The sequence below is a fragment of the uncultured Acetatifactor sp. genome, assembly GCF_948601915.1.
Classification (GTDB): domain Bacteria; phylum Bacillota; class Clostridia; order Lachnospirales; family Lachnospiraceae; genus Acetatifactor.
Genome location: NZ_CAPDXS010000017.1, coordinates 1 through 46,006, shown reverse-complemented (window position 1 = coordinate 46,006; position 46,006 = coordinate 1). Strand labels below are relative to the sequence as shown.

Annotated in this window: 37 protein-coding genes and 2 pseudogenes (1 of these 39 cut by a window edge); 3 read left to right on the top strand and 36 right to left on the bottom strand. The window is 58.4% G+C overall.

Annotation, left to right across the window (positions count from 1 at the left end; translation table 11 throughout):
• From recA to Q2B33_RS04615, 8 genes and pseudogenes are all read right to left on the bottom strand, one after another.
• Nucleotides 1-198, bottom strand: a pseudogene (recA, locus tag Q2B33_RS04650) (recombinase RecA); its annotated part reaches 860 nt to the left of the window's first position; the annotation flags it as partial.
• Between the two features lie 308 nt (nt 199-506).
• The gene (locus Q2B33_RS04645) at nt 507-1,778 is read right to left on the bottom strand and encodes a competence/damage-inducible protein A (RefSeq protein ID WP_300564810.1); all 1,272 of its coding nucleotides are present in this window, start codon (nt 1,776-1,778) and stop codon (nt 507-509) included.
• Nucleotides 1,779-1,814: 36 nt separating this feature from the next.
• A complete protein-coding gene (gene pgsA, locus Q2B33_RS04640; protein WP_300564808.1) occupies nt 1,815-2,387 on the bottom strand; it encodes a CDP-diacylglycerol--glycerol-3-phosphate 3-phosphatidyltransferase in 573 nt (190 codons plus the stop codon).
• Nucleotides 2,388-2,392: 5 nt separating this feature from the next.
• Nucleotides 2,393-3,736: a 30S ribosomal protein S12 methylthiotransferase RimO gene (gene rimO, locus Q2B33_RS04635; RefSeq protein WP_300564666.1), complete on the bottom strand. Its 1,344-nt coding sequence runs from the start codon at nt 3,734-3,736 to the stop codon at nt 2,393-2,395.
• Nucleotides 3,737-3,804: 68 nt separating this feature from the next.
• The gene (rpoZ, locus tag Q2B33_RS04630) at nt 3,805-4,035 is read right to left on the bottom strand and encodes a DNA-directed RNA polymerase subunit omega (RefSeq protein WP_296473971.1); all 231 of its coding nucleotides are present in this window, start codon (nt 4,033-4,035) and stop codon (nt 3,805-3,807) included.
• On the bottom strand, nt 4,035-4,676 hold the full coding sequence (gmk, locus tag Q2B33_RS04625) for a guanylate kinase (protein ID WP_300564806.1): 642 nt from the start codon (nt 4,674-4,676) through the stop codon (nt 4,035-4,037). The genes rpoZ and gmk overlap by 1 nt, the downstream gene beginning before the upstream one ends.
• Nucleotides 4,677-4,698: 22 nt before the next feature.
• Nucleotides 4,699-4,980, bottom strand: a complete 282-nt coding sequence (locus Q2B33_RS04620) for a DUF370 domain-containing protein (RefSeq protein ID WP_296459056.1) — start codon at nt 4,978-4,980, stop codon at nt 4,699-4,701.
• A gap of 9 nt (nt 4,981-4,989) precedes the next feature.
• Nucleotides 4,990-5,868, bottom strand: a complete 879-nt coding sequence (locus Q2B33_RS04615; protein ID WP_300564662.1) for a YicC/YloC family endoribonuclease — start codon at nt 5,866-5,868, stop codon at nt 4,990-4,992.
• A 191-nt stretch (nt 5,869-6,059) separates the two neighbouring features.
• Between Q2B33_RS04615 and Q2B33_RS04610 the strand changes: the two genes are divergently transcribed.
• Complete coding sequence (locus Q2B33_RS04610) at nt 6,060-7,865, top strand: NFACT family protein (protein WP_300564660.1); 1,806 nt, start codon at nt 6,060-6,062, stop codon at nt 7,863-7,865.
• Between the two features lie 4 nt (nt 7,866-7,869).
• Here the strand turns inward: Q2B33_RS04610 and Q2B33_RS04605 are convergent, their stop codons facing one another.
• The 3 genes and pseudogenes from Q2B33_RS04605 to Q2B33_RS04595 form a co-directional block, all read right to left on the bottom strand.
• Nucleotides 7,870-9,531, bottom strand: coding sequence for a polysaccharide biosynthesis protein (locus Q2B33_RS04605; RefSeq protein ID WP_300564658.1), 1,662 nt, complete (start codon nt 9,529-9,531; stop codon nt 7,870-7,872).
• Between the two features lie 4 nt (nt 9,532-9,535).
• The gene (glgA, locus tag Q2B33_RS04600) at nt 9,536-10,981 is read right to left on the bottom strand and encodes a glycogen synthase GlgA (RefSeq protein WP_296459041.1); all 1,446 of its coding nucleotides are present in this window, start codon (nt 10,979-10,981) and stop codon (nt 9,536-9,538) included.
• Nucleotides 10,982-11,093: 112 nt separating this feature from the next.
• Nucleotides 11,094-11,447, bottom strand: a pseudogene (locus tag Q2B33_RS04595) (sporulation initiation factor Spo0A C-terminal domain-containing protein); the annotation flags it as partial.
• Nucleotides 11,448-11,946: 499 nt separating this feature from the next.
• On the opposite strand from Q2B33_RS04595, the gene holA reads away from it, so the two are divergent.
• Nucleotides 11,947-12,921, top strand: coding sequence for a DNA polymerase III subunit delta (holA, locus tag Q2B33_RS04590; protein ID WP_300564655.1), 975 nt, complete (start codon nt 11,947-11,949; stop codon nt 12,919-12,921).
• Nucleotides 12,922-13,258: 337 nt separating this feature from the next.
• Here holA and Q2B33_RS04585 read toward each other — a convergent pair whose 3' ends face one another.
• From Q2B33_RS04585 to Q2B33_RS04490, 20 genes are all read right to left on the bottom strand, one after another.
• Nucleotides 13,259-14,041, bottom strand: coding sequence for a sugar phosphate isomerase/epimerase (locus Q2B33_RS04585; RefSeq protein ID WP_296459033.1), 783 nt, complete (start codon nt 14,039-14,041; stop codon nt 13,259-13,261).
• Between the two features lie 174 nt (nt 14,042-14,215).
• Nucleotides 14,216-15,295: a Gfo/Idh/MocA family protein gene (locus Q2B33_RS04580; protein ID WP_296459029.1), complete on the bottom strand. Its 1,080-nt coding sequence runs from the start codon at nt 15,293-15,295 to the stop codon at nt 14,216-14,218.
• 171 nt (nt 15,296-15,466) lie between these two features.
• Nucleotides 15,467-16,234: a sugar phosphate isomerase/epimerase gene (locus Q2B33_RS04575; RefSeq protein WP_300564173.1), complete on the bottom strand. Its 768-nt coding sequence runs from the start codon at nt 16,232-16,234 to the stop codon at nt 15,467-15,469.
• Nucleotides 16,235-16,274: 40 nt separating this feature from the next.
• A complete protein-coding gene (locus tag Q2B33_RS04570) occupies nt 16,275-17,327 on the bottom strand; it encodes a Gfo/Idh/MocA family protein (protein ID WP_300564171.1) in 1,053 nt (350 codons plus the stop codon).
• A gap of 83 nt (nt 17,328-17,410) precedes the next feature.
• Nucleotides 17,411-18,382 (bottom strand): sugar phosphate isomerase/epimerase, encoded by a 972-nt coding sequence (locus Q2B33_RS04565; RefSeq protein ID WP_300564169.1) that lies wholly within the window; start codon nt 18,380-18,382, stop codon nt 17,411-17,413.
• Between the two features lie 126 nt (nt 18,383-18,508).
• On the bottom strand, nt 18,509-19,333 hold the full coding sequence (locus tag Q2B33_RS04560; protein WP_300564167.1) for an AraC family transcriptional regulator: 825 nt from the start codon (nt 19,331-19,333) through the stop codon (nt 18,509-18,511).
• A 344-nt stretch (nt 19,334-19,677) separates the two neighbouring features.
• Complete coding sequence (locus tag Q2B33_RS04555) at nt 19,678-20,136, bottom strand: hypothetical protein (RefSeq protein WP_300564165.1); 459 nt, start codon at nt 20,134-20,136, stop codon at nt 19,678-19,680.
• Between the two features lie 3 nt (nt 20,137-20,139).
• A complete protein-coding gene (locus tag Q2B33_RS04550; RefSeq protein ID WP_300564163.1) occupies nt 20,140-21,390 on the bottom strand; it encodes a BTAD domain-containing putative transcriptional regulator in 1,251 nt (416 codons plus the stop codon).
• A gap of 31 nt (nt 21,391-21,421) precedes the next feature.
• On the bottom strand, nt 21,422-22,273 hold the full coding sequence (locus Q2B33_RS04545; RefSeq protein WP_300782663.1) for a class B sortase: 852 nt from the start codon (nt 22,271-22,273) through the stop codon (nt 21,422-21,424).
• Nucleotides 22,257-23,012: an AP2 domain-containing protein gene (locus Q2B33_RS04540; RefSeq protein WP_300913881.1), complete on the bottom strand. Its 756-nt coding sequence runs from the start codon at nt 23,010-23,012 to the stop codon at nt 22,257-22,259. The genes Q2B33_RS04545 and Q2B33_RS04540 overlap by 17 nt, the downstream gene beginning before the upstream one ends.
• A 78-nt stretch (nt 23,013-23,090) precedes the next feature.
• Nucleotides 23,091-23,615: a signal peptidase I gene (locus Q2B33_RS04535; RefSeq protein WP_300782668.1), complete on the bottom strand. Its 525-nt coding sequence runs from the start codon at nt 23,613-23,615 to the stop codon at nt 23,091-23,093.
• A complete protein-coding gene (locus Q2B33_RS04530) occupies nt 23,599-25,440 on the bottom strand; it encodes a hypothetical protein (protein ID WP_300782671.1) in 1,842 nt (613 codons plus the stop codon). Before Q2B33_RS04530 ends, Q2B33_RS04535 begins: the two co-directional genes overlap by 17 nt.
• A 13-nt stretch (nt 25,441-25,453) precedes the next feature.
• A complete protein-coding gene (locus Q2B33_RS04525) occupies nt 25,454-26,173 on the bottom strand; it encodes a hypothetical protein (protein ID WP_300564155.1) in 720 nt (239 codons plus the stop codon).
• 3 nt (nt 26,174-26,176) lie between these two features.
• Complete coding sequence (locus Q2B33_RS04520) at nt 26,177-26,743, bottom strand: hypothetical protein (RefSeq protein WP_300564153.1); 567 nt, start codon at nt 26,741-26,743, stop codon at nt 26,177-26,179.
• Nucleotides 26,744-26,757: 14 nt separating this feature from the next.
• Nucleotides 26,758-27,939, bottom strand: a complete 1,182-nt coding sequence (locus Q2B33_RS04515) for a hypothetical protein (RefSeq protein WP_300791358.1) — start codon at nt 27,937-27,939, stop codon at nt 26,758-26,760.
• Between the two features lie 38 nt (nt 27,940-27,977).
• Entirely contained in the window at nt 27,978-28,877 is a 900-nt protein-coding gene (locus Q2B33_RS04510; protein ID WP_300564149.1) for a class C sortase, read from the bottom strand.
• 213 nt (nt 28,878-29,090) lie between these two features.
• A complete protein-coding gene (locus tag Q2B33_RS04505) occupies nt 29,091-30,566 on the bottom strand; it encodes a SpaH/EbpB family LPXTG-anchored major pilin (RefSeq protein WP_300771471.1) in 1,476 nt (491 codons plus the stop codon).
• Between the two features lie 98 nt (nt 30,567-30,664).
• A complete protein-coding gene (locus Q2B33_RS04500; protein ID WP_300797346.1) occupies nt 30,665-35,374 on the bottom strand; it encodes a collagen binding domain-containing protein in 4,710 nt (1,569 codons plus the stop codon).
• A 35-nt stretch (nt 35,375-35,409) separates the two neighbouring features.
• Complete coding sequence (lepB, locus tag Q2B33_RS04495) at nt 35,410-36,105, bottom strand: signal peptidase I (RefSeq protein ID WP_300783784.1); 696 nt, start codon at nt 36,103-36,105, stop codon at nt 35,410-35,412.
• 471 nt (nt 36,106-36,576) lie between these two features.
• Nucleotides 36,577-37,287, bottom strand: coding sequence for a tyrosine-type recombinase/integrase (locus Q2B33_RS04490; protein ID WP_330687805.1), 711 nt, complete (start codon nt 37,285-37,287; stop codon nt 36,577-36,579).
• A gap of 590 nt (nt 37,288-37,877) precedes the next feature.
• Between Q2B33_RS04490 and Q2B33_RS24485 the strand changes: the two genes are divergently transcribed.
• Nucleotides 37,878-38,471 carry an ECF transporter S component gene (locus Q2B33_RS24485; RefSeq protein WP_300564186.1) on the top strand — a complete coding sequence of 198 codons (594 nt, stop codon included), beginning with the start codon at nt 37,878-37,880 and terminating at the stop codon, nt 38,469-38,471.
• Between the two features lie 76 nt (nt 38,472-38,547).
• On the opposite strand, the gene Q2B33_RS04480 is transcribed toward Q2B33_RS24485, so the two are convergent.
• The 5 genes from Q2B33_RS04480 to Q2B33_RS04460 all read right to left on the bottom strand — a co-directional run bounded on the left by Q2B33_RS04480 (nt 38,548) and on the right by Q2B33_RS04460 (nt 45,691).
• Nucleotides 38,548-39,603 carry a DUF4097 family beta strand repeat-containing protein gene (locus Q2B33_RS04480; protein WP_300783786.1) on the bottom strand — a complete coding sequence of 352 codons (1,056 nt, stop codon included), beginning with the start codon at nt 39,601-39,603 and terminating at the stop codon, nt 38,548-38,550.
• Nucleotides 39,604-39,662: 59 nt separating this feature from the next.
• Complete coding sequence (locus tag Q2B33_RS04475) at nt 39,663-40,595, bottom strand: hypothetical protein (RefSeq protein ID WP_300783788.1); 933 nt, start codon at nt 40,593-40,595, stop codon at nt 39,663-39,665.
• A gap of 14 nt (nt 40,596-40,609) precedes the next feature.
• The gene (locus tag Q2B33_RS04470; protein WP_296459007.1) at nt 40,610-40,933 is read right to left on the bottom strand and encodes a PadR family transcriptional regulator; all 324 of its coding nucleotides are present in this window, start codon (nt 40,931-40,933) and stop codon (nt 40,610-40,612) included.
• 382 nt (nt 40,934-41,315) lie between these two features.
• A complete protein-coding gene (locus tag Q2B33_RS04465) occupies nt 41,316-44,387 on the bottom strand; it encodes an ATP-dependent DNA helicase (RefSeq protein WP_300564133.1) in 3,072 nt (1,023 codons plus the stop codon).
• 545 nt (nt 44,388-44,932) lie between these two features.
• Complete coding sequence (locus tag Q2B33_RS04460; protein ID WP_300804623.1) at nt 44,933-45,691, bottom strand: TIGR03915 family putative DNA repair protein; 759 nt, start codon at nt 45,689-45,691, stop codon at nt 44,933-44,935.
• Nucleotides 45,692-46,006 lie beyond the last annotated feature (315 nt).

Genomic DNA, 46,006 nt, shown 5'->3' with positions numbered 1-46,006 from the left:
GTATATCTCTACGATCCTCCCCTTGGGGATCCCCCCCAGCCCAAGGGCTATGTCAAGGCTTAAGGAGCCTGTGGGGACGGTCTCCACGTTCATCCGGGAGGAGGGGTCGCCCAGCTTCATCACCGCGCCCTTGCCGAACTGCTTCTCAATCTGGCCGATGGCCGCATCCAATGCTTTTAATTTCTCTTCTCTTTCCATCTGGAATCTCCTTTTTCTACAAGAACAAATGTTCTATATCCTTAGGATAAAGCATTCGTCCGCATTTGTCAACTATATTCTACCTTATTTTAAGTACCTTAAAACTCCCTCAAAGGCATCCCACCCTCCTGTCCGGAAATTCTCTCTGAAATATATGGCGAAGCCGCCGGAATCCAAGAATGATACTGACATACGAAACATCAGAGGTATTGATTCAGACAGATATATCTTACCACAGACAGCCCCGGGTGGCAACCGGAAAATGCCCCAAATCCAAAAAAGACGGAAAAACAGAAAGAAAAAAGGAGTCAGGACTCCTTTTTTCCGAATGTCACCTTGCTGAAATATTCCAGCACACAGCTGCGGGTCAGGGTCAGCGCCGCGGACACCGCGGATTCCCTTATCTTGTCCCGGTTGCCGGAGAACTGGCATTTCTTTACGGTAATCTTTCCCTTCACGTAGCAGGCGATGTACACCAGGCCCACGGGCTTCTCCGGCGTGCCGCCATCCGGCCCCGCTATCCCAGTGACGGCTACCGCCACATCCGCCTTGCTCTCCAGGGCCGCGCCTTTTGCCATCTCCTCCGCGGTCTTCTCGCTGACCGCGCCTGCTTTCCGCAGGGTGCTCTTCTTCACCCCCAGGAAGCGTCTCTTGGCCTTGTTGGAATAGGTGACCATGCCGAATTTGTATACCCCCGAGATGCCCGGGACGTTCACCAGCCTGGCGGAGAGCAGCCCGCCCGTGCAGGACTCGGCGCAGGTGATGGTCAGGGCGTTGGCCAGCAGGAGATCCGCCACGGACTTCTCCAGGGTCACCGCCTCCTCGGTGGTGTACACATGGTTGCCGAACCTGGCCTTCAGTTCCTTCACCACGGGCTTGATCAGCTTCGCCGCGCTTTTCTTGTCCTCGCCGCTGGCGGTGACGCGGATATGCACCTCCCCGGTCTTGGCGTAGGTGGCGATGGTGGGATTGGTCTGGCCGTCGATCAGGTCCTTCACCATGGTCTCCGCCTTGCTCTCCCCCACGCCGCAGATCTTCACCGTGGTGGAGCTGAGGGCCTGGGAGTTCAGGGAGGCCAGGTAAGGGGCCGCGCTCTCCTCGAACATGGGGTACAGCTCGTTCGGCGGGCCGGGGAGCAGAATCACCCTGGCGCTCTCCGTCTCTATGATCGCGCCCGGCGCGGTGCCGTTGTGGTTCTCCATGACGATGGCCCCCTGGGGCAGCATGGCCTGCTTCCAGTTGTTCTCCGTGGGCTCCGTCCCCCTGTCCGCGAAGAACTTCTCTATGGCCTTCTTGCTGGGCTCGTGCAGGTACAGGGGCCTGCCGCAGACCTTCGCCGCCGTCTCCTTGGTCAGGTCATCCTCCGTAGGCCCCAGGCCTCCGGACAGGATGACGATGTCGGAGCGCCCTATAGCCGTCTCCAGGGCCTGGGAGAGCCTCTCCTCATTGTCCCCCACCACTGTCTGGAAATAGCAGGAAAGCCCTAAACCGGCGCATTTCTCCGCCAGATAAGCCGCATTGGTGTTCACGATGTTTCCCAGCAGAATCTCCGTCCCCACGCATATCAGTTCAACCTTCATCATAATCCTCTCCTCCGCGCCGCACTCCGGGCCGCGCTACTTCGTCTCCCGCATCACTTCCCTGTTCTTCATCAGATAATCCGCCAAAGACACCACGGTCAGTATCAGCGCCGCCCACATGACGATGTCCGTCACCAGCCGCAGCTCCTCCAGATCCGCGATCATCAGGCACACCATCACCATCTGGAAGGTGGTCTTGAACTTCCCCCAATAGCTGGCCGCTATGACTATGCCCTTGTCTGCCGCCACCAGGCGGAAGCCGCTGATGATGAACTCCCTGCTGATGATGACGATCACGATCCAGGCGGGGATACGCCCCAGCTCCACCAACGCGATCATGGCGGCGCTGACCAGCAGCTTGTCCGCCAGGGGATCCATGAACTTGCCGAAATTGGTCACCAGCCCGTACTTGCGGGCAATCTTGCCGTCGATCAAATCCGTCAGGCTGGCGATGATGAAGATTGCCAGCGCGATATAGTCCACATATTCCGGAATACCGCCGAACAGCGCCCGATACCAGCCCCAGCCGCCGCTCTCTCCCAGCAGGAGCAATACAAAGGGCAGAATCAGAAATACACGGAATATCGTCAACTTGTTCGGTAAATTCATCTTATTCATGGCTCGTCCTCCCTGTGATCCACCATCTCGCCGATCAGATCATACTCGTTGAAGTCCGTGACCCGCGCCCTGACGAAATCGCCGCTCATCAGCTCCCTGTCCGTGTGCAGGAACAGGTATCCGTCCACATCCGGCGCATCCCGGTATGTCCGCGTCACGTACACGTCCTCCTCCGTCATCCTGCCCTCTACCACTACCTCCAGCTCCTGCCCGATCATCCCTTCGGCCTTCTCGAAGGCAATGGCCTGCTGCAGCTCCATCAGCTCGTCCCGCCTGGCCTCCTTCACCTGGTCCTCTATCTGGTCCGGCATGGCCGCGGCGGCAGTCCCCTCCTCCTGGGAATAGGCGAACACACCAAGCCTGTCGAACTCCATCTCATTGACGAAGCGGTAGAGCTCCTCGAAGTCCTCCTGGCTCTCTCCGGGAAAGCCGCTGATCAGTGTGGTCCGCAGACAGATATCCGGAATCCGCTCCCGCAGCATCCCGATCTGGCGGCGCAGATGCTCCTGATCCGTCCTCCTGCCCATGCGCCGCAGGACTTCATCCGAGGCGTGCTGGATGGGAATGTCCAGATAGCGGCATATCTTCGGCTCCTCCGCGATCGTCTCTATCAGCTCCTCCGTAATCTCCTCGGGATAGCAGTACAGAATCCGGATCCAGTGGATCTCCGGGATGGCCGCAAGCCGCACAAGCAGCCCAGGCAGGCTCTTTCTTCCATATAAATCCACCCCGTAGAGGGTGGTCTCCTGGGCCACCAGTATCAGCTCCCTGACACCTCCCTCCGCCAGCCTGCGGGCCTGCTCCTCCAGCGTCTCCATGGGAATGCTGCGGTACTTCCCCCGTACCTTGGGGATGACGCAGTAGGTGCAGCGCTTGTCGCAGCCCTCCGCGATCTTCAGATAGGCGTAATGGCCCCCTGTGGTCACGATTCTGTCCACACAGACGGCGGGAGGCCCGTCAAGGGGCCGGTAATGGTCCTGCCCCCTGCCTGAGAGGGCCTCCTCCACCGCGTCCCCGATTTCCTCTATGGCCGAGGTGCCCACCAGCGCGTCCACCTCCGGAATCTCCCTGCGGATCTCTTCCCGGTAGCGCTGGGCCAGGCAGCCGGTGGCAATCAGCGCCTTAATCCTTCCTTCTTTGCGAAGCTGCGCCATCTCCAGCAGCGTTCCGATGCTCTCCTCCTTGGCGTCCCCGATGAAGCAGCAGGTATTGACTATACATATGTCCGCCTTCTCTTCATCGTCCGTGAAGCCGAAGCCTCTTTTCTGCAGGATGCCAAGCATCATCTCCGTGTCGGCCAGATTCTTGTCGCAGCCCAGCGAAACGAACAAAATATCCATGGAATGCTCCTCTCCACGGCTCAGCAGCCAGTGCGAAAATAGCTGGCAAACCACCAGCTACCCTTGTCTCATTCGCCGCCCAATATCTTTATCTTGCCCTGGTTGAGCTCCTCCACGGCCACGGACAGCGGCTTCTTGTCCTTGCTGTCCACCATGGCCTCCTCGCCGCCGATCAGCTGCCTGGCCCTCTTGGAGGTGGCCATGACGATGGAGTACCGGCTGCTCACCACAGGGGCCTCGCCCTGCTCTACCTCTTTGTTCACTACCTTCATCAAATCTGAATAGGATGGATGTAACATTATTCCTGCGCTCCTTTCGCGAAACTGTGCAGTTCTTCCCTGATTCCTTTTACAAATGCTTCCCTTCTCACCGGAGCCCTGCGGGCTGCGGCCACCAGATGGTGAATCTCCTCCGCGCTTTCCTCCAGCTTGTCGTTGACCACCAGGTAATCGTAGAGCTCCACGCCCTCCGATTCCTCCGCGGCCCTGGCCAGACGGCTGGCGATGACCTCCTGGCTCTCCGTGCCCCTGCCCTCCAGCCTGCGCTTCAGCTCCTCCGCATTGGGAGGCGTGACGAAAATCAGCAGGCTCTCCGGAAACTTCTCCTTTATCTTCAGGGCTCCCTGTATCTCTATCTCCAGTATGACATTCTTGCCCTCCGCCAGCTTCTCCTCCACATAGGCCCTGGGAGTGCCGTAGTAGTTGCCGCAGTAGGAGGCGTATTCCACCAGCCCGTCCTGCTCAATGGCCTCCTCGAAGCGCTCCCTGTCCGTGAAGAAATACTCCACCCCGTCCCGCTCCCCGGGCCTGGGCGCACGGGTGGTCATAGAGACGGACAGCACGTAGTCCTGGCCGTGCCTGCGCAGCAGCTCCCTTACCAGTGTGCCCTTCCCCGCCCCGGAAAAACCGGATATGACGATCAAAATCCCCTTTTTTTCCATATGTTCCATAAGATATTGCCACCTACTCCCTTTCATCGGTTCCCTCCACGCCGCTGTCCTCCCGCGTCTGCGCGCTGCCCTGCACACGGCCCGCGATGGTCTCCGGCAGAAGCGCCGACAGCACCACCTGGCTGTTCTCCATGACCAGAACGGATTTGGTCTTTCGCCCCTGGGTGGCGTCGATGACAGTCCCTTTTTCCCTGGCGCTCTGCACCATCCGCTTCACAGGCGCGGAGTCGGGGCTGACGATGGCGATGATCTTCGAAGAGTTCACGATATTTCCGAATCCAATGTGAATCAGCATGCCGTACCCCTACTCTATGTTCTGGATCTGCTCCCGGACCTTCTCGATCTCCGTCTTGAGCTCGATGGCGCAGTTGGAAATCTCCAGGTCGGTGGACTTGGACAGGATGGTATTGGCCTCTCTGTTCATCTCCTGGGCGATGAAGTCCAGCTTGCGGCCTATGGCACCACCCTCCAGCAGGGTCTTCTTCGTGGTCTCGATATGGCTGTAGAGCCGCACGATCTCCTCGTCCACGCAGACCTTGTCCGCGAAGATCGTCACCTCCGTCAGCAGCCTCCCCTCGTCCACGGCGGTGTCCGCCAGAAGCTCCCTGACCCGCTCCTCCAGCTTGCGGCGGTACTGCGCCACGATCTGGGGGGAGCGCTCGGAGATGAAGTCCACCCGCTGCCGCATTCCGTCCAGCTTCTCTATCAGGTCGCACTTCAGATGCTCCCCCTCCGCCACCCGGGTGTCCACGAACATGCGGGCGGCTCCGGTGAGGGCGCCCAGTAGCTCCTTCCACAGCTCTTCCTGATCCACCCCGGCCTCTTCCATGGTGAAGATCTCCGGGAACCTGGACAGCGTGGACACGCGGACATCGTTCTCCAGCCCGAATTCCTCCCCCATCCGGCGCAGATACCGCAGGTATTCCTCCGCCAGCTCCCTGTGGTAGCACACCACCGATGTCTTCTCCGAGAAGTCCTCATAGGAGACATAGACGTCCACCTTGCCGCGGGAGATATAGCTCTTCAGTTCGCTGCGTATGGATGATTCAAAGAAATTGAGCGCTTTCGGCAGCTTGATACTGACATCCAGATAGCGGTGGTTCACCGATTTTATCTCCACCGTGAATTTCCTGTCGTTCTCGGCCATCTCACATCTGCCGAAACCGGTCATGCTTTTTATCATATGACGCTCCTGTCCGGGAAAGAATCCCTCTTGCTGCATACTTCCATTTATTATAGAATAAGATTGGGAAAGCGTCAAGCTTTTTCCGGCATCTGTCTTGCAAACCGCAGGGGATCGTGCCATAATGAAATCATCTCATTCCTGAAGCGAAAGAGCCTCAGGACCCAGATTTAAGGACGGAGGATACAAAGATGGCCTTTGACGGCGTGACCATAGCAAATGTGGTATCGGAACTGAAAAGAGAGCTCACCGGCGGGCGGCTCTATAAAATCGCCCAGCCCGAGGCGGACGAGCTGCTGCTCACCATCAAGCAGCCGGACGGCACGAAGAAGCTGCTGATTTCCGCCCAGGCTTCCCTGCCCCTGCTCTATCTCACCGGCGAATCCAAGCCCAGCCCCATGACGGCCCCGGGCTTCTGCATGCTCCTGCGCAAGCATCTCCAGAACGGGCGCATCACGGGCATCTCCCAGCCGGGGCTGGAGCGCATCGTCCACATCGACGTGGAGCACCTGGACGAGATGGGCGACCTGCGCAGGAAGACTTTGGTGGTGGAGATCATGGGGAAGCACAGCAACATCATCTTCTGTGATTCGGAGGGGACTATCATCGACAGCATCAAGCACGTCTCCGCCGCCGTCAGCTCCCTGCGGGAGGTGCTGCCGGGCAAAGCCTACTTCATAGCCGCCACCCAGGACAAGCTGGACGCCCTGTCCACCGACGGGGAGGCTTTCCGGAACGCCCTTTCCGCCAGGCCCCAGCCTGTCTTTAAGGCGCTCTACGGCAGCTTTACGGGCATCTCCCCTGTCCTGGCCCAGGAGCTGTGCTATGAGGCCGGGATCGACGCAGACCTGCCCACCGCGGCTCTGGGCGATTCGGACTATGAAGGGCTGTACGGGGCATTTTCCCGGATGGCGGAGGCCATACGGCAGGAACGCTTCTCCCCCAACATCGCCTACACGGACGGCAGTCCCGTGGAATTCTGCGCCCTGCCCCTGACCATGTACGGCTACGGCAGACAGGACGCTCCATCGACCGATTCGGTCAATCCGGGTGAAAAGCCTGCCGGGGACTATACCGTCCCCTACGGCTCCATGTCCGCCCTGCTGGAGCATTACTACGCGGAGAAGAATGTCCTCACCCACATCCGCCAGAAATCCGCCGACCTGCGCCGGATCGTGCAGACCGCCCTGGAGCGGAACGTGAAGAAGTACGACCTGCAGCTCCGCCAGATGAAGGATACGGAAAAGCGCGACACCTACCGGGTCTACGGAGAGCTGCTGAACACCTACGGCTACAGCGCAGAGCCCGGGGCCAAGTCCCTCCAGGCCCTGAACTACTATACCGACGAGACGGTGACCATCCCCCTGGATCCCACGCTCTCCGCCAAGGAGAACGCCCAGAAATATTTCGACAGATACGGCAAGATGAAGCGCACCTACGAGGCCCTGTCCCAGTTGACCGTGGAGGTCAGGGCGGAGATCCAGCATCTGGAATCCGTCTCCACCGCGCTGGACATCGCCCTGTATGAGGAGGACCTGGCCCAGATCAAGGAGGAGCTCACCGAAAGCGGCTACATCCGCCGCAAGGCCGGGAACCGCGGGAAGAAGCAGAAGATCACCAGCAGGCCCTTCCACTATCTGAGCAGCGACGGCTTCCATATGTATGTGGGGAAGAATAATTTCCAGAATGACGAGCTGACCTTCAAGCTCGCCACGGGAAACGACTGGTGGTTCCACGCCAAGCAGATCCCCGGCTCCCATGTGGTGGTGAAGACGGGCAACGCGCAGGAGCTGCCCGACCGCACCTTTGAGGAGGCCGCGCGCCTGGCGGCCTACTATTCCAAGGGAAGAGGACAGGAAAAGGTGGAGATCGACTACGTCCAGAAAAAGCATGTGAAGAAGCCGAACGGCGCGAAGCCCGGCTTCGTAGTCTATTATACCAACTACTCCATGGCCATAGACAGCGACATCTCCGGCATACAGCCGGTAAACGAATAGGGGCCTATCTCATCAGCCCGCACTTCTTCGCCAGCTTCACCAGGAGATACCCCTTCGGGAATCCCCGCAGCTCCTCCTCCGACAGCCCCCTGAACAGGAGCAGCATGACGAAGTACACGCAGGCCGCGATGCAGATCGCGATCACCACGGAAATCCTGGGGGAGGCGGTCAGCATCAGCAGGCCCTCGTAGACCGCCCAGGCTATCCCGCCCATGCAGACCGAGGCGAGCCCGGGAATCAGGAATGTCTTTACGATCTCCTGCCTGTACCCCACGGCCCTGTGCACCGCGATCTGGTTCAGCACACAGAGGCAGACCGCGTACAGGGTATTCGCGATCACGATGGCATACAGATCCAGATCCGTGTAGAGCAGCAGCAGGATGGCGGACACTGTCTGCACCGCCAGGGCCACGCCCGCGTTGACGATTGGTATGCTCACCCTGCCCAGCCCCTGCAGGATCTGTCCCGTCAGGGTGGACAGGGCATAGAACACGATGGACAGGGACAATGCCATCAGCAGCCCCGTGGCCAGGTTCTCTTCCTCTATGCTATTGCGGAAGAGCAGCCCCGTCACAGGCCGGGCCAGCACGCACAGGCCTACGGCGCAGGGGATGGAGATGACCATGGTGCTCTTGATGGACAGGCCTATCTTCTCCCTGGCCCCCTCATGGTCCGCGGAGGCGATCAGCTGCGCCACCACGGGGATCATGGCCGCGGCCATGGCCATAGCAAAGGCGGTGGGGATATTGGATATGGTGATGGGCTGCGTCTGGAACACGCCCCAGCGGGCGCTGAGGGCCAGTTCATCCACTTCCTTCCAGGCGGGCAGGAGCTTTAGGTAGATGCTGTTGTTCACGGCGCTGCCCATATTGTACACCGCGCTGCTGAGGATAAAGGGGGTCACCACCATGGTGATCCGTTTGAAGACAGCGCCGTAGGATTCCACATTGTCATGCCTGTCGTTCTCTATCCGCCGTCTGATGATGCTCCGGTTCAGCCCGTAGACGCCTGCCATGAACAGCAGCGCCACCAGCACGCCGGCCCCGGTTCCCGTGGCGCTGCCGATGGCCCCGTACACCGCCCGCCTCACCTGCCCCTCCTGGTCCGCCGGCATCTCCAGGCTGCCCATCTGAGTCTTTATCAGCAGATAGGCCACGCCGATGGTCACCGCGGCATTGGAGATCTGCTCCAGAATCTGGGACACGGAGGTCTGCACCATGCTCTCATGGGCCTGGAAATAGCCCCGCAGCACCCCCAGGATTCCGTAGATGAACACTGTGGGGGCAAACGTCCGCAGCACCGGGACCGCGTTCTCCGACACGAAAAGCCCGGCGCCGAAGTACAGCGCCAGGCTGGCCACGCCTCCCACCGCCAGCACATAGCCGATAGCCCCCAGGAAGATCCTGTGGGCATTGCGGTACTCCTTTACGGCCAGCTTCTGTGCGATGACCTTGGACATGGCGGAGGGGATGCTGTAGGAGGATACCATCAGAATGATGGTATAATAATTGTATGCCGAGTTATAGTAGCCCATCCCCAGCGCCCCCACGATATTGTACAAAGGGCTCCTGTAAAGGAGCCCGATGATTCTGCTGACGATCCCGGCCACAGCCAGGATTCCTGCCTGCACGATGAAATCGTTGGATCTTTCTTTCTTACCCGCCATACCTTTAACCTATCAGCCAGTCGTACATTTCCTGATATTTCCTGGCGGATACATGCCAGGAGAAGTCCGCCGCCATGGCTCTGTCAACCAGCTTGTTCCATTCACGCTTCTTATCATAATAGATACGCTCGGCATACCGTATCGTATTCAGCATTTCCTGGGCATTGTAATTGGTAAAGCTAAAGCCCGTGCCGGAGCTCTCGAATTCATTATAAGGCTGCACCGTGTCCTTCAGGCCCCCCGTCTCCCGGACGATGGGGATGGTGCCGTACCGCAGGGACATGAGCTGGCTCAGGCCGCAGGGCTCGAACAGGGACGGCATCAGGAACGCGTCGCAGGATGCGTAGATTTTGTGGGACAGGGGGTCGGAGTAGTAGATATTGGCCGACACCTTGTCGCCGTACTTCCAGTCGAAATGACGGAACATGTTCTCATAGCGAGCCTCGCCGGTTCCCAGCACCACCAGCTGCACATCGTCCCGGCACAGCTCATCCATGATGTACGCGATCAGGTCGAAGCCCTTCTGATCCGTGAGCCTGGACACCACGCCGATCATCATCTTCTTGTCATTCTGGGCCAGCCCCAGCTCCTGCTGCAGGGCCCGTTTGTTCTTCACCTTCTCCTTGCGGAAATTCACCGCATTGTAAGGATTCACGATATGCTTATCCGTCTCCGGGTTGAAGTCCGTATAGTCGATGCCGTTGACGATGCCCCTAAGGTCGCCGCTCCTGGCCCGCAGCAGGCCGTCCAGGCCCTCTCCGTAGAAAGGAGTCTTGATCTCCTCCGCGTAGGTGTCGCTGACCGTGGTCACCGCGTCCGCATAGACGATGCCGCCCTTTAAGAGGTTCGCGTCCTTATAGGCCTCCAGCTTGTCCGCGGCGAAGAAATAGTCCGACAGGCCGGTGATGTTGCGCACGGTCTTGATGTCCCACTTGCCCTGGAACTTCAGGTTGTGGATCGTGATGACGGACTTCATGCTGCTGAAGAACTCCCCGCCCCGGAACCGCTCCTTCATATATACAGGGATCAGGCCGGTCTGCCAGTCATGGCAGTGCACCACATCCGGCCTGAAGTCCACCACGGGCAGCGCGGAGAGCACCGCCTTGGAAAAGTATGCGTAGCGCTCGATCTCCCACCTGGGGTCGTCCGTGTAGACCTTATCTCCGCTGAAGTAGTATTCATTGTCGATGAAGTAGTAGTGCACGCCCTCTTCCTCTGCCTCGAAGATCCCCACGTACATGCTCTTCCAGTTGAAATCCATGTAGAAATGGGTCACGTATCTCATCTTATCCTTCATCTGCTGCTTCATGCAGGCGTACTTCGGAATCATGACCCTTACATCAAAATACTGCTTGTCGATACATTTCGGCAGGGATCCCACCACATCTGCCAGACCGCCGGTCTTGATGAAAGGGACTCCCTCTGATGCCGCAAAAAGAATTTTTTTCATCGGAAACCTCCACTGATTATGATTGCATTATTAACCCCGCTTTCATTATACAACAATATCCGTCCAGTGGAAAGCTTTTTCCATAAACATTCCCAAAAATCCCAAAAATATCCTATTTCGTCCGGTAGGAGAGCCTTATCCTGTCCGCTATCAGGGCGATGAACTCGGAATTGGTGGGCTTGCCCTTCCCCGTATCGATGGTGTAGCCGAAGAGCGCGTCCAGCGTCTCCATCTTCCCTCTGCTCCAGGCCACCTCTATGGCATGGCGGATGGCGCGCTCCACACGGCTGGGCGTGGTCTGGAACCGCTTCGCTATGGTGGGATAGAGGATCTTGGTGATGGAGCTGATCATGGCCGGGTCGTCCACGGACATCATGATGGCCTCCCTCAGGTACTGGTATCCTTTGATATGGGCAGGGACTCCTATCTCATGTATCATGTCGGTCACATCCTGTTCCAGGTTCCGCAGCACCTCCGGGGCCTTCGGCGGCTCCTGCGGCGCGTTCCTGTGCGCGGCGCCTTTTCCGGACGGCACCGTGATCATAATCTGGAACTCTTTGTCCCCATTCATCAAATCGCCCAGAATCCTGTAGATCTTCTCGTTATCCTTTGTAGCTGTGATGTTCAGCTGTTCCATTTCTTACCTCCTCGCGAAAATTCGTGGACTTTTTTTGCTCTCGCGTTACAAATTGTCTAAATTCGTCCTTTCCCATTATAAAAGAGAACCCTTTGTTACAGCAACCTGTATTCATCGCACAATTCATTAAAATGTGCAAAATAGATACAGAATAAAAAGGATATCAACGGCGTTTTGCAAAAAGAAGTATAAAATTCCATAATATTTATAATTTCTTGAACAGTTTTAAGATTTTGATAAAAAACGACTTTTTAATTTCCGCTTGACAGCACGGCCCGTCAAAGGGCACAATAAAAGGGTGGAAAGAAGCCCGGAAAGAGGTTCCTATATGAGACAGCTCAACGAAGACATCAGACAGCAGAATTTCAGGCAGGTCTATCTCCTGTACGGACAAGAGCGGTATCTGCGCAGGCAGTACCGGGACAAGCTTAAGAATGCCCTCTGCCAGGAGGGGGACACCATGAACACCCATTTCTTCGAGGGGAAGGACGTGGCGGTGGGGGAGATCGTAGACCTGGCGGAGACCCTGCCTTTTTTTGCCGACAGGCGTGTCATATTCATCACGGACAGCGGCCTGTTCAAGTCCGGCGGGGAAAAAATGGCGGAATATCTGTCGAATCCAAGCGAGTCCGCCTACTTCGTCTTCACGGAGAGCGAGGTCGACAAGCGCAGCAAGCTGTACAAGGCCGTCCAGGCGAAGGGCTATGCGGCGGAATTCGGCGAGCAGGACGAGAACACCTTAAAGCGCTGGGCCGCGGGAATCCTGGCCAGGGAGAACATGAAGATCACGGAGAGCACGGTGCAGCTCTTCCTGGGAAAGACCGGCACGGACATGGAGAACATCCAGATGGAGCTGGAGAAGCTGATCTGCTACTGCATGGGCCGGGAGGTGGTCACGGCGGAGGACGTGGAGGCGGTGTGCACCGTGCGCATCTCGAACCATATCTTCGACATGATCAATGCCATCGCCGCCGGACAGCAGCGCCGGGCCCTGGAGCTGTACTACGACCTGCTGGCCCTGAAGGAGCCGCCCATGCGCATCCTGTTCCTCATAGCCAGGCAGTGCAATATGCTGCTCCAGGTGAAGGAGCTCGGCGCAAGGGGGTTCGACAGCCGGGCGATCGCCCCCAAGATCGGCGTACCGCCCTTCGTGGCCGGGAAATACCTGGGACAGGCGGCGAAATTCAAGTCCGCCGCCCTGCGCGGCGCCGTGGAGAAGTGCGTGGAGGCCGAGGAGGCCGTGAAGACCGGGCGCATGAACGACAAGATGAGCGTGGAGATATTGATACTGTCCGTGCTGTGAACCGGCGCGGTCTTGGGCCTGTTCCCCGGCTGCCCCCGCACGGTTTTTGGCCTGCCCTCCGGCGGCCCCCCGCGCGGTCTTGGGCCTGTTTCCCGGCTGCCCTGGCGCGGTCTTGGGCCTGTTCCCCGGCTGCCCTCCGCATGGTCTTTGGCCTGCCCTCCGGCGGCCCTGACATGGTCTTTGGCTGCCCCCGGCGGTCTTGGGGCTGCCCCCGGCGGTTTTGGGGCTGCCCTCCCGGCGCGGTCCTTGGCCTGTGCCGGCAGAAAGAGAAAGGAGCCGCCACATCTACGTGGCAGCTCCTTTTCCGTGCATTCCAGGTATCTATGTAGGCCCCGGCTCAGTCCTTCAGCATCAGGTTCCGGAAGTATTGAATGGTAAAGTCGATTCCCTTCTCGCCCAGCTCTCCCCTCCAGTTGGCGGAGTGGGGCTCGATGCTCAGGCACTTGTCGTAGCCCTTGGCGTAGAGGATGGCCAGGAACGCGCCCCAGTTGGTCTGGTCCAGGCCCGCAGGGGGATCGTCGTAGCGCTCTCCCCCTACGATCAGGGAGCCCTTCAGGTGGACATGGAGGAAGCGGTCGCCCCAGTCCCTGGTCTCCTGCAGGTAGTCCCCGCCCGCGTAGATGCAGTGGGAGGGATCGTATTTGATATAGAGGTCCTTCAGATATCCCATGATGACAGTGTACGCCATGGGGTCGCAGACGAAATTGTTCCAGCGGCAGTTGTACACCGCTATCTTCACGCCCTTCTCGGCCCCATGGGCGATCAGCTTCTCAAAATAGGAGATGGCCAGCCCGCAGTTCTCATAGTAGGACAGCTCCTCCACCTTGTTGCAGCCGGTGATGTACACGCCGCACCCCAACTGCGCCGCGGCGTCGATCAGCCTGTATTCCAGCTCCAGCTCCTCCTGGCAGATGCCCTCCTTGCAGATGCGGTCGCTCCCCCATCTGCCCACGGCCCCCACGGGCACCTGGTACTTCGCGCTCCTCTCACGGATGGCTTCCACATTGTCCAGAAATTCCTGCGCCCTGTCGTTCACGTCCAGCTCGATGAAGGCCATGCCGCGCTCCCTGGCGCTCTGGAAGTCCTTCTCCTCGAACCATGCGATTCTTCCTAGCTTCATATCGTTTTCCATGCCTTTCCGCAATCCGCCGGTTCCCGGCATCCCAAGGCGGACGCCGGGGAAACCGCGGTGCATTATTCCATATCAGTGCCCTGACGCCCGGCTGCCCGGACAATGCCCCGGTCTGCCGGGATGCGCTGTCCGTCAGCCGCGGCTGCAAAGCTCAGGCTGAACTCAGTCAAAGAACACGGGCTTCCCTGTGTTGCCGGACTCATAGATGGCCTCCAGAATCTGGGTCACTACCATGGCCTGCCTGGGTTCCACGGTCAGCGGCTCACCGTTCACGATGGCATTGTAGAATACCCTCTGCTCCACATCCTCGGGCGCTTCCGAAATCCCGTCATAGAACGCCGCGCCGCCGGCTGCCAGGGCGGGCTTCTCCACGCACTGTTTGCCGTAGTTGACGCGGTTGATGCGGAGGCCGTCCAGCATGTCCGCCCCTGCCTTGGTGCCGCACAGGGACGTCTTGGCCTCGTTGGTGTCCAGGCTGTTCAGCGCCCAGGAGGACTCCAGCACGATGGTGGCGCCGTTCTTCATCTTGATGAAGCCGAAGGCGGAATCCTCTACGGTGTAGACCTCCGGATCCCAGTCGCCCCAAGCGTTGCCGGTGTCCCCCTTCTGGTCGGCAAGCTTGCGGTACACGGAGCCCACCACCATCTCAGGCTCGTAATTGTCCATCATCCACAGGGTCAGGTCCAGCGCATGGGTCCCGATGTCGATCAGCGGCCCGCCGCCCTGCTTCTCCGCATCCAGGAACACGCCCCAGGTGGGAACGGCCCTCCTGCGGATGGCATGGGCCTTGGCATAGTAGATCTCACCCAAATCCCCGTTCACGCAGGCCTTCTTCAGATAGGCGGAATCCCCGCGGTAGCGGCTCTGATAGCCGATGGTGAGGACTTTGCCTGTGCGCTCCGCGGTCTCCACCATCTTCTTGGCCTCGTCATAGGTCTTCGCCATGGGCTTCTCGCACATGACGTTCTTCCCCGCCTCCATGGCGGCGATACTCACAGGGGCGTGGACGCTGTTGGGGGTCAGCACATATACGGCCTCGATGTCCTCCTTCAACAGGTCATTGTAATCAGTATACACCTTGGAGTCCTCTGTGCCGTACTCCTCCTTGGCCTTTTGGGCCCTCTCCTCAATCAGGTCGCAGAACGCCACGAACTCGAAGTTCCCGTTCCTCTTCATTGCGGGGAGATGCTTTCCGTTGGCGATTCCCCCGCAGCCTACGATTCCTACTCTCAATTTCCTCATTGTAAGGTCCTCCTTGTTTTATGCTCCACACCCGCCCGCGCCGCGCTGCAGCCCCACGGGCAGGCGCTGGTTCTTGCTGTCTGCCATGTCTCTCCCGGCCTTCCGGGATGCCGGGCCTCTGCCTGAAGCGGCAAGCCTGCCTCTCCCGGCAGGAATATGCGGTCCCGGTTCCTATGAATCCTGAAGCCCCCTCAGATATTTGGCGCTCTTTGCCATATTTTCCATGGGCTCCCCGTAAGGGTGGTCGTCCTGCTCCACCACCAGCCACTTCGTGCCGCATTCCGCCGCTTTCTTCACGATGGCGGCATTGTCCTGCTCCCCCTCTCCCAGGGGGTACTGCTCCACTTCCCCGCCATTCCTGCGAAAGTCCTTCATATGTACCACGGGACAGCGCCCTGCGTACTTCTCCAGATAGGCCACCGGGTCTACCCCGCCTACCTTCACCCAGCAGGTATCCTGCTCCGTCTGCAGGTGCTTCGCGTCCACTGCTCCGAACAGCTCGTCCAGGAAATACGTTCCCCTGTCCGTCTTCCCGAATTCGAAGTCGTGGTTGTGGTACATCAATATGATTCCATGCGCCTGGCAGCAGTCCGCCAGCTTCTCGATGAACCGGCAGGTCTCCTGGAATTTCTCCCCGCCATAGTGGCAGTCCATGGACATTCCGGGGATTCCGATGTACTTGCAGCCTATAGTCTCATAGGCCTTCACCGTTCCCTCCATGTCCTCCTGGAAGGGCTCCAGCCCCACATGGGCGCTGATGCCCACAAGCCCCGCTTCCTTCAGGCAGTCCCTCACTGCCTCGGGGCTCTGGCCGTACAGCCCTGCCAGCTCCACGCCCTCATAGCCGTATTCCTTCAGGGCCCTCATGGTTCCCGGGAAGTCCTTCTGCGCCTCGTCCCGCACGGAATACACCTGTGCGGCAATTCCCATCTTACCCATACGAATCCGTCCCCATGCCTTTCCCGCTGTCGCGTATCTTTTATATGGCCTCTTTTACCACTTCTCCCGTCTCGGCGGATCTGTGGATCGCCTCCATGAGCTTCATGACCCTCATCACCTCCGGCAGACGGATCAGGCTCTCCTCCCTGCCCTCCAGCACGGCCATCACATTGTAATAGAAGTCCCGCACGTCGCTCTCCACCTTGGGCAGCTCCTCGGTGAAGATGCTGTCGTCCCTCCTGGGGGCCATGGTCTTGGTCAGGCCCGCGGCGGTGATCACAGGGGCCACGTCCTTCTCGTCCACGCCGGAGGCCCGCACGATCTTCCCGTTCAGGGCCCAGTCCTCGATGACAGCCGTGCCGTCCGCCCCCATCACGTACCACCTGGGAAGGGAGACGAAATTGCTGGTGCCCACCTCCACCAGAGCGGTGACACCGTTCTCAAAGGCGATCTCCGTGTAGAAGCCATCGTCCACAAGCTGGTTGGTCACATGGGTCTCCACCCCGTATACGCTCTTTATAGGTACATGGGCGAACATCTGCAGCAGCTGGTCCAAGAGGTGCACGCCCCAGTCCAGGATCATGCCGCCGCCATGCTCCTTCTCCTGCCGCCAGTCCCCGGGGATGCCCCTGGAACCATGGACTCTGGATTCGATGCGGAACAGCTCTCCCAGCTTTCCCTCTTCCAATATCTTCTTCACCGTCAGATAATCTTCGTCCCAGCGTCTGTTCTGATGGACGGTGAGGAAACGCCCTGTCCGCTCCGACGCGTCTATCATCTCCTGGAGATCCGCGGAGCTTAAGGTGATGGGCTTCTCGCTGATTACGTTCTTCCCGGCCTCCATGGCGGCAACCGCCACGGGCTTATGTACGTCGTTGGGCGTGGCGATCAGCACCAGATCCGTCTCCGGATCCGCCAGAAGATCCTCCAGGCTGCCGTATACATGGAGCCCCTTCTCCCGGGCGGCATAATCCCGCCTCTCCTCCCTGATGTCCCAGATGCCGGCAATCTCCAGGCCCTCGATGGTCTGGATTTCATCATAATGCCAGCCCGCCATTCCGCCGAAGCCAACAATGGCCATCTTATGGTTCATATCGCTACCTCCTATTTTAAGTCGCTGCGCGACGGCTCTAAAGGCTAAAGTCTCTTTGGCGCAGCTTTCCCCGCTTTACTGTTTTAGGCCCAATACATAGCGCCCCGATCCTCGTATATCAATACATTCTTCAGGAAGCTGATGGCCTTCTCCAGGCCCTCCCTGCCGGACATGAGGCCGTCCTCGTGTTCGATGCTGACGGCGTAGTCATAGCCTGCCATGCGCAGCTCGGAGATGATGTTCCTCCAGTACTCCTCGCCGTTGCCATAGCCCACGGTGCGGAAGATCCAGGATCTCTCCAGCTCCTCCCCGTAATGGGTGGTATCCAGCACGCCGTTGACGGCAGTGTTCCTGGGGTCCACCTTGGTATCCTTGGCGTGGAAATGGAAGATGGCGCCCTCCTTTCCAAGCTCCCGGATGGCAGTGCAGGGATCCATGCCCTGCCAGATCAGATGGCTGGGATCGAAGTTCGCGCCGATTTCGGGCCCCACCTCCCTGCGGATCCGCAGCATGGTCCTGGTATTGTAGACGCAGAAGCCGGGATGCAGCTCAAAGGCAATCTTCGACACCCCATGGGCCTTGGCGAACTCCACCTTCTTCTTCCAGTAGGGAATCAGCACCTCGTTCCACTGGTACTCCAGAATCTGGCTGAAGTCATCCGGCCAGGGGCAGGTGACCCAGTTGGGCGTCCTGTCCTCTTTGCTTCCGCCAGGGCATCCCGAGAAGGTGTTCACCACGGGCACATGCAGCTTCTCCGCCAGCAGTATGGCATTGTCGAAATCCTTCTCGAAGCTCTCCGCGACGGCGGGGTCGGGATGTACCATGTTGCCGTGGCTGCTCAGGGCGCTGATCTCCAGATGGTACTTATCCAGCGTCTCCATGAACTTCTCCCGCTTCCCCTCGTCGGCCAGAAGCTCCGCCGCGTCGCAGTGGGCCTTGCCGGGGAAGCCGCCGCAGCCGATCTCTACCATCTGCACGCCCCTCTCCGCCAGGAACTCGCATGCCTGGTCAAAGGGCAGGTCTCCCAGCGCTACCGTCAATGTTCCTAATTTCATGATATCTCCTCCGTTTCTTTTATGCATTCTACCGGGGAATGCGATTTCTCATTTTAAACTGATTATAAAAAAAGACAGCAGAAGAAGAAAGATTCTTTCTGCTGTTTATACATACGATTCTGCTGTTTATTTTTTCAGGATCTCCGAGGGCGCACAGCCGTAATACCGTCTGAACTGCCGCCCGAAATGATTGTAGTCCGTGAACCCCACGCTGTCCGCAATCTCCACCACCGTGCCCTCCTTCCTCTTGAGCAGGTTCATGGCCTTCTTCATGCGGACCTCGTTCATATATTGGAGCGGCGGCATTCCCATGCTCTCCTTGAACAGATGGTTGAACCTGTCCTCGCTTAAGTGGATGATGTCTGCCAGCTCCCTGTTGCTGATCTGCTTGGTGTAGTTGGACTGGATGTAGTCCAGCACGGTGTTGAGCCTCTCCAAGCGCCTCTTTCTGCTATCGCTCTCCCGCTCCGTGAGCACCTCCGCGGCGTACTCCCGGGCCAGGTGGACGATTAGGTGGAGCAGCTCCCCCTTGCAGATCAGGCGGTAGCCGATCCTCTGCTCGCTGTATTCCTTCTGGATGGCGGACATGATGGCGTCTATGGTCTCGTCCCGCTCCACCAGGGACTGGAAGATTACATTCTTGTCTGCAAGCTCCTTGTAGAAATCCCCCATGTCGAATATGATGACCAATACCCGCATATGGGTTCCGTCACAGTAGCCCGCGTGGAGCTCGTTGCTGTTGACCACCACCAGGTTCCCCTCCCTAGCCGGAATCTCCCGCTGCCCCAGCCGCAGGGTGGTCCTGCCCTCCAGCACGTAGTGGAGCTCGATATGCTCGTGCCAGTGCTGGTTGAAGTACCAGACCTTCTTGCCCACATCGTTGACGAACATCTGCACCGGAAACTCCGAATCGCTGATGATCTTCTGTTCATAATATTCCAAAGACTGCATGGCTTTCCCCTTCTGAAACCCGCTCCTGTACCGCCCAGGCAGCGCCTTTCCCTCCTGGAGAATTTATACTAACGATTCCAAAAACCTACCAGATTGTCCGACTCACGAGCGAAACGTTCCAGAAACATTGCGGCAGATTTCATCGCTCGCGAGTATAGTTATACTGCATAACGCCAGAATTTACCGTACTACACTGGTTAAACGCATATGGCTGGCGTTATGCAGTCGGGTTGCTCGGAAATTATAACCGTTAAGCAGTATACATTATATTACAAATGGGCGCTTTTTGCAAACCTTTCCGGCCAGGCGAAGAGTCAGTCACGGAAAAACAAAAAAGAGGCACATCAGCCGTCCTCCTGTTGGCTGACCGTGTCCAGGGCCCCCTCCACCAGCTTGATCATCTCCCAGATGGAGCGGAAGTAGACCGTCTTGTTCTTGTCCATCCAGGTAATCCGCCCCTGCCAGCTGCTGTTCTGGCGGTGCTGGACACGGATGATGAAGGTCCCCAGGTCTCCATGTCTGCTCAGCAATTCCTCGTCTCTCATGATTCTCGTCCTTTCCTGTCTGATATTTGCCTGCCTCTCCCCTTTGCCGAAGGTGCGGCCGTCCATGGTAGGGTGGGGGAAATTCAGGGAATCATAGAATCCCTCCAGCCCGAATATCGCTTCCTCTATCGAGGAGAAGACCACGGCCTCCCTCTCGTAAGCATGATAGAACCTGCCCTTCAGCTGTCCGTCGGCCGCCTGGTCGATGCACAGAATCACGCCGTTCGGCGTCCCCAGATACCACTGAGATCTCTCCATCCACTATCCCCTGCCTTTGTCCACGATTGCACTGCCTCCATGGGGATGGCAGATGACGCTGTTCACATAATACTGTATCCCGGTGCGCTGCCTCCCTATCAGGAAGCGGCAGTTGATGCGCTTCTGGATCACGCCGCAGCTCTCCCTGGTGGTATTCATCAGGAGCACCAGGTACTGGCCCTTGCCGTACCTGCTGATGGCGTCGCTGTGCCGCACGGAGTCCCGGATGGCCTCCTCCAGCCGCCCGGCGAGCTCCTCCAGCATCTGCCCGTCCCGCATAGGGTTGCCCTTGCTGTCCACAACCATGCACAGCATCAGGTACACGGACTGGCCGCCCCGCTCCAGCATCCTTGTCACCATGCGGTAGATGCCCTGGAACACGGGGTAGGCGCACAGATAGCCTCCCCCGCAGTCCGCCTGTCCCTCGGACAGCTTCCTCTGGATGTCGTCCAGCGCATCGTACTGATGCTCCATCTGGGCCCCCAGCTTGTTGAAAAGCTCCATCATCCGCTTGGAGGGCCGTAGGCCCTGCTCCCGGAAATAGAAGTCAACCGTGTCGTTGTACAGCTTCCTGGCATCCTCGTAGCGTCCCATGGCCACCAGCGCCTCCATGGTGACGGTCTCCCAGTCCGACAGAGGGCTGATGGACGTGGCATAATTGCCCAGCTCCCTCATCTGCGGGAAGTCCTGGCTGGCCCGCAGCAGCCTCACGGCCTCCTCCATGCAGGCACAGAATATGTTCCTGTAGCGCCTGGCCTCCCGGGCCACCCAGAAGACCGCCGCCTGCTGGGGCAGGAACTCCCCTGTATAGGCCCGGCAGGCCTGCAGGTACAGCCCCAGCCGCCTCTCCGGATCCGCCTCTCTCCCAGCCGCCTCATAGAGCGCCTCAAAGGCAGCCGCGTCCTCCCATACCGGCACCTCGGCCGTCCAGTAGCAGATGCCCTTCCTCTGCTCGATGTAGTTTAAGTCCGGCAGACCCGCTGCCCGCAGACGCCTCTTGGCATTGTAGATGACGCTCCTGGCCGCGTGGTGCACGTCCAGGATGTCCCTGTCCTCGAAGAGCACCCGCTCCAGCATGTCCCGGCTGACGCCCTCCCTGCGGTGGTGCAGCAGGAGCTGCATCAGATAGTTGAACTGGGACTCGCTGGTCTTCTTGCTCCCCGACACCAGCTTTCCGCCCCAGGACAGGGAGAAGCCGCCGAACATCTGCACCTGCAGGCAGAGCCCCTCCCCTTCTTCCCTTCTCTTTTCCATGTCCCCCCCTAATTCCCTGTCCCTCCGGCCGCTACCCTCTCCCCTGTCCGTCCGAAGGAGCCTCGCCTCCGGCGCTGTCCACGGGCACCAGCCTGCCGTGGAGCACGTATCTGGCATCGGTGAAGGCGTAGGCGCAGGTGGACAGCGTGACGTACCTCCCGCCGGCCTCCGGCTCTGTCCCTGCGGCAAAGTCCGACTGCTCCAGGCATCTCCCCAGGTACTCCGCAAGCTCCGGGCAGCCTTCCGTATAGATGGTATAGGTGTCCGAGTATCCGGAGGTGGTGTAGCCCGCGAATATGTCAATCCTGTAGTCGCCCTCCGGGGTCAGCAGCCACATCACGGGATGGGCCTCGTAGAACCCCGGCTCCGCCCACCGCTCCAGGCAGGCGAACATGGAGCCGTCCCGCATATGGTGGCCGTAGACGATGGTGTTGGCATCCGCGAAGCCCGGGCGGTTCAGGGCCTCCACGAAGAGGGAGCCCCCGGCGCTGTAACTGCCGTCGTAGGCGCGGTGCAGGTAGGCGTCGTCCTCCTCCCCCCGCAGCACGGGGTAGTCGATGGGCGTGCCCGGGCAGTACAGCCAGCCGCAGACGTCGCCGTTCACGGCCTGCAGGCCGGCGAAGTCCACTGTGATGGGCGGGCTGCCGGCGAAGGGAGCGCCCTGCCCCGCCGGGCCGCTCCCGGACATGCCGCTCCCCGTGCCCTCCCCCGGGCCGCCGGAGCCGTCTGCCCCGGCCCCATGGCTGGTGAACCGCGCCGCGGCCTCCTCGTAGCGCCGCGCGCTGGCCCGGTACTCCAGCCGGGCCACGATGATGTAGCAGACGGAGAAGAGGAACACCGCCCCCAGCGCTGCCGTCAGCGCACGCCTAAGCCTCCTGCCCATATGCGCCTCCCGCAGCCGCCAGCACGGCTTCCCCTGTGCCGCCCTCCGCCGCCGCCATAGGTCTGGCGGCCATGGCGGGCTCCGGCCGGGCCTCCGCTTTCCCCTGCCGCCTTCCACGCACTCCCGGGGACATCCCGGGCCCTGCGCCGCTCCCGGTGGCTGCCGCCAGCAGCCCTTCCTGTCCTTCCGCAGGCGCGTCCTTCCGCCCCTGCCCCCGGACCCCTGCCGCCTTCCCGGCATCCCCGTGCCGCTCCAGGAACTCGTCGAAGACCTGCTCCGCCTCCGCCCGGGCCCGGGCCGCCTCCTCCAGGCTGTCGAAGCTGCCCAGGTAGCGCGTCCTGCCCTGGAAGGTGATCTGGGCCGCCCAGCGCCCTGTCCTGCGGTTCCTGTAGACCCCACGGATCCCGCTCTGGTTGCTGGCGGACACGCGGCGGCTGCGGATGCTCTCGATGCAGGTCCCCTCCACGAAATGCCTGGTCCCCGCCGGATCCGACAGGCAGCCGCAGCTCCTCGTGTGCCCCGCCTGCAGGTTGGACTGGCTCACCACCGCGCTGCCGCCGCAGAGGCACCTGCAGCGCCAGTAGTGCTTCCCGCCCCGCCTCCCGTCGTAGGCCACCACGGTAAGGCTCCCGAAGGTGCGCCCCACCCAGTCCTTCAGGGCAATCCGCCTGCCCCTGTTCTTCTCCGGTCTCGCTCCCATCCCGGTGCCCTCCCTTCCTCTCTGTCCTGTCCCTGCCATCCTGCTCCTGCCCTTCCTCCTGTCCCTGTAATCCTGCCCTTGCCTCCGGCGGGCCGCAGACGTCCCTCTGTCCTGTCCTCACCGGTTCCGCAGCCGCCCGGCCAGCATGTTCAGCATGGCCCCGCAGGCCGCGAAGCAGATCAGGTACACCTTCCCCAGGGTGCTGGTATAGGCCTCCAGCAGCAGCCCCAGGACCGGGTAGTGGCAGGACACCCTCCCGATGAGCTCTCCGTACCGCACCGGATTCATGTCCTCCTGCTCATTGGCGTCCCCCTTCGTCGTGAACTCGCCCTCCACGGTCTGGTTGCGCACCACCCTGTGGGCAATCACCGAAGTGCCGCTGTAGAAGGCGATTACGTCCCCCTCCTCCACGGCCTCCGGCTCCACGGCCTGCACGTAGATCGCGCTGCCCACCGGAATCCCCGGCTCCATGCTGCCGCTGACCACGTTGTAGATCTGGTCTCCCCGGATTCGGGCCATGGCCGGCGGAAGGCAGGACAGAATCACGCTCAGAAGAATCAATGTGCCGAGTATGTTGCAAAGGGCGGGAATCAATCTCCCGCCCTTATTTTTTTCCTTCTGTCCCTCAGGTCTGCTGCTCATCTTGCTTCTTCCCTTTCCTGCGGGCCGTCACAATCAGCCAAATGCCGCCTCCCACCAGGGCCACCAGCACTGCCAGCATGCCTGCCTTCGCCGGTGTAGGGAGCATGGCCAGCGGCGTGGCTAGGTCGTCCAGGATGGACTCCGCCCAGCCGGAATCATCGCCGGGCCCGCCGTCCCCATCGCCTTCGCCGCCCTCTCCGTTGAAGCCGCCCAAAGGCGTATCCTCCTCGTCCAGGTCCTCGTACTCCTCCGGCTCCGCCAGCGGCGGTACCTCATCGTCCACCTCTACGACCTCCGGTTCCTGCTCCTCCGCTTCGGGCTCCACCACTGTCACCGGCCCGGGCTGTGCAGGCGCCACCTCAGGCTCCTGGGGCGGGGCAGGCTGCCCCGGCACTACCACCGTATTCGTATTGACCACCGTGGGGATCGGCGTATAGATGAAGGAGAACACATTCTGGGAGGCGTCCGCCACCAGGGTCTTGCCCAGGTTATAGGCCTGGGGCTGCCAGCCCTCGATGTACTGGTACGCCACCACCGGCTTGTCGCCTACGTTTCCGTAGTATATCGCGCTGGGGTACAGCTCGTTCCCCTGGCCGTCCACGTACCTGACCGTATAGGCCACGGTCTCGCCCTGTATGCCATAGGCCACCACAAAGTCCGCGTCCCCCTTCACCGTCACGGAAGGGGTGGCCAGCCTACTGCTGCCATTGTCCTCGCCGCTTACCCGGAAGCCCTTCCGGTAATATTTGCTGCCCTCGTTCAGGGCCACGCCGCCCTGTATGTCGAAGATGACCTGGTCGTCATATCGCAGTCCGCTGACCACGCACACCTCTCCGTTCTCGATGCTCACCTGGGCGCTGCTGCCCTTCACAATCCGCACCACCTCAGGCCCGATCGTCCCCTGGGCCCCTGCATAGAGTCTCAGCGTGTAGGAATACGCGTCCTCCGCCGCCTGTACTGGCTGGCACAGGTTCCAGGCCAGGCACAGCGCCAGCCCCAGGCCAAGCGCCTTCGCGCCGCCCTTCTGCTTCCTGCGCTCCTTCACCCCATAGACAGCCAGCAGCAGGAGCAGAAGCCCGCTGAGCCCGGCGGCTATGATGAAGGGAAGCAGGTCGTTCTCATCGCCGGTGCGCACGATCCTCGTCCTTGCGGAGCTGCTGTCATCGTCCGCCACTACCGGATTCCCGTTATCGTCTACCAGAATCGGGTCGCCGCTCTCGTCCACCACACGGGTCACCGTCTGATTGTTGATGGTGGTGGTGTCCACCGCGAAATTCATCTGCAGCCTGGCCAGAGTGTTCTGGTAATCATTGCCCTGGGTCTCGCCGTCCAGCGCCACACGCAGGGTGATGACCCCCCGCTGGCCCGGATTCAGGGTGTCCAGATAGAGATAGTCCTCCAGGCCGCTGGTGGCGGACTTCAGGCCTACGCGGCTCCCGTTGTTCTCGCCGCCCACGGTGTCGCTGGTGAACAGGACTTCCTGCACGCCGTTCGGATCCGTGTAAGCCAGCTCGTACTCATAGGCGCCGCCGCTGGCGTTGCTCCCCGTGGTCTCCTCCAGGGACTGGAGCACCTCATTGGTCATATACCAGTTGGCCGCCGCCGGATTCTCGTTCTTCAGGTTCAGAGTGATGGTGATGTCATCCCCCGGCTGCAGCCCGTAGACCGCGCTGTCCAGATCCGAGCCGGCATAGTCGCTCTCCAGCTTGTTGTCCTTGGTAAAGGATACGTTCCTCTCCGAGGTCAGGGACTCCGCCCGTGCCGTCGCCGGCATGAAGAAGAGCAGCCCTGCGAGAAGAAGGTATCTCATCGTCTTTTTCCTCATTGCCTCTCCCCTCCTAGTTCAGGCTCAATACGCCATTGTTCACTGTCACCCTGCGGCCCCATGCGCTCCAGATGGCATCCTGAGCGTTGTGCTCCTGCACCGCGTCCACCTTGGCCTCCACGCAGAACCGGGCCCCATCGTACTCGTATATGGTAGTGATGGTGGTATAGCCGCCGGAGGAGACGGAAGTCTGCCGCACCCTGCCGGCGATGTCCCCATCGATCGTAAGCGTATCCGTGAAGGCCGGGGTGCTCTCCCCTGTGCCCAGCAGACCGCTGTAGTACAGGACGGTGCGCTCCGACGTGGAGGCCTCCCCGTCCAGGATCCAGCCGCTGCCCACATTGGCCAGGTTCAGCCCTATCAGGTCCGGCGACAATGTCGTCAGCTTCTCCCCGTCCTCATCCGTCCAGTATTTATAGATGCTGACACGGACATATTCGTTGATCGCGCCGCTGTTTTGCACGCTCAGGACTTCCGGATAGGCCTTCCCGAACTTCAGGCTCTCGCCCTCCGGAATCAGTCCCGTCAGGAGCTCCCCCCGGACCCCCGCGCCGTTCTCCAGCAGCGTGACCCCAATCTCCTCCAGCCTGATGTCCGAGGAATAGTCATCGGAGAAATAGGTCAGCGCAGCCCTGGCCCCGCCTACGGAGCTGAACAGCAGCAGCCCTGCCGCCAGCACGAAAGCCGCTATAGTCGTGACGGGAGATGTCAATATCTTCTTTGCCTTCTTCATCCCTTAAGCGCCTCCTTCCACCGGCCCGGACTTCAATTCCTCCGTCCAGTCTATCTCCCAGGGCTTCAGCTCATTGCCGTCCCCGTCATATCGGACCGGAACGGACTCGTAGACTACCACCACGTTGAAGCCGTCCCCGTCTTCCACTTCCTCGTCCACCGGGAAGGTGATCCTGACCTCCAGCTCGCTGGTCTGTGAAGCCACCGTCCCCTCCGCCGTCTCCTGCCTGGCGGGCAGGGACTGGCTGTAATAATGATAGCCGTCCCCTCCGTCCACCCACAGGCCGGAGGCATCGCTGTAGCTCAAAGGATAGCCGCTGCCGCTGAAGGCGGTGGCCCGCACGTACACGGGCTGCAGGCTGTCATTGGTGATGGTGAGCCTTTTCGTGCTGTCCGAGAACCGCTCCACCACCCGGGTCTCATTGCCCAGGTCTATGGCATGGCTGCCCGAGGCGCTGGTGTAGGTGGTGAAATATGACCAGGCGCTTCCCACGGAAGCAGTCAGAATCAGTGCTGCCGTCATGGCGCAGGCCGTGGCTTTCACGGCCGCCAGTATGTTCCTTTTCTTCATCTCGCCCCACCCCCTTATTCAATCGAAGCATTGGGGCCCGTGACCACCGTCCAGCTCCAGCCACTGTCCGTGCTGTAGCTGAACTGGTTCGTCACCGAACCGCCATTCTTGCCGGTGCCGTCATATACGTTCCTGAAGGATACGGTATTGTTCTCAAAGCCTGCCTCACCGGGCTTCGCAGCGCTTGCGGTAAAGCTCCTCACCGCTTGGCCGCCCTCCGGCTCATAGACCGTGCCGGAGTATATTTCCGTCACCGTCACCTGGGCCCCCACGGGAATCCTGGCCTGCTGCAGGGCATACCTGCCCTCCGCCCCTTCCGGGAACTCGGCCGCCAGCAGGACGCCCTTGCTCCCCGGGCCGTCGAAGGTGAGGGACGCCACATCGCTGTACACCGTCCTGCCGTCCAGGCTGGCCTCTATGGAGAAGACGAAGGTGGCAGGGCTTCCCGCCTGGAAACTCGCCAGGGTCTTTTCGATGGCCAGGGCGGCGAACCGCTCCTGCACCTCGGGCTTGAGCACTACCGACGGCCCGTAGTCCCAGTCGCCGCCGTTGGAGGGCATGATGTTCCCCTCCTCGTCCGGCTCCTTCGTGGGCAGGGAGATGAGCTGGGGCACATAGGAGAATACATAAGATTCCGAATACGCCACCGTGGTCAGCAGGGATTCCGCGGCAGCCTCCCGGCCCTCCACGGACTCCGCTGTACGGAAGACGTATTCCTCCGCTGTCAGCCCTTTCCCTCTGGCGACCACCAGGTAGAGGCCCGTGGTCAAGTCGGCGGCGGTGAGCCTGTCGTTCTGCAGATCCTCCACTGTGGCATCGGGCTGGCGGGCGCCGCCTAAGGCGATCTCCGCCGCCTGCTGGGCCAGTTCCTGCCAGTCTTCCCTGGAGGCGGCATCGTTCAGGGCCAGGCCCGCGTAGGCCGCCTGGGACTCCCCTTCCGTGCTGAAGGAGTAGGCGTCGTACCCTTCCACCGGAACCGCGTCCGCCACCTTGTACAGGTCTAAGGCCACCTCGGGCATCTCCACAGGGCCGCCTTCCATATTCTTGGGTTCCACCGTCACCGTCAGGCTGCACATGCCGTCCAGCTCCACCGCATGCGCCGTCCCGCCAGGCATCAGAGCTCCGGCCACGCAGCCTGCCGCCAGTATGGATGCCGCCATCAGGCACAGCAGACGGCTCCTCTTCTTTCTTTTCATGGGCATTTCCTCCTTTAAGATCGGTTCTTGTTTATGGTTCATTGTGATTCATTGTCCTTCTTGAACTCTTCCAGCAGCTCCTCCCCTGTCTTCCTGGACTTCTTCCTGTCGGAGACTGCCAGCATAATGACCAGGGACACGAACAGGAGCGGAATCCCTACCGCGGGAATCACGTAGTAGCTGGGGATTCTCTGGGCTTCCGCGCCGACTACGATGACGATGTCGTCTATGTTGTCGATGCGGTGGCCGCGCACCAGCATGCGGTGGGAGTTGATACCGTAAGGGGTACATGTGACTAAAGTGCAGTAGTCCATGCCGGAGACGATGGACAGCTCATCCACCTCGTGGGGAAGCACGATTCGAATCTGATCCACCTGATACGTAAATACCTCTCCCAGGACAGTCATGGTGAAAATGTCCCCTTCCCTCACCTTATCCAAATCCGTGAAGAGCCTTGCCGAGGGCAGTCCCCTGTGACCGGACACGATGCAGTGGGAACCCTCTCCGCCTACCGGCAGGGACGACCCTGCCAGATGTCCTATCGCCACCTGCAGAACCGCTTCCTCGGTTCCATGGTAGATGGGCAGATTCACATCAATGGACGGAATCTGGATATAGCCCATGATACCTGTTCCGGTCAAATCCAGCAGCCCCTCATACTCCGCATATTCCTCGTCCGTCAGCTTGAAATGGATTCCCATGGCCAGGGAGGCATTGTATTGCTTTGCCTCTTCCATCATCTGCTGCTTGGCTTCTTCGTCCATGTTCTGCACGACCTCTTCATAGCTGGCAATCGCGCGGGACGCATGCATGGAGTTCCACCAGTCGCTGACCGTTGGATAAAGCATGATTCCCATGCCTGCTATCAGCAGAATCCCCAGTATGAAGTTCGCGATAGAACCCTTTTTGTTTTTCTTTGTACGCTTTCTCTCTTTCACATATCTGCCTACTATCTTAATTTAATCGATGGCGGCCCCGGCAGGGCTATGCCATCCCTTTGCTGACCTTGGCCGGACTCTGTGCCAGAATCCGTTGCTCACCGCACACCACGGGAAGGTGCCAGCCTTGATGCGGCATCCCCGGGAGGGGCGAAACGCCCACCCCCGGAAAAAAGTATAATAATTCGGAGTCGTCTATTCTTATGACTGTTCTTACTGCTCCTTGCTGATGCGCTTCTTGGTGATCAGGAGGATGCCCGCGCCTACTACCAGAAGTCCGCCTACCACGTAGAAGATCGTGGTACCGATGCCACCGGTGGAAGGAAGCATGTTGCCCGATAAGTTTGCAATCTCGCTCACAAAATTGTTATTCGCATCAACTACGACTTCCACACGCTCTGTTAATTTATTGTAACCAAGCGGTGCATCTGTCTCTTCGAGGTAATACTTATCTGAATCTACACCTTCAATCGTAATATTACCCGTGGCAAGAGTAACAATTTTATTATCTGTGGCCATCGTATAACCTGTAGGCAATTTAGCCTCATCGCTTACGACCCGATAAGTTGTACCGTCCTGTGATACTGCAAGCTTTAACGCTTCTCCACCAGTTGGCTCTGTATACAGCTGGAACTTAGCATCTGCCAGAGGATTCTTCTGCTCATCTGTCCCATCATATTTGTTAATCTGGAACTTACGAGTATTGGTCGTGGTTTTGATTTCTGTGCCAGTCTCGCCATTATCGCCCCAGGTAATCTTAGCAGTGTTCGTCTCAGGGTCAATCACTTGAGCCGCATCGTTCAGAACAGCCGTATAGCTTATATAGAGGTTTGTGCTAGCCGCTGTAAGGCTCTCAACATAAGTATTGGTAAATGCAACCTGGAAAGTATCCGTTCCGGGACTAGGTATGCTTACGGCATAGTTTCCAGCATCAAGTTCCTGTGTAAGAGCTTCATCTGTGTAAACCTTCACACTGTCTACCCCAGAAAACGTCAATCCTGAAGTCATGGTATCGTGATACACAACGTTTATAGAGTTCTTTGCAATGGAAACTTTACCACGGAATGAAATCGTATCACCTATTTGGGCATCATTTTCTGTTCCCCAGCTGTTACCCTCTTGAACCTTTTTATCTCCTGTGTTTTCGTTATTTTTTTCCTGTATAGTCTGGTCTCCATTGTTCGGAGTCGATCCAACAGTTGCAGCAGTACCATACGTAGAAGTAATCAGATAGTAACCACCTTCAAGTCCACTGAATGTTACCCCATCTGCTGTTGCCGTTTGCACAGCAAGCTCAGTCTTTGAAGCTGCCGCCGCTGCCGCTGCTTTCCCAAAGGTTTCCATGTCTGCCGTACTATTCTTCCATACGACATAGGTATTTGATCCTACGCTGTTTGTCTGAATATAAGCAGCACCTGCCCCCTGCCCAGTCCAGAAATCCTTCCAGTCCTCATTGAGCGTATAGCTGAATCCGTCATACGCATTGGTGGTCGTGTTCTGATGAACAGCTAAATCCAACATCTTATAGATTTTGTAGGTTTCTCCTTCTTTTGCACCAGCGACAGTGATTGAATTCGTGCCCCCTGCTGGAGGTGTCACAGGCTCAGAACTCGCAGAAGCAGTGACCGCCATGCCGAGGCACATGACCATGGCCAGGGCAAATGCTAATAATTTCTTGATTTTCTTCATGATTTCTCCCTTTCTTTGAATTGTGTCGTTTGGTTGATGAGTTGCTTATTCCGGAAACAGCTGCGGCGTTGCGATATTTGTTTCGCCGTTCTGGAGGCTTATTTCTTTGACCTCCTTTCACTTTTTCTTCGCCTCATGCTGTATCCATACATCAGGAATGCGGCTGCTGTCACCAACATCGTACCCCCGATTGTAAACTGTTTGACTCCCATGCCGCCGGTTTCAGGAAGTTCGTATCCGGCGCTGTTGGAAATATAAATGCTATAAGTTCCGTCTGTCTCTGTTATCGCACTACCCATCGTCACGCCATTGGGCAGAACCGTGATAACGAATGCGTTTTCCGGTAAGTTGAATCCATCCGGCGCTTTTGTCTCGACCAACCAGTAGGTTCCGACCTGAAGCTTACCAGAGTAAATCACACCCTCCAGTTCCATCCCGCCGACTGTTTCTGTCCTGGAAGTCCAGCAGCTTATGGGGGTAATGCCCTTATTCTCCAGAGCTTCCGGATCCTTGTCATATACCTCAAAGATCGCGCCATCCAGATAGACGGAGTCCCCTTCCAATGCTTTCTTGCGAATCAATACCTGCTGGACATTCAGCTTATCTGTAATCTTAATGGTCGGAATCTCTGTAATGCTTGTGTCAATTGCAATCCCTTCTCCACTGACCTTAACCTCATCAACGCCGACTTCAATCATGACAGAGTTCTTTAAACATCCGTAGTCCTCTGGCGCGGTAATTTCCTTCAGCCAGTATGTTCCGGTTTCTAATTCACCTCCAAAAATCATGCCATGCCGATCTTCGACTAGGGCGGAAGTCCATGTATACAGCAGCTTTGCGGTCTGGTCTGTGTCAGGGTCTTTATCATAGACCTCGAACACCGCTCCATCCAGGAAAACTTCCTGATTGTCCGCATCTTTCTTCTCCGCTATTTTCAGGATCTGCACCTGTTGTCCCTTGATTTTGTTGGTTATCGTATAGACTTTTACCTGTTCCGTAGATTTGTCAGGATTTTCGATTGTCCCCTCTGTAACTACGGCATCGCCTGCAACAACATCTGCGCTATCCTTTTCAGGCAAATCTATCACATACTTGTCGGGTACGCTTTTCTCTGTACATGCAATGTCAACTGCTGTGCTGGGTACTGTGACAACTTTCGTCCACTCCTCTCCCGGCAAAAGTTCAATCTCCCGGGCAACAGTTTCGCCTCCTACCTTATACGTAAGTGTAAAGGTTATTTTTTCCGGGCGAGCATTGGCTTTATTGTCATTATCAATCCACTCTTTCTTCAATATGATTCGTGGCGATTTTATATTGACGACCGTACTTTTCTCGCCGGTTTGAATCATGTTTTCGGGCTTATTGTTTTCTTTGTCGGATACTAATGTCTTATCCTTTGTATAGCACAGCGTGACTGACGGAATTACATCTTCTGACTTCCCATAGCCGTCCGGAACCGTTGTCTCTTCAATCGTATAAGTTCCCCATGGCATGTCAGTGAACAGAACTTTGCCGTCTGCGCCAGAGGTGGCGGTATACGTCTTTCCTTTTCCATCGCCATCTGTACCTGTTGCGGTAAAGACCGCACCTTCAAGGACGCCTAATTTGTTTCCGTCTTTGTCCCGTGCCGTTTTGGTCAGTTCATGGTCATAGAGCAGGCCGCGGATCTGGGGTACTGAAAACTCTACTGTCTGCCCATCATCATAAGTTAATGTAGCCGACTCGTTCACCGGATAGCTTTCTGGAACATCAAGTTGATTCTTAATGTCATCAGGGGCACTATTCATATTGTCTGCACAACTGTTAAATCCCTGCTTTGTTACATCAAGCCTTACTCTATATACTAACTCCGCTACATTCAACAACCATGTTACCTTTCTCTCATTGCCATTCTCATTAGTTGTTGTCACATCTGTCTCCGCGTTTGTCTTCGCTGCCGGAACCCATGTCAATATTCGCCCAGCCGCATCTATTCCAGTTCCCTCTCCATAGTCTCCACCAACTATACCCAGAAATTCAATATTATCACCCATGCTGTCACTTACTGTTCCCAGCGATACAATCTCAGATAAATTGGTTTCAAGGTGTGTCATCGCATCTTTTGACAGTTGTACCGTTTGGTTACCACCCTTTTTAACTTCCAATCCCAATAAAATGAATTTGCCTCCACCTGCATCCAAGTAAAAAGTTGCATTGTTTGCCTGGCTCCAATATAAGTCGATTTTATCTACCAGCACCTTACCTTCAGGATCCAATATAGTAAATTTAGCTGAGTTTGAATATTTGGCCTCTCCTGACACTTCAACATCTTTATTTCCTGTCATACCACTTACTACTGTCCCGATATTCTCAGAGTGAAAATTATTGGATGTGGTAGCTTTGTATACAGCTATTTCAAAATACTTTTCAAATAGCTCTTTCATATCAATAGAAAGGTACACCAGAAACTCATTCTCTACATCCGTGGGTATTACATTCTTCTGGACACGGACTTTACCGTCACTTGAAGAAGTTTTATTCGACGGTTCGTTCCCTGCATATCCCTGATCCACTATCTGCCAGTCATTTGCTGCCGACGATGTCAAATACCCCGCGACAGATATATGCGTCCCCGAACCGCTCCCTCCGGTTCCGCTTCCCGGTTCCTCCGCCAGCGGTGCCGCGCTTGCCACCATAGTCGTGACCACATTAGACGCGCTTGCGGAAAACGTCTGCATCCCCGAGAACAAGGCGACTTCCTGCCCCTCCGAAACAGCCTGGCTGCTTAGAACCTCTCCGCTGTCCTCACTGTTCAATACCATCACCGCACTTCCGGCTTTCTGTGCCTTCACGGCGTTATTGTACTGAATCTCTACCTTCACATTGCCTGTCTGCTTCTTCTGTTCGGAACTGTCCACTACGGAAATCTCGAACACCCTGGCGGAGAAGACTTCCATTTCTTCATCCTGCTGATCGTTTTTCTTTTTAATTGCCCCTTCGCTGTTGTTCAGGTATTTGCGGTATCTGTTATTGCCGCTTTCTGCATCACCGCCATTATCCTTAATCTCATTTACCACAAGTCTGTCTGACTTTAGAAACGCTTCCTCGGTCTCCCCGGTAACAGTGAACGATACATCTCCTGCTGTAGCAGTAAGTGTTTTAGTCGTCTTCTTTTTTGGCGCCTTAGTCGCCACCACCGTAGATGTCACAGAAAAGCTGTCCTGGGTAAACGCGAAATCGCTTCCTTCCCCCGCCTCTGTCACAGCCGCATCCAGGACTTCCGTCCCGTCCTTCGCGAAGTGCACTGCCGATGCCGTGGCATCCTCGCCGAGCTCCACCGCGTCCTTATAGCTGATGCGGATGTCCACGGCCGCTCCGGGCACGGGCTCTATCTTCTCGCCGTCTACCATGAAGGCGATGTCGAAGAACCTGGCGAAGGAAACCTCTATCTCATCCTCCGTGTCCGCGTCTTCCCGGGCTGCGCCCGTTCCCTCTTCCGCGGATGCCTCATCGCTTTCTCCGGCCATGGCCGCCAGCATCTGTCGGTAATAGCTGTCGTACTCCTCGGTTCCCTGCAGAATCTCCCGGACGCTCAGCCGCGCGCCCTCCGGAATCCCGGCGTCCTCGCCATAGGCGGCAGTGACGGTGTAGTCGCTCCCCTCTGCGGTCAGGACATCAGCGACGCCCTGCAGCTCTCCGTCAGCTTCCGTCTCCTCGGATGTTTCGCCGTCCTCCGGCTCTGCGTCGCCGTCTTCCTCCTCGGACTCCAGTGCTTCGGTGGATTCCTGCGCCTCGCCGGACGCTTCCTTATTTTCAGAGGCTTCCTCGGATTCCGCGGTCTCCGGCGCTTCCTCACCAGGCTCTATAATCTCGAAGCAGCCTTCCCCGTGTACATGCTCCAGCAGCTCTGTCTCGCCGCAGATCAGGTTGCCGTCCTTGTCGTAGCAGCTTGCCTTGTCATGGGTATGCAGCTCCAGCTCTCCGCATATGGTGACGGTCTCGGTCTCATAGCACTTGTCTGTATGGGTATGGGCGCCCTCTCCCTCAGGAATCTGGCAGGTCAGCTCCTCGCTCCAGGCATGGCACTCGTCCGTATGGACATGGGCGCCTTCCGTCTGGCCACAGGTCAGCTCCTCGCTCCAGGCGTAGCACTGTTCCGTGTGGACATGGGCCTCTTCCGTCTGGCCGCAGGCCAGCTCCTCACTCCAGGCGTAGCACTCGTCTGTATGTTCGTGGCCCTCTTCCGTATCGGTACAGGTCAGCTCGCCCTGCACCCTTATATAGCACTCCGGGCCATGCTGGTGTCCCGCGCCGTCCAGGCCGCAGGTCAGCTCGCCCTGCACCCTTGTATAGCACTCCGGGCCGTGCTGGTGCCCCGCAGTCTCCTGGCCGCAGGTCAGCTCGCCCTTCACTTTTGTGTAGCACTCCGGGCCGTGCTGGTGCCCCGCGGATTCCTCCTGGGTGCAGACAAGCGTCTTCTGCTCTTCGAAGCATGCGGCGTCATGCACATGGGGCTCCTTCTCCGGCAGCGCGCACACCAGCGCGCCGTCCTCCCCGTAGCAGTCGTCGTTGTGGACATGGACGGCATAGTCTGCCTGCCCGCAGGTCAGCTCCCCTTCGCTGTCCCGGCACTGCTCGGTATGCCGGTGCACCTCCAGCTTGCAGGTGAGCACCTTCTCTTTGCGGTTCAGCGCCTGGCCGCTCATGGTGAGCGCCGCTACTGTCCCCGCCGTGACCAGCACGGCCAGGCACAGGAACGATACCAGCCAAAGCTTATATTTCTTCTGCTCCCGCAAAATTCTTGCAGCCTGTCTCTTTAAAGATTCCATCGTGCCTCTCCTTCCTTATATCTAAACTCCATTGGTTAGTTTATCAGCCCTAATCCGTCCAGCGGCCATATCCGGAACACTATCCGCCCTACCACGCCGCTGTCGCTTATGCACCCCACGGCGCTGCTCCGGCTGTCCACGCTGGTAGCCCTGTGGTCGCCCATGACGAAGCATTTCCCGTCCGGCACCTGGCAGGGCAGCTCGATGTCGCACTTCCCCAGCGCCTTCTCGGCGATGTAGGGTTCCTCCAGGGACTCCCCGTTGACATATACATTGCCATCCCCGTCTATGTCCACCCAGTTCCCCGCCGAGGCTATGACCCGCTTGATGAGGATCCTGTTGTTATAGTAGAAAGCGATGACGTCCCCGGTCTTGAAGCTGGAATTGGACAGCGCCACCACGATGTCCCCGTCCTGCAGGGTCTGTGTCATGGAAGTTCCGTCTATCTTCAGGACCGGCAACAACAGCACGGCTATCAGCACCGCGGCCGCGGCCACCACCAGAAGGGAGAATGCGGTATTCCGCAGGACTTTGCCGTAACGGCTCCTGTACCGCGCTTTCGCAAGCTCCTCTTCCAGCTCTTGCACCGTGGGAATCCAGGGCCGGTCTGCCGGTTCGCGTCCCTGGGCGTCCAGCTCCGACAGCTCCATGGCGTCCAGGTCGAATATCTCTATCTCCGTGACGGATACCGCTGCCCGCCCCCATGGGGGCTCTCTGTGTCTGCGCCTCATGTAAAAGTTCCTCTGTGCCGTCCCTTCTGTTCGTTACCTCATAATCGACATTACGTGGTAGTCTGGCATCAAAAAAGCATAAAAAGAAAGCGAAAACCTGTTTTAGGCAAAAGTTTAGACGCATCTTTTGACTTCGCATCTGTTATAGTAAGGTTACTGACAACAGAAAAACAGCCATACATATCATATGGCTGTGGGAAAGGTTGCGCCGGGAAAAATACTTTTCAGAAAATTTCCCTCTGGATATTGAATTTTCATATCCGCAAGAGTATAATGGTGCAAGGATGGAGAGGTTATTTTTTGGATTTACCGCATAATGTCGATTATGCGGTATTTTTGTCGGCCAGCACCAGCCCCAGCCCTTCCAGGCGCCGCTCCTGCATCTCGCAGCTAATGAGGGTATAGATCCTGGTGGTGTTCACATTGGAGTGTCCCAGCAGGTCGGCCAGGTGGCAGATGTCTTTCTCTACATTAATAATAGGTCACCGCGAAGAGGTGCCGCAGGTTGTGTGGGAACACCTTCCCCTCCTCCACCCCGGCCTCCTGGCATAGGGCTTTCATGGCGTGGAGGATGTTGCTGCGGTCCATGGGCCTGCCGCCGCGGGTCACGAAGACGCTTCCCGCCGTGATTCCTGCCTCCCGCACGTACCGCTTCAGCTCCCGGCACAAGTCCAGCGGCAGGATTACCGTCCGGGTCTTCCCCTTCAGGGACACCGCCGCCCGTCTGCTGTGGAGGGAGGACACGGTGATGTAGGACAGCTCGCTGATCCGGATGCCCGTGGCGCAGATGGTCTGCATCACCAGGCACAGCCGCCTGTCCCCGCGGCTCCTGGCCGCCTCAACCAGGCGCACGTACTCCGCCTTCGTCAGCTCCAGCTCTCCAGACCGGAACACTGCCTTCTGCACCCGGAAGGTACGCACCGTGCAGTCCCCGCGCTGCAGGAACCGCAGCAGGCTGTTCACCGCCGCCAGCATGGAATTGGCGCTGGACACCGCGTACCGCTTTGACAGATGCTCCTTGTAGCGGATGGCCGCCTCCTTGGTCACCGGGGCGTCCCCCAGGAAGGCCGCGAAGGCCCTGGCGTCCCGCATGTACTTCTCCAGGGTGGCTTTGCTCTTCTCCTCCTCCCGCAGCTTCTCTTCAAATCGTTCCATAACCTTCTTATCTAGTGTAAGTCCCATCTGTGCCCTCCTCCTGTCCCTGCCTTCCGAACCGGGACGAAAATACCTTCATCGTACCATCCTTCTTTCCGTTTGTCATCCCCGATTCAGGGAATCCTGTAAAACAGATGGCAGGGTCTTTGATAGGTGCAGACTGGTCTGGTAAAAAAGTCCTGTTCTGGCTCTTTCATACAGTCCACTTTTCCGCTACACTGTCATTGACACAGTGAGGCCACACAAATATAAGTCATAAGGAGATAAATGAGATGAACAGGAAAAAGGAAAAAGAATCGGGAAAAGCAGAGAAGCAGAAAAGCTACGGCCTGCTGATGATCGGGGCCGTCCTATTGATCGCGGGCATCCTCTTTTCCGTATACGCCTACAACACCAGCTACCAGGAATCCACCGTCACAGGCGCGCAGCTCTCCGAGGTCAAGGCCCAGATCGGCGCCGTAAAGGAGGGGACGCAGGAAGGGGACTTAGAGGCCCTCACCGCCCAGTCAGAGCAGCTCTCCGCCGAGAAGCTGTCGCTGGAGCGTCCCTATTCCTACGGCCTGACGCTTGTATTCTTCGCCATCCTGCTGACGGCCAGGGGAATCTACAATGCGGCCATCGGCAGACGCAGGGCCCGGCAGGCGGACGTAAAGCGCCTTGCCCAGGCGGGGCTGCTGGCGGCCCTTTGCTACATCGGCTTCGCCTTCTTCAAAATCGACATCCCCGTAGGGCCCGAGAAGACCGCCTTCCATTTCGGCAATGTGTTCTGCGTGCTGGCGGCCCTGCTGCTGGGCGGCTACTGGGGCGGCCTGGCCGGGGCGGTGGGCATGACCATCGCCGACCTGACCACCTCCTATGTGACCAGTGCGCCCAAGACCTTCTTCCTGAAGCTGTGCATCGGGCTGATCGTAGGGCTGGTGGCACACGGAATCTGTCATCTGAACCAGGCCCGGGACGGCAGGAAGGTGGCCATGGCCACGGTTGCCGCCGCCTTCTGCGGCATGGCCTTCAATATGGTGGCCGACCCTCTGGTGGGGTATTTCTATAAATCATACCTGCTGGGCGTGCCCCAGGACATCGCGTCGGCGCTGGCGAAGATCGCCACCCTGACCACAGGGGTCAACGCCGTCGTGGCGGTAATCGCGGCCTCCGTCTTCTATCTGGCCCTGCGGCCGGCGCTGCGGAAGTCCGGGCTGTCCGTGGAAATCTGAGTGCTGAACGAACCCTCGAAAAAGCCTGCAGAGAGGCATATCCGCTCTGCAGGCTTTTTTGCAAACTTTTTTATCTTCACTCCATGAACCGCATGTCGATGTATCCCATGGAACATTCCAGCTTTACCTCCCTGGACGCGCCGTTGTCGATCTTCTTCTCCTGGCCAAGGCCCGCATACTCCCATTCCCCCAGGTTGATGGCGCCCATGGCGCATTCCAGCTCATAGTTGAAGTCGCTCTCCCGGCCCCGCACCGTCATGTCCACGCTGCCCATGGAGCAGTTCACATCGGCGCCGCGCCTGATATCCGCCTCGGTCACCACGAACGCCCCCATGCCTACCTCCACTTCCAGCTCATCTGCCTCCAGGGTGCCCAGGTCGATGCTGCCCACTCCCACGCTGACCTCCAGATTCGAAACCTCCGCCCTGTCGTACACGGTGATCTGGCCCGCGCCCACCTCCAGCGACGCGCTGTCGGCGTACAGCGTCCCGAAGTCCATCTCCCCGGCCCCCAGCTCCATCTCTACCTCATGGAACCGATAGTCCCTGGGCAGATACAGGGTGATCCGGCAGTCCCACGCGTCCGAGGGCAGCTTGCTGGTGGATTTCACATACAGGGTATCGCCGTCCACATAGCCCTGGAACTTATAGGCATCCTCCGCCTCCAGGTACAGGTTCCCGTCCGGGGAATCCGCTGTCTGGAGCCAGCAGCCTCCTATGTCGATGTCCAGGTTCCTGATGTCCTTCCCGGGGCAGAACCTCTCCACATCTCCATTGAAGACATGCTTATCGCTGGAAAACTCTACCTCGTGGTCATCTTCAGGCCAATCCATGTCGTCGTATCGGCCTTCATCATAGCTGTAGTCCATGGCACTGTCCGCGACTTCGTCTATGGTGTCGGTCGAGCCGTCAAAGTGCAGGTCCATCATATCCAGGATCCAGCCTCCCAGGCCATGCCTGCCCCAGCTCCTGACGCTGTCGGAATCTATCCGCACCTTTCCCTTCGTGGCCTGCTCCACTGCCCGGGCGATGGCCATGTCCCCTGCAATCCTGCCGCCCACCACCGCCAGCACCATCCCTGTTACCCAAAATATCAATGCTGTGATCGCACAGCCTTTCATGAATCTCTTCATTATTATATCCAGTCCTTTCCGCCGCGGCTGCCGCCAGCCTCAGCTCCCGCGACTCCATCCTATCTGCCGGCCAGCGCCAGGCATTTGCGCTTCACAAAGCCGAACAAGCCAAAAATCCCCCGGAAGATGGCGGGCGTGACGATTCCTGCCATGGCCACAGTCAGCATCATCAGCAGTATGCCGAAACACCCCACCAGCAGGCCCGCCCCCACCAGGGCTATCCCCACCCATGGATTGATGATCAGGCAGAGGATGCCTACCACCACCAGCACCAGGAATAGGATCAGCAGGGCAAGCGCGCCCACGCCGAGGCCAAGCATGGTGCCGAACCACCCCAGCAGCAGCCCTAAAATCCCCATGAACACGCCGCCGTACACCGGGAATCCGAATACCAGCACTGTAATCAGCAGGGCGATGGCCCAGGCGGGCATGGCTTCCTTCCTCTCCTTTTCAGGCTTCTCCCCGAACCACCCGGCAGTGTCATGGCTCCACCTGTAGGCGTCCTCCTCCGGCGGGGCGCTTTCGGCGCTCCGCCCGTATCCCTCAAAGGGGTTCCAGCCAGCCCCATTGGACTCTGTCCGGGCCTGTGCGCCGCCCGGGCCGCCTCCGCCGTCCCGGGCAGCTCCGGCGGGCTCCCCGGCAGCCCTGTCCTCCCGGCCCGCGGCGAATTTCCCGCGGCCGTCACCGGCGGCGGCCGTGCGTCCGGCATCCGCCTCCTCCCCGGCGTCCGCTTCCCCGCCCGGCTCGCTCTGGCCGTACTCCATCAGCGCCCGGTCGGAGGCCTTTGCCTTGCCCGCGGGCTTCTTCCCATAGCCGCTGTCCAGGAGGTCGCGCTTGATGTTCTCCGCCACCCGGGCCGGGTTGCCCAGCGCCTCTATGACCTCCTGCTCGTTCTCCGCCCCGGCGTCATCGAAGTAGTCATTGTAATACTGAATCGCCTCCTCCCGCTCCGTGGGTGCGATGCCCGTGAGCAGGCTTTCCAGTTGTTTCATAAAATCTGCTCTGTTCATAGTCCTATCCTTCCCTCAAATAATCCCGTAATTTTGTCAGCATACCTCCGCCATTCGCTCTCGTACAGATGCAGCTGCGCCCAGCCCCTGCTGGTTACCTTATAATAGCGCCTGTTCCTGCCCGCGCATTCCATGTCATAGATTTCCAGGCATTCATCCTTCTGCAGCCTCCGCAGCACAGGATAAAGCGTGGATTCCGACAGCTCGATAACCTGCCTGACCTCCTGGGTGATCTTGTACCCGTAGGTCCCCTCCGGCTCCTTGGACACAACGGCCAGCACGATGGCATCCAAAAGCGCTGCGCCTGTGTTAAATACCATTCGATCCGCTCCTTACCTTCCGTAACACTATACCGCCATGCAATATTATATGGCGTATAATATTAGCTGATGCCTATACTATACGCCATATAATATCATATGTCAACACTATTTTTTCGTTTTCCGCCAACTTTTTTCATCGGCTTTTCATTGACCGGTTCAGTTCTGTTTTCCGGCTTTTTCGAGGCCTTTTTGTGGATAACTTGATCCGAATGTCATTTTATGGAAGGCCCATCCCCAAAAAATCCACAAAATCCACAGAGTTATCCACATTTACACATCTGTCATTTTTGATACACTGCATGTCATTTCCACATTTCCCCTCTGGCGGCGCTCCTCCCTCCACAGGCCCCGGGCCGGATACTGCGGATGCCACGAGCCCTCACAGCCACTCGTTCCAGAAGCGCTCCACCCGCTTCGCGACCTCATTGACCGTCACGGTCTCGAACCGCTCCCACTCCCTGGGGAAGAGCCTACGGTAGGCGGGCGCAAGGAAGCGCTCGTCCAGCAGGGCGATGATGCCCACGTCCTCCGCGGTGCGGATGACCCGCCCGGCAGCCTGCAGCACCTTGTTCATGCCGGGATACCGGTAGGCATAGTCGAAGCCGTTCTCCGTCCCGGCATCGAAGCATGACTTCAGGATCTCCTTCTCCTGGGAGACCTGGGGCAGGCCGGTGCCTATGATGATGGCCCCGATCAGGCTGTCGCGCTTTAGGTCGATGCCCTCGGCGAATATCCCGCCCAGCACGCAGAAGCCTATGAGGACGCGGTCGGGGCCTTCCTCCGCACCGCCTGGGGCAACCCCTGTGGATGCGTTAGGGGCAACCTCCGGAAATGCACCTGGGGCAACCTCTGGAGATGCGTTAGGAGCAACCTCCGGAGATGCGCCTGGAGCAACCCCTGGAGATGCGTTAGGAGCAACCTCCGGAGATGCACCTGGGGCAACCCCTGGAGATGTGCCTGGGACAACCCCTGGAGATGCGCCTGGAGTAATCTCCGAAGATGCGCCTGGTGCGGCGCGGAAGCGGTCCAGGAAGGCCTCCCTGTCCTCCTCGCTCATGGACTCGCTCTGGAGGATGCACTCCCTGCCCTCTCCCCCGAAGTTATCCACATACTTCCCGTGGACAATCCGCAGGAAAGCGTAGGAGGGGCAGAAGACCATGTAGTTGCCATGGCGGTTCTTGACGATTTCCTCGATGTAGCGGGCGATGCACTCATATTCCTCCTCGGAGCGCCTGGTGTACTTGCTGGTCACATCGGCTGCGATGAACAGCCCCCGCCTGTCCGGCTGGAATACGGACCTGGCGTAGACCTCATAGTCCTCCGGCTCCCCGCCCAGCAGCTTCTTGTAGTACTGGATGGGCAGCAGGGTGGCGGAGAACAGGATCGTGCTGCGCCCCCGCCGCATGCAGCTTCTCAGGTTCCCGCCCGGGTTCACGCACAAAAGCTTCAGGAAGAAGCTGCCGTCATCGCATAGCTGGGTGTACTTCACATAATTCTCGTCCAGCAGGTCGTAGACGGTAAAGAAATGGCTCACCGCGAAGTAGAATTCCAGCAGCCGCTCCCGGACGGGCAGCTCCCCCTCCTCCTGCTCTGACAGATAGTCCTCCAGGACGGTGCGGAGCCGCATCAGGCTCTCCGTGAACGCCTCTATGCTCTCCACCACGCAATAGTCCTCGCACCGGCGCTTCAGGGCCAGGAGCTCCCGGTTGCATTTCTCCAGATGGTGCACCAGCTTCTCGCCGTATCCCTGCCTGGCCAGGACGCTCCTGGCCCCACAGCCCCCGCCCGGATTCCCATAGGCACCATCCCCGCAGGCGGTCTCCGGCAGGCCAGAATCGTCGCCGGAGGCTTCGGCACATCCCCCTCCTTCCAAACCGTCCAAAATATATGACACATCTGTCGAAACAAGTGTCATATTTAAGTCCATCTGGCCGGAAACCTCCGTGTTTTTGCCCCTTTTCCGCTTCCTGTCCTTTTGTGACGCAAGTGTCTTTTTTAATTCCCTGGACAGCTCCAGGAACGCCTCCTTGTACAGGACGGCGCTGTACATCTCCCTGCCCCGCTCCAACAGATTGTGGGCCTCGTCGATCAGGAAGATGTAGTTCCCTGCCGCACCCTCCCCGAAGAAGCGCTTCAGGTACACATGGGGGTCGAAGAGGTAATTGTAGTCGCAGATGACGGCATCGGCGAAGAGGCTGGCGTCCAGGCACATCTCAAAGGGACAGACCATGTGCCTGGCTGCATAGGCCTCGATGGTCCCTCTGTCGAAGCGCTCCTCCCGGTTCAGCATGTCGAACACGGCATCGTTCACCCTGTCGTAATGTCCCTTTGCGTAGGGGCAGAAGTCCGGGTTGCACTCGGTCTCCTCCATGAAGCAAATCTTCTCCTTGGCGGTGAGGATGACGCTCTTCAGCCGCAGCCCCTTGCCCCGCAGGATGTCTATGGCCTCCTCCGCCACTGTCCTGGTGATGGTCTTGGCAGTCAGGTAGAAGAGCTTCTCCCCCATCCCCTGCCCCATGGCCTGGACGGCCGGGTAGACGGTGGAGATGGTCTTGCCCACTCCCGTGGGGGCTTCCAGGAAGAGTTTCTTCTTATGATAAATCGTCCTGTACACATGGGACGCCAGTTCCCTCTGCCCCTCCCTGTAGGGGAAGGGGAACTCCAGCCCCCGGATGGAATCCCCGCGGATGCCCCGCCACTTCCAGGAATAGTCCGACCATTTCCGGTAGGCGGCAAGCAGTCCATCGAACCATTCCGTCAGGCTGTCAAATCCGTACTCCTCGTGGAAATATCGAATCTCCCCGGAGGGCATGTGGCAATAGGTCAGGCGCACGCCCACCCTCTCCAGCCCCTGGCGCGAACCGTACAGATAGGCGTAGCACTTGGCCTGGGCCATGTGCAGCGGCAGGGGGGCCTTCAGCCTGGCGATGTCTCGGTAGGTCCCCTTAATCTCGTCGACGGTGACCTTGCCGTCCTTATGGATGATGCCGTCCGCCCGCCCCTCCACGCTGAGCATGTAGCCATCGGCGGGAAATGTCATCTTCAGCGGCACCTCGGCCTGGTATTCCGCGCCCATCCTGCGCTGGATCATGCGGTGGACGCGGCCGCCCTCCTGCATGGCGTTATCCGGCGATACGTGGCGGCGGTTGTCGATGTCCCCGTGGCGCAGGATGAATTCCACCAGCCTGCGCACGGATACGCGCACCTCCTCCAGGGGTTCCGCTCCTTCGGGTAAGGCCGACTCTTTCGTCATGTACGGCTCTTGGGGCGAACCTGTCTCTTTCGTCATATCCGGCTCTTGGGGCAAACCTGCCTCTTTCGTCATATCCGGCTCTTGGGGCGAACCTGTCTCTTTCGTCATATCCGGCTCTTGGGGCAAGTCTCCCTCCCAGGTCAGAGCCTCCTGTCCGATCAGATCCGGCCCTCTTTCGACCACACTTATATCTTCCATTTTTCCTGCCCTTTCCTCTCCCATCGCCCTGCCCCCTGTATGTGTCCTTGCTTCTCCCAATAATACCTACTCGCGTCACTAAGGAATTGTCAAAAAATTATTTTTGACAATTCCTAAAATCTGCCATGTCACCCGACTCACGAACGGAAAGCCGCATGAATCGACCGCAAACCTGACCTCTTGCGAACATATGCACATGGCTGACAATATTTATCGAACTATATAAACGGCATTTATACTGCTTAACGCTTTCACTTGCCGTGAAACCAGACTGCATAACGCTGACTGGTTCAATCGCATGATTACATTAGACAGCATTCAGCGTTATGCAGTATAATTCTTGCCAGCCACATAGCACAGCCGGTCATGCCGTTTATCCGGTTTTGGCAAGATTTAATCGCTACATATATAAACTGTATAACAATTGGACGCTTCTGCAATACCAGGCAGAAAGCGGTAAAAGTATACGTTTATAAGTATAGCACAAAACTCCCCGCTCAGATAGCACCGAATCTATCTGACGCGGGGAGCCCTTTTGCATTTTGTCACTGGAACTCCACCATATATTCCCGGAACCGCAAAGGCAGCATGCCTCTCTGGAGCTTCCGGTTCTCCCGTCCCTCTACGGTTATGGTATGGCAGAACTGCCGGAAAAGCTCCTGATACTCCCGTTCCCTGTCCGAGTAGCGAAGGTTCTGCGGCCTGTCCGCTTCCTCCCCCCGAAGCAGATACCAGGGCTTCCCGGCCGGATGTATCCCGAACAGATTCCGCTTCTCGTCATAGATGACGAAGTTCTCTATGGGCAGCCTGTCGGCGAAATGGGGCATAACGAAGACGACCACGTCATTCTTCGGCCCTATCCTGGAGAACAGCATGCCGTTTTCCAGTTCCTGGAACCTTAGAAACTGCAATTGGTGGCCCACCTCCGTGGACACGCCCCGGGCCAGCGCGAAGGCCCTGTGCACCCAAACGTCCGCCAGATTGTCGAAGAGATGCCCCGGGCGGCACCTCCCCCGCAGCCCCTGTACCACGGTGCGGTAAATCGCCTGCGCTTTCCCCTCGTCCTCCGAGGCCAGCGCCATGGCCAGCCGTTCACAATCCTCCCTGCCGAAGCGCCGCTCCAGAGTCCGCATGACTTTGCGGGTCTTCTCCTCGTCCGCCGTCACGGGGATGTCCTCCGCAAACAGCAGGGGATCGTCCGTGAGGCTGAGGATTGTGTCATCGTGATTCCGCTTCTCCTCATACGCCTGGTAGATTGCCGTGAAGACGCTCTCCAGGGTGTCCTCGCATCTGTATACGATCATGGGCATTTCCTTTCTCCCTCTTTTTTCTCTGTATCCATTTCCGGTTTCCTCCGGGGCATATGCCGCGTCTTCCGCAATGGGCTGTGTGTTCTCTGGGTCTGTCGCCTGCATTCAGCCTCTTTCAACCACCGCCTTGCATGGCTATCCCTCACAACTCCTCCGCTGCCTTGTACGGCTATCCCTCACAACTCCTCCGCTGCCTTGTACAGCTGCCCCCTCACAACTGCCCCCACCGCTGCCTTGCATGCCTGTCCTTCACAACTGCCCCCACCGCTGCCTCGCATGCCTGTCCTTCACAACTGCCCCCACCGCTGC

Excerpts from the sequence above, each read along its gene's own strand:
- Q2B33_RS04500 (WP_300797346.1), bottom strand. The coding sequence starts at position 35,374 with ATGGAATCTTTAAAGAGACAGGCTGCAAGAATTTTGCGGGAGCAGAAG.
- Q2B33_RS04480 (WP_300783786.1), bottom strand. The coding sequence starts at position 39,603 with ATGAAGAGATTCATGAAAGGCTGTGCGATCACAGCATTGATATTTTGG.
- Q2B33_RS04620 (WP_296459056.1), bottom strand. The coding sequence starts at position 4,980 with ATGCTGATTCACATTGGATTCGGAAATATCGTGAACTCTTCGAAGATC.
- Q2B33_RS04560 (WP_300564167.1), bottom strand. The coding sequence starts at position 19,333 with ATGCAGTCTTTGGAATATTATGAACAGAAGATCATCAGCGATTCGGAG.
- gmk (WP_300564806.1), bottom strand. The coding sequence starts at position 4,676 with ATGGAAAAAAAGGGGATTTTGATCGTCATATCCGGTTTTTCCGGGGCG.
- Q2B33_RS04530 (WP_300782671.1), bottom strand. The coding sequence starts at position 25,440 with ATGAGGAAAAAGACGATGAGATACCTTCTTCTCGCAGGGCTGCTCTTC.
- Q2B33_RS04520 (WP_300564153.1), bottom strand. The coding sequence starts at position 26,743 with ATGAAGAAAAGGAACATACTGGCGGCCGTGAAAGCCACGGCCTGCGCC.
- Q2B33_RS04550 (WP_300564163.1), bottom strand. The coding sequence starts at position 21,390 with ATGGAAAAGAGAAGGGAAGAAGGGGAGGGGCTCTGCCTGCAGGTGCAG.
- Q2B33_RS04525 (WP_300564155.1), bottom strand. The coding sequence starts at position 26,173 with ATGAAGAAGGCAAAGAAGATATTGACATCTCCCGTCACGACTATAGCG.
- Q2B33_RS04615 (WP_300564662.1), bottom strand. The coding sequence starts at position 5,868 with ATGATAAAAAGCATGACCGGTTTCGGCAGATGTGAGATGGCCGAGAAC.
- Q2B33_RS04540 (WP_300913881.1), bottom strand. The coding sequence starts at position 23,012 with ATGGCAGGGACAGGACAGAGAGGAAGGGAGGGCACCGGGATGGGAGCG.
- rpoZ (WP_296473971.1), bottom strand. The coding sequence starts at position 4,035 with ATGTTACATCCATCCTATTCAGATTTGATGAAGGTAGTGAACAAAGAG.
- Q2B33_RS04545 (WP_300782663.1), bottom strand. The coding sequence starts at position 22,273 with ATGGGCAGGAGGCTTAGGCGTGCGCTGACGGCAGCGCTGGGGGCGGTG.
- Q2B33_RS04570 (WP_300564171.1), bottom strand. The coding sequence starts at position 17,327 with ATGAACCATAAGATGGCCATTGTTGGCTTCGGCGGAATGGCGGGCTGG.
- Q2B33_RS04565 (WP_300564169.1), bottom strand. The coding sequence starts at position 18,382 with ATGAAATTAGGAACATTGACGGTAGCGCTGGGAGACCTGCCCTTTGAC.
- Q2B33_RS04580 (WP_296459029.1), bottom strand. The coding sequence starts at position 15,295 with ATGAGGAAATTGAGAGTAGGAATCGTAGGCTGCGGGGGAATCGCCAAC.
- pgsA (WP_300564808.1), bottom strand. The coding sequence starts at position 2,387 with ATGAATTTACCGAACAAGTTGACGATATTCCGTGTATTTCTGATTCTG.
- Q2B33_RS04465 (WP_300564133.1), bottom strand. The coding sequence starts at position 44,387 with ATGGAAGATATAAGTGTGGTCGAAAGAGGGCCGGATCTGATCGGACAG.
- Q2B33_RS04645 (WP_300564810.1), bottom strand. The coding sequence starts at position 1,778 with ATGAAGGTTGAACTGATATGCGTGGGGACGGAGATTCTGCTGGGAAAC.
- Q2B33_RS04490 (WP_330687805.1), bottom strand. The coding sequence starts at position 37,287 with ATGGGACTTACACTAGATAAGAAGGTTATGGAACGATTTGAAGAGAAG.
- lepB (WP_300783784.1), bottom strand. The coding sequence starts at position 36,105 with ATGAGGCGCAGACACAGAGAGCCCCCATGGGGGCGGGCAGCGGTATCC.
- holA (WP_300564655.1), top strand. The coding sequence starts at position 11,947 with ATGAGACAGCTCAACGAAGACATCAGACAGCAGAATTTCAGGCAGGTC.
- Q2B33_RS04535 (WP_300782668.1), bottom strand. The coding sequence starts at position 23,615 with ATGAGCAGCAGACCTGAGGGACAGAAGGAAAAAAATAAGGGCGGGAGA.
- glgA (WP_296459041.1), bottom strand. The coding sequence starts at position 10,981 with ATGAAAAAAATTCTTTTTGCGGCATCAGAGGGAGTCCCTTTCATCAAG.
- Q2B33_RS04555 (WP_300564165.1), bottom strand. The coding sequence starts at position 20,136 with ATGGAGAGATCTCAGTGGTATCTGGGGACGCCGAACGGCGTGATTCTG.
- rimO (WP_300564666.1), bottom strand. The coding sequence starts at position 3,736 with ATGGATATTTTGTTCGTTTCGCTGGGCTGCGACAAGAATCTGGCCGAC.
- Q2B33_RS04505 (WP_300771471.1), bottom strand. The coding sequence starts at position 30,566 with ATGAAGAAAATCAAGAAATTATTAGCATTTGCCCTGGCCATGGTCATG.
- Q2B33_RS04605 (WP_300564658.1), bottom strand. The coding sequence starts at position 9,531 with ATGGCGGGTAAGAAAGAAAGATCCAACGATTTCATCGTGCAGGCAGGA.
- Q2B33_RS04575 (WP_300564173.1), bottom strand. The coding sequence starts at position 16,234 with ATGGGTAAGATGGGAATTGCCGCACAGGTGTATTCCGTGCGGGACGAG.
- Q2B33_RS04470 (WP_296459007.1), bottom strand. The coding sequence starts at position 40,933 with ATGGTATTTAACACAGGCGCAGCGCTTTTGGATGCCATCGTGCTGGCC.
- Q2B33_RS04515 (WP_300791358.1), bottom strand. The coding sequence starts at position 27,939 with ATGAAAAGAAAGAAGAGGAGCCGTCTGCTGTGCCTGATGGCGGCATCC.
- Q2B33_RS04585 (WP_296459033.1), bottom strand. The coding sequence starts at position 14,041 with ATGAAGCTAGGAAGAATCGCATGGTTCGAGGAGAAGGACTTCCAGAGC.
- Q2B33_RS04460 (WP_300804623.1), bottom strand. The coding sequence starts at position 45,691 with ATGATCGTATACAGATGCGAGGACACCCTGGAGAGCGTCTTCACGGCA.
- Q2B33_RS04610 (WP_300564660.1), top strand. The coding sequence starts at position 6,060 with ATGGCCTTTGACGGCGTGACCATAGCAAATGTGGTATCGGAACTGAAA.
- Q2B33_RS04475 (WP_300783788.1), bottom strand. The coding sequence starts at position 40,595 with ATGAAACAACTGGAAAGCCTGCTCACGGGCATCGCACCCACGGAGCGG.